General features: G+C 37.3%; 42 protein-coding genes (2 of these 42 cut by a window edge). 20 read left to right on the forward strand and 22 right to left on the reverse strand.

From position 1 onward, the window contains the following. On the forward strand, positions 1–208 hold the 3' portion of the coding sequence (locus B154_RS0104615; RefSeq protein ID WP_211217458.1) for a S1/P1 nuclease. Its footprint begins 524 nt before the window's first position; only the last 208 of its 732 coding nucleotides appear in the window; its start codon lies off the left edge, out of view; its stop codon occupies positions 206–208. Between the two features lies 1 nt (position 209). On the opposite strand, the gene B154_RS27685 is transcribed toward B154_RS0104615, so the two are convergent. The 4 genes from B154_RS27685 to B154_RS0104635 all read right to left on the reverse strand — a co-directional run bounded on the left by B154_RS27685 (position 210) and on the right by B154_RS0104635 (position 3,366). Beyond that, entirely contained in the window at positions 210–872 is a 663-nt protein-coding gene (locus B154_RS27685; protein WP_018612153.1) for an NAD(P)H-binding protein, read from the reverse strand. Positions 873–980: 108 nt separating this feature from the next. Next, the gene (locus B154_RS0104625) at positions 981–1,478 is read right to left on the reverse strand and encodes a DinB family protein (RefSeq protein WP_026259963.1); all 498 of its coding nucleotides are present in this window, start codon (positions 1,476–1,478) and stop codon (positions 981–983) included. Between the two features lie 265 nt (positions 1,479–1,743). Further along, complete coding sequence (locus tag B154_RS30530; protein WP_018612155.1) at positions 1,744–2,325, reverse strand: hypothetical protein; 582 nt, start codon at positions 2,323–2,325, stop codon at positions 1,744–1,746. 3 nt (positions 2,326–2,328) lie between these two features. After that, positions 2,329–3,366: an agmatinase family protein gene (locus B154_RS0104635; protein WP_018612156.1), complete on the reverse strand. Its 1,038-nt coding sequence runs from the start codon at positions 3,364–3,366 to the stop codon at positions 2,329–2,331. Positions 3,367–3,638: 272 nt separating this feature from the next. Here B154_RS0104635 and B154_RS0104640 point away from each other — a divergent pair, with 272 nt between their 5' ends. The 3 genes from B154_RS0104640 to B154_RS0104650 are packed head-to-tail and all read left to right on the forward strand — an operon-like array spanning position 3,639 to position 7,335. After that, entirely contained in the window at positions 3,639–5,528 is a 1,890-nt protein-coding gene (locus B154_RS0104640; protein ID WP_018612157.1) for a chloride channel protein, read from the forward strand. A gap of 13 nt (positions 5,529–5,541) precedes the next feature. Further along, positions 5,542–6,354 (forward strand): sugar phosphate isomerase/epimerase family protein, encoded by an 813-nt coding sequence (locus B154_RS0104645; RefSeq protein ID WP_018612158.1) that lies wholly within the window; start codon positions 5,542–5,544, stop codon positions 6,352–6,354. A 21-nt stretch (positions 6,355–6,375) separates the two neighbouring features. Further along, on the forward strand, positions 6,376–7,335 hold the full coding sequence (locus tag B154_RS0104650; protein ID WP_018612159.1) for a nitrilase family protein: 960 nt from the start codon (positions 6,376–6,378) through the stop codon (positions 7,333–7,335). Positions 7,336–7,445: 110 nt separating this feature from the next. Here the strand turns inward: B154_RS0104650 and B154_RS0104655 are convergent, their stop codons facing one another. Beyond that, complete coding sequence (locus tag B154_RS0104655; protein ID WP_018612160.1) at positions 7,446–8,201, reverse strand: MBL fold metallo-hydrolase; 756 nt, start codon at positions 8,199–8,201, stop codon at positions 7,446–7,448. A gap of 135 nt (positions 8,202–8,336) precedes the next feature. Here B154_RS0104655 and B154_RS0104660 point away from each other — a divergent pair, with 135 nt between their 5' ends. Further along, the gene (locus tag B154_RS0104660; protein ID WP_018612161.1) at positions 8,337–8,678 is read left to right on the forward strand and encodes a hypothetical protein; all 342 of its coding nucleotides are present in this window, start codon (positions 8,337–8,339) and stop codon (positions 8,676–8,678) included. A gap of 111 nt (positions 8,679–8,789) precedes the next feature. On the opposite strand, the gene B154_RS0104665 is transcribed toward B154_RS0104660, so the two are convergent. Further along, positions 8,790–9,197: a DoxX family protein gene (locus tag B154_RS0104665; protein ID WP_018612162.1), complete on the reverse strand. Its 408-nt coding sequence runs from the start codon at positions 9,195–9,197 to the stop codon at positions 8,790–8,792. A 568-nt stretch (positions 9,198–9,765) separates the two neighbouring features. Between B154_RS0104665 and B154_RS0104670 the strand changes: the two genes are divergently transcribed. Beyond that, complete coding sequence (locus tag B154_RS0104670) at positions 9,766–10,203, forward strand: hypothetical protein (RefSeq protein ID WP_018612163.1); 438 nt, start codon at positions 9,766–9,768, stop codon at positions 10,201–10,203. A gap of 137 nt (positions 10,204–10,340) precedes the next feature. Here the strand turns inward: B154_RS0104670 and B154_RS0104675 are convergent, their stop codons facing one another. Further along, the gene (locus B154_RS0104675) at positions 10,341–10,778 is read right to left on the reverse strand and encodes a c-type cytochrome (protein ID WP_018612164.1); all 438 of its coding nucleotides are present in this window, start codon (positions 10,776–10,778) and stop codon (positions 10,341–10,343) included. A gap of 653 nt (positions 10,779–11,431) precedes the next feature. On the opposite strand from B154_RS0104675, the gene B154_RS0104680 reads away from it, so the two are divergent. Genes B154_RS0104680 through B154_RS0104690 form a run of 3 tightly spaced genes read left to right on the forward strand, consistent with a single transcriptional unit; the run spans position 11,432 to position 16,738 of the window. Beyond that, a complete protein-coding gene (locus tag B154_RS0104680) occupies positions 11,432–14,479 on the forward strand; it encodes a tetratricopeptide repeat protein (RefSeq protein WP_018612165.1) in 3,048 nt (1,015 codons plus the stop codon). Positions 14,480–14,495: 16 nt separating this feature from the next. After that, positions 14,496–16,145 carry a TonB-dependent receptor gene (locus B154_RS0104685; RefSeq protein ID WP_026259964.1) on the forward strand — a complete coding sequence of 550 codons (1,650 nt, stop codon included), beginning with the start codon at positions 14,496–14,498 and terminating at the stop codon, positions 16,143–16,145. A gap of 2 nt (positions 16,146–16,147) precedes the next feature. Beyond that, positions 16,148–16,738 (forward strand): hypothetical protein, encoded by a 591-nt coding sequence (locus B154_RS0104690; protein ID WP_018612167.1) that lies wholly within the window; start codon positions 16,148–16,150, stop codon positions 16,736–16,738. 212 nt (positions 16,739–16,950) lie between these two features. Here B154_RS0104690 and B154_RS0104695 read toward each other — a convergent pair whose 3' ends face one another. Next, positions 16,951–18,072: an AI-2E family transporter gene (locus tag B154_RS0104695; protein WP_018612168.1), complete on the reverse strand. Its 1,122-nt coding sequence runs from the start codon at positions 18,070–18,072 to the stop codon at positions 16,951–16,953. Positions 18,073–18,734: 662 nt separating this feature from the next. Between B154_RS0104695 and B154_RS0104700 the strand changes: the two genes are divergently transcribed. The 3 genes from B154_RS0104700 to B154_RS0104710 all read left to right on the forward strand — a co-directional run bounded on the left by B154_RS0104700 (position 18,735) and on the right by B154_RS0104710 (position 22,506). Further along, positions 18,735–19,202, forward strand: a complete 468-nt coding sequence (locus B154_RS0104700) for a RidA family protein (protein ID WP_245542550.1) — start codon at positions 18,735–18,737, stop codon at positions 19,200–19,202. Positions 19,203–19,415: 213 nt separating this feature from the next. Further along, positions 19,416–20,702 (forward strand): amidohydrolase/deacetylase family metallohydrolase, encoded by a 1,287-nt coding sequence (locus B154_RS27695; RefSeq protein ID WP_018612170.1) that lies wholly within the window; start codon positions 19,416–19,418, stop codon positions 20,700–20,702. Positions 20,703–20,745: 43 nt separating this feature from the next. Beyond that, on the forward strand, positions 20,746–22,506 hold the full coding sequence (locus B154_RS0104710; RefSeq protein ID WP_018612171.1) for a PQQ-dependent sugar dehydrogenase: 1,761 nt from the start codon (positions 20,746–20,748) through the stop codon (positions 22,504–22,506). Between the two features lie 75 nt (positions 22,507–22,581). On the opposite strand, the gene B154_RS0104715 is transcribed toward B154_RS0104710, so the two are convergent. The 4 genes from B154_RS0104715 to B154_RS0104735 all read right to left on the reverse strand — a co-directional run bounded on the left by B154_RS0104715 (position 22,582) and on the right by B154_RS0104735 (position 28,482). Next, on the reverse strand, positions 22,582–23,505 hold the full coding sequence (locus B154_RS0104715) for an SMP-30/gluconolactonase/LRE family protein (protein ID WP_018612172.1): 924 nt from the start codon (positions 23,503–23,505) through the stop codon (positions 22,582–22,584). Positions 23,506–23,745: 240 nt separating this feature from the next. Beyond that, entirely contained in the window at positions 23,746–25,017 is a 1,272-nt protein-coding gene (locus B154_RS0104720; RefSeq protein WP_018612173.1) for an amidohydrolase/deacetylase family metallohydrolase, read from the reverse strand. An 84-nt stretch (positions 25,018–25,101) separates the two neighbouring features. Then, positions 25,102–26,319 carry an aminotransferase class V-fold PLP-dependent enzyme gene (locus B154_RS0104725; RefSeq protein WP_018612174.1) on the reverse strand — a complete coding sequence of 406 codons (1,218 nt, stop codon included), beginning with the start codon at positions 26,317–26,319 and terminating at the stop codon, positions 25,102–25,104. A gap of 360 nt (positions 26,320–26,679) precedes the next feature. Beyond that, positions 26,680–28,482: a c-type cytochrome gene (locus tag B154_RS0104735; RefSeq protein WP_018612176.1), complete on the reverse strand. Its 1,803-nt coding sequence runs from the start codon at positions 28,480–28,482 to the stop codon at positions 26,680–26,682. A 601-nt stretch (positions 28,483–29,083) separates the two neighbouring features. Here B154_RS0104735 and B154_RS0104740 point away from each other — a divergent pair. Then, positions 29,084–32,173 (forward strand): DUF5107 domain-containing protein, encoded by a 3,090-nt coding sequence (locus B154_RS0104740; protein WP_018612177.1) that lies wholly within the window; start codon positions 29,084–29,086, stop codon positions 32,171–32,173. Between the two features lie 269 nt (positions 32,174–32,442). Beyond that, on the forward strand, positions 32,443–33,345 hold the full coding sequence (locus B154_RS0104745; protein ID WP_018612178.1) for an SDR family oxidoreductase: 903 nt from the start codon (positions 32,443–32,445) through the stop codon (positions 33,343–33,345). A gap of 377 nt (positions 33,346–33,722) precedes the next feature. On the opposite strand, the gene B154_RS32155 is transcribed toward B154_RS0104745, so the two are convergent. Beyond that, on the reverse strand, positions 33,723–33,875 hold the full coding sequence (locus tag B154_RS32155; protein ID WP_018612179.1) for a hypothetical protein: 153 nt from the start codon (positions 33,873–33,875) through the stop codon (positions 33,723–33,725). A 121-nt stretch (positions 33,876–33,996) separates the two neighbouring features. On the opposite strand from B154_RS32155, the gene B154_RS0104755 reads away from it, so the two are divergent. Further along, positions 33,997–37,485, forward strand: coding sequence for a 4-alpha-glucanotransferase (locus B154_RS0104755; protein ID WP_245542551.1), 3,489 nt, complete (start codon positions 33,997–33,999; stop codon positions 37,483–37,485). Positions 37,486–37,645: 160 nt separating this feature from the next. Here B154_RS0104755 and B154_RS0104760 read toward each other — a convergent pair whose 3' ends face one another. Then, complete coding sequence (locus B154_RS0104760; RefSeq protein WP_033411116.1) at positions 37,646–38,104, reverse strand: hypothetical protein; 459 nt, start codon at positions 38,102–38,104, stop codon at positions 37,646–37,648. Between the two features lie 329 nt (positions 38,105–38,433). Here B154_RS0104760 and B154_RS0104765 point away from each other — a divergent pair, with 329 nt between their 5' ends. Further along, a complete protein-coding gene (locus B154_RS0104765) occupies positions 38,434–38,973 on the forward strand; it encodes an RNA methyltransferase (RefSeq protein WP_033411152.1) in 540 nt (179 codons plus the stop codon). Here B154_RS0104765 and B154_RS27700 read toward each other — a convergent pair. From B154_RS27700 to B154_RS0104800, 6 genes are all read right to left on the reverse strand, one after another. Beyond that, positions 38,968–39,159: a cupin domain-containing protein gene (locus B154_RS27700; RefSeq protein ID WP_083934921.1), complete on the reverse strand. Its 192-nt coding sequence runs from the start codon at positions 39,157–39,159 to the stop codon at positions 38,968–38,970. The two genes, B154_RS0104765 and B154_RS27700, sit on opposite strands and share 6 nt — an antisense overlap. Positions 39,160–39,203: 44 nt before the next feature. Further along, positions 39,204–40,151, reverse strand: a complete 948-nt coding sequence (locus B154_RS0104775; RefSeq protein WP_018612184.1) for an arginase — start codon at positions 40,149–40,151, stop codon at positions 39,204–39,206. A gap of 168 nt (positions 40,152–40,319) precedes the next feature. Beyond that, complete coding sequence (locus tag B154_RS0104780) at positions 40,320–41,039, reverse strand: DUF3291 domain-containing protein (RefSeq protein WP_018612185.1); 720 nt, start codon at positions 41,037–41,039, stop codon at positions 40,320–40,322. A 22-nt stretch (positions 41,040–41,061) separates the two neighbouring features. Next, a complete protein-coding gene (locus B154_RS30535) occupies positions 41,062–41,718 on the reverse strand; it encodes a J domain-containing protein (protein WP_018612186.1) in 657 nt (218 codons plus the stop codon). A gap of 261 nt (positions 41,719–41,979) precedes the next feature. Continuing rightward, positions 41,980–43,140 carry a zinc-dependent alcohol dehydrogenase gene (locus B154_RS0104790; RefSeq protein ID WP_018612187.1) on the reverse strand — a complete coding sequence of 387 codons (1,161 nt, stop codon included), beginning with the start codon at positions 43,138–43,140 and terminating at the stop codon, positions 41,980–41,982. A gap of 328 nt (positions 43,141–43,468) precedes the next feature. Further along, positions 43,469–44,149, reverse strand: coding sequence for a hemerythrin domain-containing protein (locus B154_RS0104800; protein WP_018612188.1), 681 nt, complete (start codon positions 44,147–44,149; stop codon positions 43,469–43,471). A gap of 985 nt (positions 44,150–45,134) precedes the next feature. On the opposite strand from B154_RS0104800, the gene B154_RS0104805 reads away from it, so the two are divergent. The 4 genes from B154_RS0104805 (at position 45,135) to B154_RS32160 (ending at position 56,170) form a co-directional block, all read left to right on the forward strand. After that, positions 45,135–45,629 carry a hypothetical protein gene (locus B154_RS0104805; protein WP_018612189.1) on the forward strand — a complete coding sequence of 165 codons (495 nt, stop codon included), beginning with the start codon at positions 45,135–45,137 and terminating at the stop codon, positions 45,627–45,629. A 359-nt stretch (positions 45,630–45,988) separates the two neighbouring features. Further along, positions 45,989–49,555, forward strand: a complete 3,567-nt coding sequence (locus B154_RS27715) for a DUF4082 domain-containing protein (protein WP_157580469.1) — start codon at positions 45,989–45,991, stop codon at positions 49,553–49,555. A 120-nt stretch (positions 49,556–49,675) separates the two neighbouring features. Then, positions 49,676–53,566 (forward strand): DUF4082 domain-containing protein, encoded by a 3,891-nt coding sequence (locus tag B154_RS30540; protein ID WP_018612191.1) that lies wholly within the window; start codon positions 49,676–49,678, stop codon positions 53,564–53,566. 360 nt (positions 53,567–53,926) lie between these two features. Then, the gene (locus B154_RS32160; protein ID WP_157580471.1) at positions 53,927–56,170 is read left to right on the forward strand and encodes a T9SS type A sorting domain-containing protein; all 2,244 of its coding nucleotides are present in this window, start codon (positions 53,927–53,929) and stop codon (positions 56,168–56,170) included. A 616-nt stretch (positions 56,171–56,786) separates the two neighbouring features. On the opposite strand, the gene B154_RS0104825 is transcribed toward B154_RS32160, so the two are convergent. Beyond that, positions 56,787–57,161, reverse strand: coding sequence for a response regulator transcription factor (locus B154_RS0104825; RefSeq protein ID WP_018612193.1), 375 nt, complete (start codon positions 57,159–57,161; stop codon positions 56,787–56,789). Positions 57,162–57,502: 341 nt separating this feature from the next. Further along, on the reverse strand, positions 57,503–57,671 hold the end of the coding sequence (locus tag B154_RS0104830) for a hypothetical protein (RefSeq protein ID WP_018612194.1). Its footprint extends 290 nt past the window's final position; 169 of the gene's 459 nt are visible here — the last part of the coding sequence; its start codon lies beyond the right edge, outside the window; it ends in the stop codon at positions 57,503–57,505.

Genomic DNA, 57,671 nt, shown 5'->3' on the forward strand with positions numbered 1-57,671 from the left:
GAAACAAAGATTGACCTGGCAGAAGCAATCAATCAGCAACTGGTTGTTTGATTCGTATCGTATAAGTGAACAATTGCGTAAAGAATTGCAACAACCTGAGCAGAAGCTTAGCTTTCAGTACAATTTTAGACATATAGAAACACTCAACGAGCAATTGCTGAAAGGCGGAGTGCATCTCGCTGGTTTATTAAATCAAATTTTTGGGTAAGTCATGTTTGAATTTTGTGCTGCCTGATGTCATTGTTTTCATAGATTATTTTATTGCCACTATTTATTCCAATATCGACCATAGCATTTGAAAGTTCTTCAGAGTTTATTACGCCGCTATGATATACTCTATTTAGAAATGGATAAATTCCCCTCATAATTTTATAGGTAACATTCGGCTCTTTTCTTGGTGTGACCGGGTAAATATATCCAGGCCGAAATATATAGGTATGAGGGAAATCATAACTCAATAAAATGTTTTCCGCTATGCCTTTATCTTTGGCAAACATCATCACGCTCTTTTCGCTCTGGTCTGCACCCTGCCCGCTAAGAAAACAGAATGTTGCTTCGGGACTGTTTTCTTTTAAAGCTTTTGCAAACGCATTTGTATAATCAACAGTTATTTTTCGAAATTCATTTCTTGGTACCTGTCCCGTATAAACGCCTATGCAATAAAAACATATGTCCTGGTTTTTAAAATACTCATTTACAGAATCATAATTTAGAAAATCTGTATGAAGGACTTCTACCAGTTTAACATCATTTATTTGTGACCTCCGCCTCGTTATAGAAGTAACCTTTTGTACATCGTTACGCTTAAGACAATTTTGTAGAATCAGATTTCCTATCATTCCTGTACTTCCAGCAATAATTATGTTTTTCATATTAATAAATTTTATTGTTAGAATTGATAGTTCTTAATGAAAAAGAGAAGCTGTACAGCAACTTCTCTTTTTATATAGCAATAACAAAAATTAATTTGTTTTGATAACTTAAAAATTCGGTTCATCGGCGCTGGGACCATAACTTCCCGGAATGGGTATATTTAACAACCGGAGATACACGCCCAACTGGGCACGATGATGAGTGGTTTGCGCAAAGGAATGTCGTATTACTTCATACTTAGTCATGACACTAAATACTTTTTCGCCATTTCTTAAGGTCCAGGTTGGTAATAAATCTTCTTCTTTAGCTTCACTCAAAGCTGCTTTGCCTTCTGCTAACGATTTTTCAAAAACGGATATTAATTCCTCTGTATTACTGACAGGGGTAGGAGTGTAGTCCATTTTTGAAAAATCCAGCTCTGAAGTTGTTAGCGCCATTTTTACCCACGATGGCAATTCTGCTATATGAACCGTTAACTGTTTCAGCGTCATGCTTTTTTCATGCGGTTTCCAGTCAAATTTATCGTCAGGTACACGTTCAAGCATTTTTCTTGTGATAGCAGCTTCCTGCTCCATCTCTTTCAATAGTAGTGGAATGATTTGCATATTTTTTTGGTTTATTAATACAAAGGAAAGAGATATTATTTATATTTTGTAGGCTTACAGTGAGGGTATTAAGTATTTTTTCAGCGAAATCTGTTCTTAGCTTGTCGTTTAGAGGAAAGTATGGGAGATGATAATTTTCGATTGGATTATTACCGTTTGAGGGACTACATGAAGTAAAAAGAAGCCGTGTATTTGCTTTATGAAATATTTACAATAAGTTCAAACAGTCTCAATACTGTTTTTGACTTTATATCCCTTTACATGTTTACAAAGCGGACCGGTCTGCGTCATTCTTTTTTGCAACTGAATTAATGCAACGAAGACAGAAGTCATTAAATTCTTTTTCAATGTCCGTGGTTACATATCCTTCAATTTCTTTCTGAAAAAGCATATTGTTTTTAAAATCAATGGTTAGCAAACCGTCTTTTATAAGTGTGTTATTAATTTCACCCCACTTTAGAACTTTACGGGGAAAACTATTGAAAGAAATTTCATTTTCAGAAAAACCAATTTCCTGGGGAAATTTTACCTGTTTTTCCAACAATGCGGCGACAGCATATAGAATTGCCATCCAGATATTTCTTTGCGGGCCAACAAACCAGCCAACAGCTGCAATTAATAATCCTAGCCGGAAATATGCCTGCCCGTTTTTTCGTTTTTTAATAATGGTATAGATCCATGCGAGTAATATCCCCACACCAAAATATAAATATCCTGCTCCGCTCTTTGGATAATGATAATAGTAGAAACCAAAAACAAGCAAGGCAAAAATGTACATTAGTTGGCTCACCTGGTCAACAACCTTGTAGTCCGGCTTTTTGAGTGTAACAAGAAAATCGTAAACCATTAATTATTTTTCTTTAACCATTAGGTTACATAATTTAAATAATAATCGTGCAGCTACGTTCGCATCAAAGCCTCCTTCACCAACACCTACCTCATTTAAGTCAAAACCTACAATTTGCCTGCCGCTTTCAATTACTTTTTTGAAAAGATAAGTTACCTGTTCTGCTTCAAAGCCACCGGCAACAGGAGTACCAGTGTTTGGGCATAATTTGGGGTCCAGACCATCTACATCAAAACTTATATAAACCTTTTGCGGCAGTTTTTCTGTTATTTCACTTACGATTGTTTTCCATGTTTCGCCTTCGTATTGTCTTTCTTTTATGTTTTTATCAAAAAAAGTTACAACGCGATCGGGGTTGTCTGTTATAAATTTGGCTTCGTCTTCTGAGTAATCCCGTATGCCAACCTGCACCAGCTTTTTCAATTCAGGAATTTCCTGTAAAGCGTTGTACATAACAGAGGCATGACTATAGGTAAAATCTTCATAAGAATCACGTAGATCGCAATGTGCATCAATCTGTAAAATTCCAAAATGTCCGAATTTTTCTGCTATCGCTTTAAAAAAACCGAAAGGTGTGCTATGATCACCCCCGATCAGTCCAACATGCTTTTCCTGGTCAAGCAATGCTTTAGTTTGCTGGTAGACCCACTCATTTAAAAAAATACTTCCTTCATTTATTTCTTTAAGGCTTTTGCACATAAACTTATTAGCTGCTACTTCATCGCCTTTTGAAATATAATCTATATATAATTCTGCTTCTTTTCTTAAATAATCACTTTTTAATAAGATTTTCCGGTCTACTGGTTTCATAAAAAAACCATTTTTCCAGCCGTCTTTTACATCACTATCAAAAAGGTCTACCTGCAAACTCGCTTTGAAGATCTGGTCTGCAGCTCTTGAAGTTCCCGCTCCGCAACTTACAGTCACCTCCCATGGTACAGGCAATAAAACAACTTTCGATTCTTCTTCTGAAAAAGGCAGACCAAAAATATTGTTGTTAGGATTCCCGGCGCCGCTCGGGTCAAACTTAGATAAATCCATCTTGTTATTTATATTTTTTAAAAGCGGTGCAAGTTAGCCTATTTGAGTATTTGACGAACACTAATAATAACAGGCCACTTTCAATCTTAACAAAAATGAGAAGCCATAGAGGGTTTTATAGGCAAAATTAGCGGGCACGAAAAGGCAAAATTGTTAGAAGTTGTGCTTATATCTTTAAAATAGGGAGCCGTGAATTATCTTATAAAAAACAAAAGTTATAGAAGGACGTATATTTGTAAAATTCCTGTTGTAATTGACAACTCAATATAAAAATGACAAAGACTAACATTTTAAACAATGGAATTCCAATCTCAATTTCTTTAGAACCTACATTAGAAGCTGAAAATATTCAGCCAAAAGTAACCGCTGATAAGAAGAGGCTGTTAACAATTGCTGCATTGGCAATAGTAGTTGCGGTGTTAATTAGTGTAATTGCCAAATTACTGGTATATCTCATTAATTTGGTTACCAACATTTCATTTTATGGTAATTTTTCCTTTGAACATTCAAGTCCGGCAAATAACACCTTAGGGTTGTTTGTGATTGTGGTTCCTGCGTTAGGAGGTATTTTGGTCGGCTTAATGGCTTTATTTGGTTCTAAAGCCATTCGCGGCCATGGCATTCCTGAAGCAATGGAACAAATTTTAACTAATCAAAGTAAGATAAAACCAACTATCACTTACCTGAAACCTATTTCATCTGCTATAGCTATTGGCACTGGCGGTCCGTTTGGTGCTGAGGGACCTATTATTGCCACAGGGGGAGCGCTGGGTTCTACACTTGGACAATTATTGAAAATTACACATAATGAACGCAAAATATTGTTAGCTGCGGGTGCAACGGCGGGCATGTCCGCAATATTTGGAAGCCCAGTTGCCGCAATATTCCTGGCTATAGAATTGTTGCTGTTTGAGTTTTCACCACGTTCCATTATTCCTGTGGCGCTGGCTTGTATAACCGGTGCCGCCGGCCATCATTTCCTCTTTGAGGAAGGGCCGGTTTTTCAGATGAAAAACCTGATAGAAATGCCCTCTAACCCTGCACTTTTTGCATATAGCATTATGGGCATTTTAATTGGCTTTCTGTCTGTGTTTGTGACAAAAATTGTCTATTTCATTGAAGATACTTTCGAAAAAATTCCTGTGCATTGGATGTGGTGGCCAGCCATTGGCGGTCTGGCCGTTGGCGCAATAGGTTATTTTGCCCCACGAACTCTTGGCGTGGGTTATGAAAATATTACTGACCTTCTTTCCGGTACTATGCCTATACAAATAGTGCTTTCATTATGTCTTTTAAAATTTGTTTCCTGGGCTGTAGCCCTCGGAAGCGGAACATCAGGGGGTACATTAGCTCCACTGCTTACAATTGGCGGAGCCACAGGTATATTGTTAGGTAGCGCAATTATGTATTTCTTCCCCGCGTCAGGAGTAACACTTCCACTTGCAGCGATGGTAGGTATGTCAGCAATGTTTGCAGGAACATCACGTGCGTTAATAACTTCTATCATTTTTGCCATAGAAACAACTTCACAATCAAATGCTCTTCTGCCTCTTTTGGCATCTTGCACTGCGTCCTATTTTATTTCATTTTTTCTGATGAAAAATACTATCATGACAGAAAAAATTGCTCGAAGAGGAGTAAAAACACCACATTCCTACGAGCCTGATCTTTTAGAGAAAGTAAGCGTTGGCGAGGTGCTGGATGAAAACGGATTGGTACTAAGTGATGAAAATAGAATTTATGAGGTACAGGAATGGCTTGAAAACGAAAGCAACTATAAAAGCAACTATTTTATAATTGTAAATAATCACAATGCTTACCAGGGAATTATAAGCTCATCAAATTTACTTAGTAATCACCATAATAAAAGTGCCTTAGTAGGAACACTTATCAAACGAAAAAATATTTCTGTTTCTGTTGATAACAGTTTAAGAAAAGCAGTGGAAATAATGGCGAAAGAAAACATAGATGTCTTACCAGTTGTATCGAAAGAAAATAATATAACCGGCATATTAACTTACAAAAACATTATTTCCGCATACAAGTCAGGCATTGATGAACATCATAAGAAGCATCAAAGTATTTCACTAAAAAGAAATAGCCTGAAAATTTTAGTACATGGTCAAAAGTTGATGTCGGCAGTAACCGGTAAAAATTCATAAATTCTTTAAAGTAATGAAGCTATTATTTTTTTGTCCTCGCTGGGGACAGGAACATACACCTTGGGATACCTTTTTACAGAATGTAAAAGAAGCGGGGTACGATGGTGTAGAGTGTAGTTTGCCACTTTCTGAGAGGGAACAGGAAGAAATACTGAGTGGCTTTTCTAAATATAATCTGCAGTTTATTGCACAGCATTGGGAGACAGTTGATCCCAATTTTGAAAAGCATTGTTTAGAATATCAAACAAGGCTTCAGTCATTGGCAAATGCTAAACCTTTGTTTATAAATACCCAAACAGGAAAGGATTATTATTCCTTTCAGCAAAATGGGCAGCTTATTTCAATTGCCCGTGACATTGCAAAAAATACAGGAGTTTCAATTATTCATGAAACGCACAGAGGTAAGTTTAGCTTTGCTGCACACGTTACTAAATTTTTTTTAGAGCAGATTCCTGATTTAAGAATAACCCTCGATATTTCACATTGGTGCAATACAGCAGAAACATTTTTGCAAGACCAGGCTGATGCTGTTAATCTTGCCTTGTCAAGAACAGATCATCTTCATTCCCGTGTTGGATATACTGAAGGTCCTCAAGTGCCCGATCCTCGTGCTCCCGAATGGCAGGAAGCCTTGCAATTTCATTTGAATTGGTGGGACCAGGTAATTGAAAGGCAGCGAATAAATAATAAAGACCAATTTACAATTACATCTGAATTTGGCGCACCACCCTATATGCTGCTGCTTCCTCATACACGTCAGCCAGTAGTTGATCAATGGGAAGTAAATATGTATATGATGAATTTGTTAAAAGACAGGTATAAATAAAGTAATACATTTTCTTCAAAAATGAACAATATAAAAATAGCATCTGCCCAATTTGAAAATAGGAGTGGAGATAAAGAATATAACTTAAGTGTAATAGAAAAACTCTCACGGAAAGCAGCGGCAGATGGAGCTGAAGCAATTGCTTTTCATGAATGTTCCATTACAAGTTACACATTTGCACGTCACTTGTCAAAAGAACAATTGCTCGACGTAGCAGAGCTGATACCCGACGGAAACAGCATAAAACGTTTGACAGATATTGCAAGAGAGCATAACATAACTGTATTAGCTGGTCTTTTTGAAAAGGACAAGGAAAATAAAATGTACAAGGCATACGTATGTGTCAATAAAAATGGAATGGTAGCAAAACACAGAAAATTGCACCCATTTATACATCCTGAACTGATACCGGGTAATGAATATACCGTATTTGAAATTAAGGGATGGAAGTGTGGTATTCTTATTTGCTATGACAACAATATTATTGAAAATGTAAGAGCAACAAATCTATTGGGAGCCGATATTATTTTTATGCCCCACGTAACCATGTGTACTCCTTCGCCGCGACCAGGTGCAGGCTTTGTTGACCCCCTTTTATGGAAAAACCGGGAGACAGATCCGACGTCGCTAAGAGCAGAATTTGACGGTTTAAAGGGTAGGGAGTGGCTAATGAAGTGGCTGCCTGCACGGGCCTATGACAATGCGATTTATGCCGTCTTTTCAAACCCTATTGGTATGGATGATGACCAGTTAAAAAACGGGTGTTCTATGATAATAGATCCTTATGGTGATATTGTTGCAGAATGTCGCAGGTTGGGTGATGATTATGTAATTGCCACCTGTACCGCTGAAAAATTAGTTAATGCCGGAGGATACAGGTATAAAAAAGCAAGACGTCCGGAAATGTATGCAAACATTATTGGTCAACCGCATGAGGCTGTACAAAAAGTTGTTTGGCTTAATGCAGATGGAGAAAATTGATAATAGGAATGAAAAGAATTTTGGCTCTGTTATGTTTTCTATTTTTCAATAAAGGTGTGATTATAATAAAGTCAAATACATTTCAAATCTAACACAAATAACAATCGCATCTATTTGCTGCCTGGGTACCAATTTCGCAATCTAACTTCAATGTTTTTGTCGCCGGCATTAACAAGGCTTTTAAAAGTGTTTACATCTTGGCCGCGGTAGTGGTATGGGTACACAACTTTTGGTTTAAACGCAAGTACACCTTGCGCAGCCTGCGTTGCATCCATAGTATAAGGCAAATTCATGCAAATAAAAGCAATGTCTATATTTTTAAGTGCGCGCATTTCAGGGATATCTTCGGTGTCACCGGAGATATAAATGTTCTTGCCGCCAATGCCAAGAATATAACCGTTTCCTCTCCCTTTAGTATGACGAGCATCAGGTGCTTCCGGGAGGTTATACATTGGAATAGCCGTAATTGAAATACCTGCCGGCAAAGTTTTATCCCCGTTTTTTAAAATCACAACCTTTTCTTTATTAACTGTTGCCGGCAGTTTATCGGCAACAGCTTGCGGAACTATCAGCAATGCATCCGTACTATTAATTGCTTCAATGGTGGCAGTATCGAAGTGGTCGCCGTGGATATCAGTGATCATAATTATGTCAGGAGCACCAAACCCTTTAAAGGCATCAATTCCACCGGTGGGATCAACATAAATATTCTTTTTATTGTAACTAAGTACAAGTGTAGCATGGGTAATGGGTTGTATCGTAAGTTCTCCGCCTTCAACCTTTTCATGGTCCGCTTGCGCTGGCTGCGATTTAGCAAACACGATTGTTAAGCAAAAAAAGAAGGCCAGTATGAGTTTAAGGTTCATCCAACTGAATTTTAATAACACTAAAATATGTTTTTAAAAATTAAAAAAATCACTTCATTTTGAAACCCAGATTTTATTACTCACCATCGGTGGCATAATCTTAGTTTACATTAATTGAAGTTAAAATATAAATTTATGGCAACAGAACAAGAAAGGGCTTTACAAGAGAAATCAGAAAATATTATTGATGGCGCGAAGTCGCCATTGGGCGGTTTACAAAATAAAGCTACAGAACAAACAAATGAAGCTGGCAATAATGAGCAGAACTTACCAGTTGAACAAGCAGATGATGAAGTTACTAATAATGATGGGTCTATAGTTGAAACACTCGATACAGCTTTTCATAATGAACCGGGTGTAATAAAAGATCACAGTATTGCCGGCAGCAACCGCGCCGATTATTATGAAGCCCAATCGCAAGGTAAAAGTGATGCGGAGGAAGAAATGGATTTCATTAGGAAGCAACAGGCAGAATAGACGTTAATCTTGCTTAAAAAAAGAGGCGAAGTTTCAGGCTTCGCCTCTTAGAGGTTTACACCACAATTTTCCGAAATTCGTTTTTCAATACGATTATTTAAGTAGATATCCTTAGGAATTAATAACGAAATCGTGCTTATAATTTGGTGCATTAATGTGGCTGATCATTTTATGATAAGAAACATAAGACATAACTAGTATAGCAAACGCAACCAGCGGAAAAATCGCTTGTCCCCCAAACCCATCTACAACCCAATGAGAAATGGCAGCACAAATAAAATTAATAGCGAAACCAACATACGCCCATTCTTTAAACCTGCCTTTTATTACTGGTAAAATCAATACTAAAGCTCCAATTATTTTAAATATGGTAAGCATTACTCTAAAGTAGTCAGGATAACCAAGGTGGCTTATTCCTTGTCTTGCAAGTTCTGTGTTTGACGTCAAAGCCGGCATCAGTCCATCCATTAAAAAGATAACAATAGTAGAAGCCCAGTATGTGATTTTTGTCGTTTTCATAGCGGTTTATTTTTGGTTAATTAATATTTTGTTCGTGTAAAATTAAGTGTACTCATCCTCATGCATGGTGTGTGGTAACGACAATATGAGGGGTTAAATGCGCTACCCGATTCGCTAAACTTACACTCCGGGGAATCCTTTTATACTGCCATTAAAAGTTGTGCGCACGATTATTTCAGCATGCGAAAATCTCTTTTTTCATACCCGTATTTTCTGCCATTTTTCACTGTTAAAAACTTGCCTTTTTTAGTATAAAAATGATTTTGTTTTTGCCGGAATTTTGTAATTTAGATGCAGCAAGCAACATATAACCGTTGTCTTCGATTTTATAAGGCTTATTATCTTTTTTAGCTCCGGTTTTAGAATCAACAGCAGATAATTTTGTAGGAGATGCTTTTTTATTTACGCCGATATAAACCCTCAGAAAGGAAGAAGAACTAAAAGCTTGGTTATTAGTTTAATAGATGCATTGACGCAATTGAAAAGTTAGTCAAGGAAGTTATTGAGTCGAGGTAAAAACGATTATATAGCTTTTCTAAATTTTATTAAATTTTTAAAACTAAGAGAAATGAAAAAAGAAACCACTTCCCTTTTTGGAAATCTTTTTGGTGGCAAGAGTGATTCCTCCGAATCAGAAAAATCTAAACCAGTAGTTATCACTTCGTATTCGCAACCAAATGTTTTACAACAAAGAATGAAAGAAGAAAAATTGACCCATGGTGAAACAGTAACTGCAAATTTATCACCTGTACGGTTAGAAAATGCTTACGGTAAAATGGTAATGTATTTTTGCCCAATGAAAAACATTGAGGTTCTTGAAACTGTTACCAACGGAGATGGAGAAAACATTCCGGCCGAGGCTAAAGTCGAAGGACTAACCATACCTGATAATTTAAAAGCCGGGTTTTATAACCTGAAAAATGTTATGCTGACCTCAAATGGAACAATGCAGGTAAAAGCTACTAATAAAACCTTTTGGGAAAAAGCAGAACTAGAGCAACTTTGAAAAATGTTTCTATCCATGTTGGTGTAGTCGCCAATGAGTCACTCCTGCGATACGCACCAGCATGGTATAGAAATATTAATAGGTTTGTTACAATCGTTCATAAACTCTTCATGATACAAATGACGCAGTAAGGTAAATTACTTTTTTAATGAAAGGATGTAGGTAACCATACTTTTAGCGTCATCTAATGAAAGCTTTGGATGTGGGTCCATAACTGCATACCCCCAACTTCTACTTCCCCCAACAATTACTTTTTGAGCAAGCATTTCAATATATACTTTATTGACAGGGTATCTTTTTGCTATGTCTTTAAAAGCCGGTCCAACTGATCTTTGGTCTTCTTTATGACAAGTATAGCAATCTGCGTAGCTGATAAGCGATTCACCCTTTTCCGCTACTTTAGCCGGTATGCTATCGTTTTTACCGGGTATTGGCTTTATATAATCAATTTTTTCTCTATTTTTCTTACGTTCAGGCTCAGCCCGATTGCATCCCAGTACATAGAAAGCAGGTAATAACAGCCAAACGATTAATAACAGTTTATTCTTTATAAAAATGGCAGCGCAACTTTTCATTACAATTTCAATTTTTTATTGGTTTTCTGTATGAATAGAAAAATGTATTTATTTGCTACATAAGTTTTTATTCTTGATCTGTTTCTTCCATTTAATTGAAATGTTATTTAGAGAACGTAGTTTCTTGTCCTGCTTTATCATAATCTAAGTTATCCTCTTTGTGTAATTCCTGAAACTTCTTAAAAACACGTAATTGCTAATTCCAGGTAATCAGCTTTTGTTATAGCAAGTTGTTTTAGCTCTCTAAATTACACATATTTAAAAGTATAAAAATTTGAAATCCACTATTAGTCGTTAGAAATTAAGAAAGAAAGAGCTATCTATAGCTGAAGTTGAAAATGTTATCAACCTAACACTTTTACATTCTTTATCCACACCCGTGCAACAGTCGCATGTATCGTTTACGGTAATATTAACTTTGGCTAATTTTTAAATGGGTGCTTAGAGTGTTTGTTAAACAAAATTTGTAGAAAGCTGAATTAGAATCCGCCGGTACAAGTGAGTGACACAACGATGGTGAAGAATGGGCTATGATGGTTCCCCAAAAAAATTCATTCTTATAACTTCTCTTCCGCACCTGTTACAACTTTTTTGCTTTTTATTATGATTGACAATTGTAATATTTATAAAAATATTCAAGTTAACACTGAGCTATGATCGCAGTACTGAAAAGAAGTTTAGGCGCAGCAGCGCTTGTTTTGGCGATGCAAAGCCATCCGTTTGCACAGGCTACCTTGGCTAATATAGATCCTGATGCTGATTTTAAGTTGGCTAAAGAGCTTTATCAGAAAGAACAGTTCAGCCTTGCTTATCCTTTATTTAAGAATATTGCAGATGGTAATTATGCTAATAGTAAGTTGCCGGTAAGCACACAACTTGAAGCTAAATATTATACTATTGTTGCCGGTTTGAAAATGGGCGAATCCACCGCGGAGACATCCGCCCGTACGTTTATAGAGGAAGAGCATAATGAGCCGCGAATACAGATGCTAAGCTACCAGCTGGGTGAATATTATTACCGCAACCAAAAGTTTGAAGATGCGTTAACGTATTATGAAAAAGCAGGCATTGATAACCTGAGCAATCGCGAGATAGCCGACATGAAATTTCACCAGGGCTATGCCTATTTTACGTTGCAGCAATTTGACAAGGCAAAACCACTGTTTAACTCTATCAGGCAGATACCGTCAGACCCTAATTATCTTGATGCAAATTATTATTTTGGTTTTATTTCCTTTTATGAAAAAAACTATCAGTTGGCAATGGAGTCTTTTCGTAAAGTGGAAAACCAGCCGACTTACCAGAAAATTGTTCCTTATTATATAGCCGAAATTTTATACTTCCAGGGCGATAAAGATAAAGCTATCGAATACGGTGAAGCTAAACTAAACAATGGCGGACAGTATTATAATATGCAACTGCAACAGTTAATTGGGCATGCTTATTTCGAAAAAAAGAATTATAAAAAAGCATTGCCCTACCTGCAGGAGTATGTCACCAAAACGGACAAGGTAAGACGCGAAGACCTTTACGAATTATCGTACACATATTATCAATCGAACCAATTAGCAAAAGCTATTCCTGGCTTTAAAGAGCTGGGAGGGAAGGAGGACTCACTGGCTCAAAACAGTATGTACCTCCTGGCCGATTCGTATTTAAAAATGGGACAAAAGACAAATGCTCGTAGTGCGTTTTTATTTTGTGCCTCAAACAGCAGCAATCCTGCGCAAAAAGAAATATCTGTTTTTAACTATGCAAAGCTTTCTTTTGATTTAGGATACCAGGATGTAGCATCAAGCGAATTACAAAGTTTTATTAGTACTTACCCCACCTCAACTTATGCTGCTGAAGCAAAAGAATTGCTTGTAAACGTTCTCGCCAACACAAATAATTACCAGGATGCATTAGTGTTGTATGAAAGCCTGCAGGGAAAGAGTGAAAATGTGAAAAGAGTATATCCTAAAATTTTATACGGAAGGGCAGTAGAATATATAAATGAACAGCAACTGGTAAAAGCGGACGGACTGCTAAATGATGTTTTGCAAGCTCCTTATAATAGTGCCCAACTTCCATATGTTTACTTCTGGAAAGGCGAAATAGCTTATCGTCTTAATAATCCTGACCTTGCTATAGAACATTTGACCAACTACTTAAAAAACCCTGCAACAAGTGGTGAGGTAAATGTAACAGATGCGAAATATGATCTGGGGCATGCATACCTGCAAAAAGAAAATTTCAGGCAGGCGCTCGGTTATTTTGAGCAGATAACCAAGAAGATAAACAGTAGTTCGACACCTATAGAGCAGGACGCTTACCTGAGAAGCGCCGATGCGTATTTTATGAATCGTAATTATAAGCAGGCCCAGGAAATGTATGATGTTGTTTTAAACATCAATTCTTCTTCAGCAGATTATGCTTTATATCAAAAAGCGATCATTGCAGGAGCAGCAAACCGAAATACAGAAAAGATAAACATGCTGCAATCTTTAGAGCAGCGTTTTCCTTCTTCTTCATTAATTCCTGATGCAAATCTTGAAATTGCAAATACTTACCTGTCGCAGGAAGATTATCATTCGGCTATTGCTCCCTTAAATAAAATAGTAAAAACACCTAACGCTTCTGCACTTCATCCTCAGGGCTATCTGAAACTCGGAGTCGCCTATTTTAACTTAGAAAATAACCAGGAAGCTTTAGCAAGTTTTAAAACATTAATTTCTTCTTATCCAAATTCAGCAGAAAGTGATGCGGCGGTGGAGTATGTGCGGGATATATTTATAGAACAGCAAAAGCCAACAGAGTTTGCTGTTTTTATGAGAGAAAATGGAAAGAGCATCAGTTATAATGAGGAGGATTCCATAACGTACGCTTCTGCAAACAACCGTTATACTAACAACGACCAGCAAAATGCGCTAACCGGTTTTAAAGATTATTTAAATAAATTTCCAAATGGACGATATGCAATTGATGCTAACTATAATATAGCGGAGATGTATACCGGCAAGAAGGATTATCAGAATGCGTTAACCGGTTATGCTTATGTTGCATCTAAAGCGCCTAATAAATATGCCGAAAAAAGTATTTTGCAGGCTGCCCGTATTAACTTTTTCGAATTGAAAAATTATACCGATGCAGAGATATATTTTACTCAATTAAAAGGGCTGGCATCTCAACCAGATATACAACTGGAAGCGATGCGCGGACTTCTTCGTTCGCAGTACAGGTTAAACCAATGGAAAGATGCTGTACCAAACGCGAAGGAATTGTTAGCAAAAAAAGGTATTGCCACAGATGATAAAATGATGGCAAATATGGTAATTGCTAAAAACTACCAGGAAAATAATGAAACTGATTTGGCATCTTCAACCTATAAGACAGTGATTTCGTTGGGAAAATCAGAATTTGCTGCGGAGGCACGTTACCAGATAGCAAACATATTATTTCAACAAAATAAATTGTCAGAAGCTGAGAAAGCAGCCTTTGAAGTAGTTAACAAAGCAGGCTCTTACGAATACTGGACTACAAAATCATATATTCTTTTAGGTGAAATATACTGGAAACAAAAAGATTACTTCAATGCAGAAGCAACACTAAAAAGTGTTTCAGAAAATGCAACAATACCTGAATTGAAAGAGGAAGCGAAGAAAAAGCTTGATGAAGTAGTAAGTGAAAAAAACGCAAACAGTAAGGTTGCACAACAGTAATTATTCAAACAGAATTATGAAAAAAATCATTTTAATAGCATTATCAGTTACCACGTTATCCTCTTTACAGGCACAAAAAAAGGGTGCGCAGGTTTTTGATACAACTAAAAGAACCGTTGTTATCACTTCCGCATACAAACCTGTATTGAAACCTGCTGCTAAAATCAATTTCAGCGCAGCCTCGCCTGCGGCAGATTCTTCTAAGCCGGCCCTTTTGTATAACGTGCCGGCACAAAACCTGTTTTTTACTTATCAGCCTGCATCTCTAAAACCCCTTGCACTTTCCATTGATACAGCAATAAGCTGGGAAAATTCAAATTATATAAAGCTTGGTGTTGGTAATTATCGTACACCCTTTGCACAGGCTGGCTTTTCGTTTGGCGACGGGAAAAATTCTGTAGTAAATATTCACGCAAAACAAATTTCCCAAAAAGGAAATCTACCCTTTCAGCAATACAGCCATTCTAACGCAGATATAATGGGAATCTTCAGCACTCAAAACAATACCGAGTGGCGTGGAAAACTGGGTTTTGACAATAGCACTCAATATTTTTATGGTTCGCCCGACGCGGGTAAGTATACTAAAGACAGTTTGCGTCAGAGGTTCAACACTTTAAGCGCAATGGTTGGCTTTAGAAATAAAGAAGTAAATAGTTACGGTATTACTTACGACCCTACTATGTCGCTAAACCTCTTTGGCGACAACAGAAAAGGCAGGGAAACAAATTTTGTAGTGAATGCACCTATTACGAAAACATTTACTGAAAATTTTGCATTTAATGTTGGTGTTACTGCAGACCTTACAAACTATAAGACCTATAACAGTGAAAAATCGATTAAAAATAATCTTTTCAATATTAGCCCTTCATTAATAGTCAAAAAACAAAACTTTAGCTTAAATGCGGGTATAACTCCGTCATGGGATAATAAAGCTTTCAGCTTACTTCCAAACTTTACTGCATTAGTAAAAGTAAAAGATGAGCAGTTTGTGCTGCAGGCAGGCTGGATTGGTTATTATCAGAAAAATACTTACCAGACACTCACTGCTTTTAATCCGTGGATATCGCAACCTTCAGCTTTACTAAACACTAGAACAAAAGAATCTTATTTTGGATTTAAAGGTTCTGCCGGAAGTCATTTTTCTTACAATGCAAAACTGTCTGTTTTAAATTATAAAAATGCCGCCTTGTTTTTAAATGATACCGCAGACGGCAAGACTTTCAGAACTCTTAATGAGCCTTCCATGAAAGCAATAAAAATTCATGGCGAAATTGGTTATACCTTCCAGGAGAGATTTAGCCTTCTTGGTGGTGCAAGCATTAACCGCTATACAGGTTTAGAGGTCAACGATAAAGCATGGGGATTGCTGCCGGTTGAGATAAACGGAGCGTTGCGCTGGAGGGTTTTAAAAGACCTTCAATTTAAATCTGATGTATTCTTTTGGGATGGACCACGTTATTTGACCAAAGAGGGAGAAAGCAAAAGACTTAAAGGAGCTTATGATGTAAATGCCGGAGTTGAATTTACTATAATGCCAAAGCTAAACTTGTGGCTTCAATTTAATAATATTCTTAATAATAAATACGAGCGCTGGAGTCAGTACCAGGTATTAGGTTTTAATGTTTTAGGAGGAATTGTATATTCGTTCTCCCAAACGTCTAAATAAACATGCTTCAGTTACTATACAAATACCTTATTCTACACAATAGAGCGAGTGTTCCTGGGGTAGGTGTTTTTTATATCAAACGTAATTCTGCCAGGCTTGATTTTGCTAATAAAATATTTTTAGCCCCGACTTTACAAATAAATTTTAAATCGGACACTTCAGGTGCTGATAACAAAATCTATACTTTTATTTCAAAAGAGCAAAAAATTGATGAAGCAGAAGCTAAAGGGCGGTACAATAATTTTGCGAATAAGCTAAAAGAAACGCTTGTAGAAAACAATAGTGTGGATCTGCCAGGTATAGGAGTGCTCACGCAAAATGCGGAAGGTCAGCTATTTTTTAAGGCAACTGTAGAGGTGAATGATTATTTTCCTCCGGTGACAGCGGAAAGGGTAATAAGAGAAAACTCTGAACACCAGATATTGGTTGGTGACCTTAACCGCACTAATAAGCAGATGAAAGAAGTGCTTGTGGATGACGTGGCAGACGCGTCCCGCTCAAAAGATTACTGGTGGATCTTTGCTATAGCTCTTGGTCTCATTGGTATTGCAACTATTGTTTATTATTATTTGCACAACGGAAGTTTGAAATAAATAGGTGTTTTTTACAGCATAAGAGAATATTGAACAATATCAAATAGTTTTGAATGTTGAGAAAGGAGCATTAATAGCTCGTTTGTTATGCTGATATTCTTACTCCTTATGAAACTGCTATAAATCGTGCCGTTCATTAAGCGAAGCAAAGTTTTTTGAGCCACATGGAAGGTGCGAAAGTTCTTTTTATGGCAAGGTGAGCGCGACTTTTTTTACTCGCGTTTTATTTCTGGATTTGATTTTACTTCTTCAGCTAATTTTGGCGGCTGTTCTTCATCTTTTTCATCGCCTAATAACATGCCCCATGGCTTCATACTTTCAATCCGGTCAAATACTACTTTGCTTATTGCAATTACAGGAATTGATAAAAACATACCTGGTATTCCCCAAAACATTTCTCCTACAATAACTCCAATAACAGTAATCAACGCGTTGATCTTAACCTTTGAACCAACAATAACAGGAAGCAGTATATTACTGTCAACCAAATGCATCGCGACAATTGTAGCTATTACCAGTATAATTTTGGTAGTACTAGCTGCTGTACCTATAGTAATAATAGTGCTCAAGACCAAAGACGTAAATATGCCGATATAAGGAATAATATTAAAAAGTCCGGTAATAAGGCCAAGTAAAATGGCATATTTTACTCCTATCAATAAAAATGCAACGCAGCACACCGCTGCCACAATTCCCATTTCGAGTAAAAGGCCCAATATATATTTCCTGATAATGTACTCTACCTGGGCAACAATATCATAAACGGTTGTAGAGTTTTCTTCGGTAAATACTGCTACCAAGAATTTTATTATTAGCCGCCGGTAAAATAGCAGGAAGAAAGTGTCTATCATAACGAAAACAAGGAACAACAAAACAGATGACAATGAAATTACTGTAGCCCCTATGACACCGGCGCTTTCGGCCAGCATCCTTTGGGTTTCAGAATGTATGTAAGCCATTTGCTTATTTACATCAATATGAAATTTTACTGTTACCCAATTTTGCATTTGATTAATGGTATCCGAAAAGGCCTCTTTGAACAATGGCCAATCCTTCGCCAGATCAGAAATTTGCGACCCGACCACATAAAGTATCAGCGAGATAAACAAAAGCAGCAGAATTACCGATAATCCCGAAGCTGCACTTCGTGGTAACTTCAACTTTGTTTCAAAGAAACCCGCAAGCGGAAGAAGTGAAATGGCAAATAGAAAGGAAAATATAAGTGGAGATAGAATCTTTTTTCCTACGATAAATATAAAGCCTAGTGCAATAAGGCTAATAAGTATCATTGCAAGCTTTGTATAAAATGGGGTAGAAGTAGTTTTGGAAATCATAGATTTAATTGAATTGATAAAAAGCTGTCTTATAAATGATTCTCAAGTTACCGAAGGAGAATTTGTTTTGCGCATAAAACCATCTTTTTATTAAATTGTTCATCAACCAGAAATAATAAATCTCTTGCCACCGAAAAAAATAATAAGGTGGGAAATTAATTGAACAATGAGAATAACAAACAAAACTTTTAGAAGATTTAGATAAACTTATTGTTATATCACTTATTGTTTTTTTAATTTTTCTCTTAAAGTAATTGATAAGGAAACATTCTTTTTAGATAATTACTGTTATTTTTAGTTGCACCAAGTAATTGCAGGAAGAGATATGATAAATGTTACAAACCAGCTAAACGTTAATCTTTGATATAGTGAGGAACAAAGTGAAACAGATTATAAGAAAATCTTTTGATTATTATATAATCTCCTTTTAGATTTTCTTTAGCCATGGTCAAATCATGAGAGTTGGCAGACGAAGTTGTAGCGACTTGAACAGGAATTTAAATACTTCAATTTGCTTAATAATTAAAGAAAAGTAATTATAACAAATGCATTTAAACGAAAGGTATAAATGCATTTGTGCTTTAGCTAGTATGGATCGAATAGGCCTTAAAAAATATTTACTTATTTTTAAATAATTATAATTAAATAAAACCGTAAAAATTATGAATGAACGTAGATCAGTAATGAAAAAAATTCTTGCCTCTGTTATTGGCTTTGCCGGATTTGGACTTGCCGCAAGTGCAAAGTCCAATAACAATAGCAATTTGGAAAAGGAAACGTTTAATGTAGAGAAAGACCAGGATGTTCCGCTGTTTTCAGGAGCTACAAAATTTAACGGTCTTATTTTTATCGCGGGAAAAGGAGCGCACGTTGCACCGTTTGAAATTAAGGCTCACACCGAGATTGTACTAAAAGAACTTGAAAAAGAACTGGTAGCTGCGGGATCATCCATGGAGAAAGTTCTTAAAGTAGGTGTTTTTTTAAATGACATTGCTGACTACAAGGGAATGAATGAAGTGTATAAAGGCAGATTTGGAAAAAATCCTCCCGTTCGTACAACTGTAGCTGTTGCAAAAGGAGGCGTTCCTGGAGATTCTTTGGTCGAAATGGACTGTATCGCTTACGTTTAGTAATAAATTTTTGTTTTTTATTCTAATGTAAGAATTATTGTTACAGCATTAGTTTTAAAAATGGAAAAACTTGTTCCTTCCCTTTACTGAACATTTAGGGAAGGAATTTATATTACTGCCTTCTCCAGTCAAGTTGTTCTTCAATAGAAATGAACCAATTATTTTATAGCGAATGAGGAAAACTTTATAATCCTCTCTAAATTTTATATTTTAATGAAAAAAATATTTTTACTTCTCTTTCTGTCAATTCCTATTACCCTTCTTTATTCACAACCGTATGCCATTGTAATAAAAGATGGTCATGTCATAGATCCTAAAAACAATATTGACGGCGTTATGGATATTGCAGTTAATGAAGGTAAGATCGTACAGGTAGCAAAAAATATCGATCCGAAACAGGCAATACAAGTGGTAAATGCCAAAGGTCTGTTAGTTACTCCCGGTTTGGTAGATATTCATTCGCACAATTTTTTCGGTACTGAGCCCGATCACCAATATGAAAACGGAAATCTTGCGCTTCCACCCGATGGTTTTACTTTTCGTAATGGAGTTACTACAGTAGTAGATGCAGGAAGTTCAGGTTGGCGCACTTTCCCTACTTTCAAGGCTCAAACTATTGATCAATCAAAGACCAGGGTACTAGCTTTTTTAAATATTGTGGGTGAAGGAATGAGAGGTGGTTATGAGCAGAACTCAAACGATATGGACTCAAAAATGTCTGCCCTTGTTGCTAAAGGTAACAAAGATATTATTGTCGGTTTTAAAGTTGCACATTATGAAGGTCCGGAATGGACACCAGTTGATAAAGCTGTTGAAGCGGGAAAACAGGCAGGTGGAATTCCGGTAATGGTAGATTTTGGAGGAAGTAACCCGCCACTTTCCATAGAAGAATTATTTATGAAGCACCTGAGACCAGGAGATATTTTTACACATTGTTTTGGACAACTTGGTACTAGGGAGTATATAGTTGACTTGCAAACAAATAAAGTAAAGCCTTTTGTTTGGGAAGCACAGAAACGCGGTATTGTTTTCGATGTGGGGTATGGCGGTATCAGTTTCGCTTTTTCCCAGGCTATTCCTGCTGTTAAAGAGGGATTTTATCCTAATTCAATCAGTACAGATATTCACGTCGGAAGCATGAATAATGCAATGAAAGACATGCTTACAACCATGTCTAAATTTCTGGCAATGGGTATGGATTTGAAAAAAGTTATTACAGCAAGCACCTGGAATCCTTCCAGGGAAATTAAGCATGAGGAATTAGGAAATCTTTCTGTGGGATCTGGCGCAGACATAGCTATACTAAATATACGCGAGGGGAAATTTGGACTTTTTGACTACACTGGATATAAAATTGAAGCGAACAAAAAACTGGAATGTGAAATGACCATACGAGATGGCAAAATAGTGTATGATCTTAATGGTATTGCAAACCCTATTGTCCCTCCAAAAAATGCTGCTGCGAATGCTGCTAACGTACAAAAGTCAGTAACTCATTAACGCATCAGTAAACCATCAATTACCGTCCAGAACACTTCACATCATGAAATTACTTCTATATAAGCAAGCTACTTATATCACAGGGATTCTTATTGCGTTCTCTATTATTAGTTTCACTGCTTTTAAAAACAATAATCATTCTGCCAATTTAGATAATGCAGGATTATTTCTGCCGGCAAATTTTCAGGCAGTAGTAGTGGTAGATAGTTTGGAGGGCAGGGCAAGGCATTTGGCTGTTAACAGAAATGGTGACATTTATGTAAAATTAAGATTTCCTGATTCTATAGGAGGAAATGTGGCTCTACGCGATACAAATAATGATGGAAGGGCTGATATCATACAAAAGTTTGATGACTATGAAGATAAGGGCAGCTATGGAACGGCAATGAGAATTTATAAAGGATATCTTTATTTTAGTTCCGAATTAAATGTTTTCCGGCAGAAATTAACACCGGGAAAATTAATTCCTGACGGTCCGATAGAATTAATTGTAAAGGATGATGATCCGCGTGGAAGACATGAACATGATGCAAAGCCGATCGCCTTTGATGACTCAGGCCATATTTATGTGCCCTTCGGAGCACCATCGAATGCATGCCAGGAGCAAAACCGTGTTCCAGGTTCTCCCGGTATTTCTGATTGTCCATTACTCGAAGATCACGGTGGTATCTGGCGCTTTGATGCAGAAAAAACAGACCAAACACAAAAAGACGGGGTCAGGTTTGCAACAGGACTAAGAAGTATAGTAGCAATAGATTGGAATAAGGCTGATAAAAATTTGTATTGCGTAATGCATGGAAGAGACGATATGCATTTGTTGTGGCCGGATGTCTATAGTCAGTGGCAAAGTGCACTGCTTCCGTCGGAAGAATTTTTAAGAATAAAACAAGGTACAAATGCAGGATGGCCTTATTATTACTATGACCAAATTCAAAAAAAGAAACTCTTGAATCCCGAGTACGGCGGTGATGGAAAGAAAGCAGGTGATGGCAGTAAGTTCGAACAACCTTTAATCGGGTTTCCTGGACATTGGGCTCCTAATGATTTATTTTTTTACACTGGTAATCAATTTCCTAAAAGATATAAAAACGGTGCTTTTATTGCTTTTCACGGTTCTACAAATCGGGGAACTTATCCGCAATCAGGTTTTTTTATAGGTTTTGTACCTTTTAAAAATGGAGCCCCTTCTGGGTCGTGGGAAATTTTTGCTGATGGTTTTGCAGAAACAGAGCCTTTGGTAAGTGTAAGTGATGCAGTGTACCGCCCTATGGGATTAGCGATGGGCCCAGATGGCTCTCTGTACGTAAGTGATACGGAGAAGGGGAAAATCTGGAAAATAATGTATAAAGGTGATAAGAAGTCTTTTGGAACAGCCCAGTTGGCAAAAATGGAAAAGAGAAAGTTGCTTCCTCATATTAAAACTCCTGATGAAGTAAATGATAATCTCGTGAAAGGAATGCTGGAAGGAGGTGCAAAGACTTATGCGACTTATTGTATGCCTTGTCACCAGTTAAATGGAGAAGGTGATGGAAACCGTTTTCCCCCGCTGGCTGATTCTGAGTGGGTAATTGGATTTAAATGGGGCGACAAGGAAAAACTTATTCGCCTGCTTCTTCAAGGTTTAGAAGGACCTATTGAAGTAAAAGGTAAACCATACAATAATGTTATGCCTGCCCACAGCTTTTTAAGCAATGAAGATGCTGCGCACGTCTTAACTTATATCAGAAATAATTTTGGAAATAAAGGAATGCCAATTTCTGCAAGTGAAGTAGATGAAATAAGGAAAACCATTTCTTCGAAATAAAAGATGTTGAATTTACATAGTCAAACAAAGCATATAAGAGGAAATTTATATTATTTCCTCTTATATGCTTTGATCCTATTGATTATTCTTTGTCATCTGCCATTCACGTCCTGGTTCGTCTACTCTGAAAGTCTCTATGTTTTGCTGATCCTGTAGCGTAACATATGCTGTGCGACCGTCTTGTCCGCCAAAAGCAATATTGCTGGGAAGTTTTCCGATTAAAGTAATCTCTTTTAAAAGCTTGCCTTCCGGCGATACTTTTGCTACGACGCCTTTTCCGTGCCGGCAGATATATAAATTTCCTTTGGTATCACATCGCATTCCATCCATACCAAAATCAGGGAATTGAATTAATAACCTTTTATTACTGATTTTTCCATCTTCAGATAAATCATATACCCATACTTTGCGCTGAACAGACTCATTTACATACAATCTTTTATTATCAGGGCTAACTTCTATTCCATTTGCAGTTCCCATATTATCTTCCAGTAAAGTTACTTTGCCGTCATTTCCAATAGTCCAGATGCGGCCGGTTCCTGCTTTCCAATTCGGATCGCTTGCATATAACCGGTCTCTGCTGTCAATTGCTATGTCATTCGGCTGACTCATCGAATCTTCATGTGCAAATACGGTTAGTTGTTTTGTGCCCATATCTACTTTTAGTATATTATGATTAGTATAGTCCGCAATGTACATCTCACCCTTGCTGTTAAAACGGATGCCATTACCGATACTTTTATTGGGCAGCTCGACAAAAATGCTTGCTTGTCCTGATGGAGTTACCATGCCGACGGTACCTTCATGTTCATAATTTACTGCGTATAACATCCCGGCTTTATCTACCGCTGGTCCTTCTGCACCAGAGGTAAAACTCTTTGCAGGGGTAAATGCTGTTGACTTAAATAGTTCGCCTGCATCAGCAGTTTTATGGGAAGCATTACATGAAATAGCTGTAAGAATAATTAAAAACTTTGCAACAAGAAACGATGTTTTCATAAGAAAATATTTTCTTTAGTGTTTTTGCTTTTAGTATCATGATAGAATAGATAAGTAAAAGTATGAAGTATAGTTCGGTTAAAGCAATGATAGTACAAGAGTCTGACCGTAACTAAAGCAGAGTGAAGTTTTTGTGCTTGTAAACAAAAAGTTCCTAAAGAAAAAATCTTTGGGAACTTTTGTTTGAACTACTACAAAATCTGTTTATTATTTTACAACATTACTTTTTTATAAAAAAGTTTAATGACCAGAAGCCTTGGCATCAGTGAGCACAATTGGGGTAGCAATACCATTTAAATCATAAACAATTTTTCCTCCTCTGATAGTCATTTCGCATTCAAAATTTTGTTTTGCATTTACCTTATAACCCATTCTATCCCATAGACCAAAGTCTCCCTGCCGCATATTTAATACGGCAATATCTGCAACTGCGCCGACAGAAAGATTGCCTAATTCTTCATGTTTTATAGCTTGTGCAGGTGCCCATGTACCTGCTTTTATTACCGCCGGAACATCCATCCCCATAGCTACAAAAGTTGACATTACATTCAGCATATCTTTCATAGCTGCATTCATACTTCCGGTATGTAAATCTGTACTCATTGTATTAGGAAAAAAACCGGCTTTTATAGCGGGTAATGCCTGTCGAAAATCAAAGCTTCCTCCACCATAACCTACATCAAAAATAATCCCCTTCTTCTGAGCATCCTTTACAAAAGGCTTTAATTGCCTGCTTTTTAAGTCGACAATAGGATCTCGCCTGTCTAATTCGGTAAAGGTGTGTGTGTAAATATCACCCGGGCGTAGATGTTTGAAAAAAAGATCTTCTATAGAGAGTGGGGGATGAGTATCGTCGCCGCCAAAATCAACTATGACCGGTATGTCAGCTAACTTTCCTGCTTCTACCGCCCGGTCTACAGGTGTCCATTCTGCGGCTTCATAATGAGCAACTTTAAATCCAACGATATAATCTTTATACTGCCGTGCTGCATTGGCAGATAATTTTGAATTCATATCATTTGCATCCTGTTCATAAGCTCCGCCTCTCATGCCCTCGCCCACAATATTTAAAAAAGACAATACGCGGGTGTAAGAGTGATCAATAATATTTTTCTTAAACGTAGGGAATGATTTCCAACCTGCACCACCGCAATCTACAACTGTAGTGACACCAACGCGGAAAGTGAAGCCATCAGGAGGAAGGGCATCAAGGCCGTTACTGAGGTAATGATCTGGTTCTGTGCCGGCAAAAACATGCTCATGCATATCAATCAAACCAGGGGTAACATATTTGCCTTTTGCATCAACAACCTGCCGACCCTGCCTGGCATCAATGTTTTTAGCTACTAAAGCAATTTTGCCATCATTGACTGCTACATCCATTATACCATTGATATTGTTTTTAGCGTCGATTACATGCCCGCCTTTTATTACGATATTATAGGTTTGACACTTTAGAATAGTTATAAACAGGAATAGCAAAGAAAAAAGTAAAAATGATTTTTTTAGCATTTGTATAATTTAAAATCAAATTTTTTATAGGAAAGTGTGAAAATCTGTGAGTTTTCGAAAACTAGTAAAATAAATTTTTATGATCTAAGCTGATGCTTTTGTCAGCTCTTCATTTATCCTGGTTGCTACAATTTTTTCCTGACCGGGCTTCAACATAAAAACAGTTATATTGATGGTATTGTCAGCAAAACTCATTACTTCGATTGACGGATTACCCTCCCTTAATCTTGCCTGCAAATCTTTAGGTGTTGTTTTAACTACAGACGTATCCCACGAAATTTTTAAAGCAGGAGTGTGGTTTGCGATGGGAGGCACCGTAACTTCTGTGGTTACACCTTTTACTTTTTTTGCAGCGTTTTCAATGATTGCTATTTTTTCTTCCCATTCCTTCCATTCTTTCTCATGGTCTTGCTTTACATACCGGTCTAATGCAGCATACATACCTAATATTTCCTCTTTGTTTACTTTCATTCCACGACCTATATTACCGCCTCGGGGAGGAGCGCTGAGACGGGCAGCAGCAACAAGGTCTTTTTTGCCATAAAGCAAGCCTGCGCTTTGTGGTCCCCGTATTGCTTTACCACCTGAAACACAGATGAGATCAAACCCCATTTCACTATACTTCCAAAGATTTTCTACCGGTGGAATATCTGCAGCTATATCAATTATAGTAGGAATATTATGCTTTTTTGCTACTTCAAGCCATTCTTTGTGTAAAATCTTACCATGAGGTGTGCTTTCATTTAAAAAATACATTAAAGCCGTTTTTGCATTTATAGCTTTTTCCAAGTCATCCATTGTTTCAACGACCACAGGTTTAATACCGGTGTTGGTAAGTGCATGAATGTAATCGTGATTATGTCCTTTCTGTACAATTACTTCATTTTTTTCAAAACTGTCAACATTTGGTAGCTGTGCCACTTTTTCAAGGTCCATTCCGGTAAGTACTCCTGCAGTCCCTAATACCAGTGCCGACCAACAGCCTGCTGTTACCATAGCAGCCTCTGCGTGACATAAAGCTGCAATTTTTTCTCCCGCTTTATCCTGTACTTCATCGTACATAATAAATTCTTTTGACGAACTATTAATAGCTTCCATCACTTCATCTGGCATTAGCGAAGCAGTCATAAACGTGTATGTACCGGCAGCGTTTATAAAAGTACGCAGACCTAATTCTTTTACCATGTCACGTTTAGGTTTGTTAGATGGGGCTGCAATCGCTGATTTAAATGGAACAGCTGAGATAGCTGCACCTGTTAATGGTCCTAAAGAAAAATACTTTAAAAGGTCCCTGCGTTTCATCGTTATTTTTTTAATTTATTTAGAATAATAAATGCTTTTACTGCGCTTAAACTTATTATTTAAAATCTCTGTAAAAGGTATGACAGGTTTATGTAAGAAAACTGAAAAATTACTTTTAAATGATGAAGAAAAGAAGTTATCCTCTTCTTGATCATCTACAGTTTTATGGGGTATTCCAACATACTCTTGTTAATAAATTATCGTTTTTTGCCTCTGAAACACCTTGTCTTTTCAATCCTTCTGAGTATTTGCGGTCTGTCTGTCTGCTTTAAAGTTATCGGTATCGAAAATTTTTGAAACATTTTGTCATCTGTATCATTTCCCGAAATGCACATTTTTATTACTGCAATATTTCCAATATCAGTTTTTACTGGCAATTTTTTTGGAATTTGTTTTTACTTTTCCGCTTTCATCTTTCGGAAGTGTTATTTTCCATATATCGCCCCCTTTGCCGCCGTATGAAATAATATATACTTCATTTCCTATCATCACCGCATCTGTTGGTTCTTTAAAACCTTCAACAATACGGGTGGTCTTAACAAAATAATTATCAGAAGCCTTGTCATATGTCAATTGCAAGTGTAATAAATCTTCACCCTCATTCGTAAAAGGCCTCATCATAGAGGAAGTAGCCCCTAATGAGTAGCGAATCACAAAGCCATCACCCTTAAAGTCTTTTCCAAGAATTTTTTTATTATCAAAAAATAAACCCAGGGGACTGCAATGTGCAGTAAAAGTGCTGACAGTAACACCTGTTATATCTCCGTCCAGTATTTTTCCTGAATGTCCCCGGTACTCATTTGCATCTGGTCCTAAATTTTGCACGCCTGGTGAAAAAGTAACACCTGCAGGAATTTTTGGAAATGTTGGATCAGTATGAAAATATTTTACTTCCCACGAGTGAGAAGTTCTGTTGATAAAGGGATCGGTGTTAGGATCTGGTTTCCAGTCATTGTACTGTTGCGGATTTTCAATACCACCCATTATCCAGGGAAAACCATAATGATGATTTTGTCTTATCCAAAACATATCTTCCGGCATATCGTAATCAGCAGAGTTAGAAACGGCAAAAAGATTGCCCTGGGGATCAAAAGCAAGGTCGTAAGCATTGCGTATGCCTTCTGCATAAAGATAACCATCGGCAAGTAATTTTGCTTTGTCATCTGTTAATAACACGTCTTTTGCATCAACAGGAAACCTGAAAATTTTGGAGGTAAGGTTATTGTCGCGGGCATTTGGATATAATCCTCCATTATCCTGCACTTCTCCATGATCTGTTCTTGCACCGCTGTTTACATAAATATATTTGCCATCAGGACTTACTTCTAATGCATTCCACCCATGATCGAAAATTGTTTTGTTTGAACCATAATCGACTGTATTGAAAACCTCCGTCATTTCAGCCGGCTTTGAGGGATACAAATTGTAGCGCACCATTCTTCCTTTAGTACTCTTGTTATCATTTGTACTAACATTGCCGCATAAAAAAAGGCTGTTGTTTAAAAACGCCGCACCTTGTAATCTCGGAATTCCGTGGTCTTTAGCTGTGAAAATTTTCTCTGCCTTCGGTTGCCCGTTTTTTAAATTTTTTATCTGAAAAACATTGCCATCAAAAGTCGTATACCATAGATCGCCGGTGACGGGATTGTGCAAGATCCGTACAGCAAATGAATCAACTTCCATTATGTGATCAACTTTTATATCTGGCCGCAATGCCTTTGGTGGATTTGAAGAAGCCTTAATATCTGGAATTTTCCTGATAAAAGACACAAGTTGCCAGCGTTGTTCTTCTGATAATGAATTTTTAAAGGCAGGCATAGGTCCACGGCCGTTACTTAATTTATAAAATATAGCTCCGTCTGTTTGCTTCTGCACTCTGTCTCTATGAAAATTTGCAGGCTTTGGATCAAAACCTGAACCTGCTGCACCATCTCCAAAACCTGTTTCTCCATGGCAGGTTCTGCAATAAATGTTGTAAAGGTTGTGTCCTTTTTCTTCCATCTCCATAGTATTCTTAAATGGGCTTTTTAACTCATTTGCATCTGCTGGAGCAGTCCAGTTTTTATCAGGTGTCTTTGATGAATTACAGGCAACAAATTCTACAATAATAAAAAGATAAAAACAACCTATTAATAAAAAAGCTTTTAGCCTTTTATTCTGCATAATTTTTTATTTGATTTAAATATTTTACTAGCTACTTTTTTTATAGCATAAAAGTTAGCGTAATCTCAAATACTGATAACATGACACTTGCTGTATTGATAAGAATAAATGTAATTGCACGACTGAACATCAGGGTAGATTAGTATGTAAAGAATACATAAATAAAGTCATTACGGGCAATTGAATAAATTCTATCTTTCGATGGATTTATGCGAATAGCAATTCGTCAATCTTTTAATCCCTAAACGAAAAATACAACAGAAATTCAAACACAGCTAAATTTATTTTTTAAATTCTCTAATAAAATTTCCGCAATCGTTTGCATTGTTTTTTATACAAAATATTCACGGTAATTATGCTTACTTCATATAAGCATAACTGTTTTACCTGGTACTGGTAATAATCGATAGAAAATAATAGTGTTCACCTTTTGATATTTAGAGTACTTTAATTCCACTTGTAGATTTTACAGTTACAGTACTGAAGTTTTAGATAATAAATGTAGTCAGAATATTATTAGAACTTATATTTAAAAAACCATTCTTAAAAATTGTAATGAAGTTAGCTTAGGTATTTTAAGATTATAAAACCAACCGGAACGATGAATAAATTGACAATAGCTTTACCACTCTTTCTTTTGACATCGCTGCTATCTACAGCTCAGCAAAAAGCTACTATTAAAGAGACTACAAAAGTTTTTAAAACGTATCCCTTTTCTGACCCAGACCCCATACCTCAAATGGGAAAAATATATCCATATTTCAGGTTTGATGGTTATACAAATACACCTGTTCAAAAAGAATGGAAAGTGGTCGAAATGGAAAATGATTATATTAAGATATTAATAATGCCAGAGGTAGGTGGTAAGATTTGGTCAGCAATAGAGAAGTCAACGGGTAAGTCTTTTATCTATTACAATCATACAGTAAAGTTTCGCGATGTGGGAATGCGTGGACCGTGGACCAGTGGAGGAATTGAACCTAATTATGGTATTATAGGACATACGCCCAATTGCGCCACGCCTGTAGATTATACAACTATTAAAAAAGCCGACGGAAGTGTTAGTTGTGTAATAGGAGTTCTGGATTTACTTACCAGGACATCGTGGCGAATTGATATTAATTTGCCTAAAGACAAGGCCTATCTTACCACAACTTCTTTCTGGTATAATTCATCAGCTTTAGAACAACCATATTATACGTGGATGAATACAGGCCTTAAAGCCAGTGGAAATCTTGAATTCATTTATCCGGGAACAAAGTATATAGGACATGCCGGCGAATACAGCGATTGGCCAATCAATAAACAAAATGGCAAGAACATTTCATTTTATGAGAATAATGATTTTGGCGGCCCAAAGTCTTACCACGTTTTTGGAAAGTATACTGACTTCTTCGGAGGCTACTATCATGACGACGATTTTGGAATGGGCAGGTACTCCAATCACGATGATAAACCAGGAAAAAAAATATGGATATGGGGCTTATCAAATGAAGGAATGATTTGGGAAAAACTTCTTACAGATACAGATGGACAATATGTAGAGGTACAGAGTGGACGATCATTTAACCAGGCTGCGGAACAAAGTACATTCACTCCTTTTAAACACAAAGGGTTTTTGCCAAAGACAACGGATGTATGGACCGAATATTGGTTTCCTGTTTTAAAGACCAAAGGCTTTGTCGCTGCAAATAATTATGGTGCTCTTAACCTGAAACAAGAAAATGGATTTTTAAAGATATATTTCTCGCCATTACAAAAAATAGATGATGCATTGGTTATAAGAGATGGAGATAAAATTTTCTATTCAAAAACACTGCAATTACATACCCTGCAGGTGTTTAAAGATTCTGTAAAGATTAATACTATCCCAACGCAGCTAAAAGCAACACTTGGAAATAATAAACTTCAATATGATGCAGCTCCTACAGCCAATGTAATTAGCCGCCCTGTTCAAAGTCCATCTGATTTTGACTGGAACACTGCTTACGGCCTATACCTGCAGGGAAGAGAAGATATACGTCAAAAATATTATGTACCGGCAGAGAATAAATTAAGGGAATCCCTGCAAAAAGAGCCGTATTATGTACCCGCCCTTACAAGCCTTGCAATGGTGTTGTATAGAAATATGCAGTATGATTCTGCTTTAAGCGTAGTAAAAAAAGCTTTGTCTGTAGATACATATGATGAAGCGAGTAATTATTATTATGGGCTTATAAATAATAAATTAGGAAACCTAACAGATGCTAAGGATGGATTTGACCTGGCTGCAATGGGAGCAGAGTATCGAAGCGCTGCTTATGTAGCCCTTGCAAACATATATTTTAAAGAAAATGAATTAACAAAAGCTACAGAATATGCAAACAAAAGTATTGCTTATAATCGTTATGCCATTGACGCCTATCAACTACTCGCTATAATTCATCGTGAGCAAAAAAATCAGAATGCGGCAATGAAAATACTTGATACCATTCAGAGGTACGATCCTCTTAATCATTTTGCCGGCTTTGAAAAGTTTCTGTGGAAGCCTACAGAAGAAAATAAAAAAGCGTTTACCGGTTTAATAAGAAGTGAAATGCCGACAGAGACTTTTCTTGAATTAGCGATATGGTATAATAATGCAGGTAGAAGAAATGATGCCGCAAAATTATTAAAGAGTTCTCCTTCAAATGCTGAAGTATTGTACTGGCAGGCATTCCTTGAAAACAGACCATTAAATGTTTCTCTGATTCATCCCGACATGGTTTTTCCCTTTCGCCCTGAAACTGCTGACGTATTGAAAGGTTTATTGCAGAAAAATGATAATTGGCTTATAAAATATCACTTGGCGCTCATTGAGTGGAACTATAATAACATAGAGTCAGCAAAACAGCTTTTTGAGCAAATTGGAAACACGCCTGACTATCCGCCCTTTTATGCTGCAAGAGCCAATTTTAATATGACGAACGACAGCAGTATAGTATTAAATGACTTGCAGCAGGCAAGGAAAATGGATAAAAACCAATGGCGCTATGGCAAAAACCTGGTAAACTACTATTTATCGCACAGAAATTATAACATGGCCTTGCAGGTTGCAGAAGAATGTAAAAGCCAGTTTAAAGGAAATTTTATTTTAGACATGCTGTATGCTAAAACACTGTTACAAAACAAAAAATATGCTGAAGCAAATAACTTACTTAAAACAATGCGGATACTTCCAAACGAAGGAGCTACAGGGGGCAGACAATTGTATAAAGAAACGCAACTAATGTTGGCACTTCAGCAAATGAAGATTGGTGATTATGCCAAAGCACTCCAATATATAGATTCTGCAAGAATATGGCCTGAAAACCTTGGAGTGGGTAAACCATATAGTGAGGATATAGATGAAAGGCTGGAAGATTGGCTTGCCTACGAAAGTTATACAAAACAGGGAAACGCGACAGCGGCAAAGGAAATGCTGGATAAAATACTTTCAAAGCCAGCAAATGGTTCATCCGTGAATAATCTTGTTAGTGCCTGGGCTTTACAAAAAACAGGAAAAGACAAGCAGGCAAAAAAGCTTTTAAACGACTGGAAAGAAAAAGAAAAAAATAACCTTTTAGCAAAATGGGCATGGGATGTTTATAACGGAGAAAACAAAACGTTACCAGATAATATTGATACCAATGAAAACACAAGATTGTTACAACAGGTAGTTACTGTTCAATAAATTCATCATGCTTATCTACCTAAAGTTATTGCTCCGACATCTAATCAGGGTGTTCGTATAGATTATAAGTAATTATTGCCCCATTCCTTTTATTAAAAAATAGCAGCGAGTTTTTAATAGGTATGATAACGAAAGTGGGTATTTGTTGCACGTATAGGAACAATAATTCTACAAAAAAAAAGAGTTACTTTTTTAAATAACCTGTCTTTGTGGTCTGCTAACTGGCATAGAATGTGAAAATATTTAATGTAAAAATTAAATATCAAATTATGAGCACATTTCAAAACAACAAAAGTGCAAACAGCGAAAATCCTGTAGAAAAATATCCTAAACCTCCTTTTCCTGACCAGAAACAGGAAGTGCCCGGATTAGAAAGTAAAATGCAACCTAAAGCAGATCATGGTGAAAAGTCGTATAAAGGGTCGGGAAAGTTAACAGGTAAAAAAGCAATAATAACAGGCGGAGATTCGGGTATAGGACGCGCTGTGGCAATTGCATTTGCACGTGAAGGTGCGGATGTACTGATTTCGTATCTTAGCGAACATGAAGATGCAAAAGAAACAGCAAAATATGTTGAGGAAGCGGGAAGAAAAGCTGTTTTAGTGCCAGGTGATATAAGTGAAGAGGAGCAATGCAAACAAATAATAAACCGGGCTTTGGAAGAATTTGGTCAGATAGACATTTTAGTAAATAATGCTGCCTATCAAATGGCGCATGAATCACTTCAGGAAATAACCAGCGAGGAGTTGGATCACACTTTCAAAACAAACATTTATGCAATGTTTTATTTGTGTAAAGCTGCAGAACCTCACCTAAAACCTGGCAGTACCGTTATTAATACAACGTCCGTTAATGCCTATAAGCCGTCGCCAAGTTTAGTTGCATACGCTGCTACTAAAGGAGCGATCCAAAACTTTACGGCAAGTCTGGGACAACTGTGGGCAGAAAAAGGTATCAGAGTAAATTGTGTTGCTCCAGGTCCTATATGGACGCCGCTTGTTGCTTCTACCATGCCTCCTGATCGGGTAAAAACTTTTGGCCAGGATGTTCCTTTAAAACGAGCAGGACAGCCTGCAGAACTTGCTCCCGTTTATGTATTGCTTGCTTCCAACGATTCTAGTTATATGACTTCTTCAACGGTGCAAGTTACGGGTGGAACACCGACTATATAATTACAAAAAATAAAAACACTTCATGCAATAATTTCTAGGTTTTATTGACCCGGCCGTTATTGCTAAAAAATATATGTAATTGAAAAGAAGGGTTAGAAACTCGAAACGAAGTTTGGTCAAAGTTGTAATGCAAAGTCGGTTGAAGAATCTGTTTATATCAAAAACAGGATGATCGGTAGAAATAAGTGAGTTAAGCGGAGAAGAAGTAGTAGTAAGTGTTACGCCATTGCAAGCTTTTCAGACATCTTTTAAAACTTTCCAGCTTTACATGCTTTAAAGAAAAACTAGCTGGTGTTCCTTTTGATAAAGAGCTTTTTATGAAATGGAAGGTGTCTTTTGCGACACCCTCTATTTTATAAAAAAAGTGCTTGTTGATATTAAAGCAAATTCATTGCCTTTACAAAAAAAGTAAATACAAAAGGAAGTGTTACCCAGAAAAATTTGGGAGCAACAATACACATAAAAACCAGTGCAATCAAAGCAATTAAAAAATATAACCAAAACCTTCCTGTAGACTTAGTTGTTTCCATACTTTTTTTGTTTCGGCAAAATTAGGAGATGAGATATTATAAACCAATATTTGTTTTTATGTATTTTCAACACACTTTGAAAGGTTTTCATTTATTTTGCCGCATATAAAATTTTAATACTTTGAGTAACGATAAATCTTTGATGGAAGAAAATAATGATTTAGCATCTAATGATGCTTTGTCTGGCGATGCTGTTTCTAAAGGAAACAGTAAGAAAAATGAAGAAGGTGCATCAGGGAAAAAAACTGTAAAGAAAAAAACTACAAAAGTTACTGCAGAACCTGTTAAGGTGGAAAAGCCTGCTGCTTCTACAACTGCCGGGAAGAAACCTATAAAAAAAGCAGTACCTAAAAAGGCTGCTGAAGCAAGAACAGAAACGGTAGAACCAAAGCCGGCAAAAGTAAAAAAAGTCGCAGCTAAAAAAACTACAGGAAAAGAACAAACAGCAAGTGAGCAAAAGCCTGCAATAAAAAAACAAACACCTGCTGCAAAACTGCCAGTAACAGAGGAACAAACAGAGACCTTAACTAAAGATGTAGCAATAGTAAATCCTGTTGCAGAACATCAGGAAATATCAGGAGAACATTCCATTGCGGTACTGCCCTTACAAGAACCTGAGAAACAGGAGGAGGCTTTGCGAGCATTACATGAACAAGTTACCGAAACGGATAATACAAACGAAGAAGCTATAAGTTCAGGAAATGCTGTTATACCTGAAGCAGAATCTGGTACAGAAGAAAAATTTAGATTTATCGATAATGCGGGCTTAGGCGTACAAGATGAAGTTATACAACCAGCAGTATCAGCACATTTTGAAGAAGATTCGTTAACAGAAGAACAAGTTATGACCGCAGAAGCAGAAACAAGTCCTGTATTGCCGGATACATCTAGGTCACCTGTTTCTGCGTTACGCAGAATAAATTTTCATGTTAAGTATCATACTAAATTGGGTCAGTCAATATTTGTGACCGGCAATCATCCATTATTAGGAAATAATAATGCTGACGATGCGTTTGCACTCAGTTATTTAAATAATGAGTACTGGTCAGGCACATTAGAAGTTCCTGCGGGTGAAAATATTACAAAAGATATTTCTTATAACTACATCGTAAAAAATGAAGATGGTACAACAACTATTGAATGGGGAGATGATAAAACCATTCAACCATTAACGTATAACGCGGAAGAAGTTTTTTTAATTGATTCCTGGAATTCTTCATCTTTTATCGAAAATACTTTTTATACAGAGCCATTTCAAGAGGTGCTTTTAAAAGAAAATTTTACTCAGGTTGAAAGTAAAATACCAGAAACTGTTACACATATATTCAAAGTAAAAGCTCCATTATTATCAAAAGGGCAAACTTTATTTATTACAGGATCTACACCCGAATTAGGCGAATGGAATACTGAAAGACCATTATTACTTTCAAGAAAAGCTGATGAAATTTGGTACACAATTTCGCTTGACCTTACAAATTCTACTTTTCCTTTCAATTATAAATACGGAGTATTTGATATAAATACCAACAAGTTTGTACAATACGAAGATGGAAAAAACAGGTTGATAGAAAGTTCTACACCTGAAAAACTTACTGTTGTATCAGATGGGTTTGCAATTTTACCAAATACAGGTTTTAAAGGTGCGGGTGTAGCTATCCCTGTCTTTAGCTTAAGAAGCGAAAATAGTTTTGGAGTAGGGGAGTTTGCAGATATAAAATTATTAGTTGACTGGGCAAAGCAAGTTGGCTTAAAGTTAATTCAGATTTTACCTGTAAATGACACAAGTGCAACTCATACAAATGCAGACAGTTATCCTTATGCAGCTATTTCAGCATTTGCGTTGCATCCTTTATATCTTCATTTACCATCGGTAATTAATAATGACAGTTCTGTGTTATTCTCTTTACAGGAAAAACAAAAAGAGCTCAACAACAAACCCACTGTTGATTATGTTGATGTGATGGCGGCAAAATGGGCTTTCATCAAACAGGTTTTTCCGCAACAAAAACAGCAGGTTTTTGAAAGTGACGAGTTCTTGTCTTTTTTTAATGAAAATTCTCACTGGCTTGTTCCGTATGCTGCTTTCAGTTATTTTAAAGAAAAATACAACACTTCAGATTTTAGTAAATGGCCTACTAACAGCTCATTTGATGCTGCAGAAATAAATGGATTAGGGGCTAATGTAAATGATGCTGCCGAAGAATTAAGTATATACTATTATATCCAGTTCCACTTGCATTTGCAATTAAGAGAAGCTACTACTTATGCTCACCAAAAGGGTATTATTGTAAAAGGTGATATACCCATCGGTATTTACAGGTACAGTTGCGATGCATGGGAGCAACCTGCTCTTTTTAATATGAATATGCAGGCCGGAGCGCCTCCTGATGACTTTGCAGTCAAGGGGCAAAATTGGGGTTTCCCAACCTACAACTGGCAACGCATGAGAGAAAATGGTTTTGCGTGGTGGAAAAAGCGCTTTAAGCAAATGAGTTACTATTTCGATGCTTTCCGTATCGATCATATACTCGGCTTTTTCCGTATCTGGAGTATTCCAATGGATTCTGTCGAAGGTATCATGGGTTATTTTGTTCCTGCTGTGCCTGTTTATATACACGAGTTTGCTGAAAGAGGAATATCGTTTGACGCTGACAGGTTTACGAGACCTTATATTAATGACGCTGTTTTATCAGAGGTTTTTGGTATCGATAAAGAAGATATTATTTCTCAGTTTTTAGATTCTGCATCAAATACAAACTACACTCTTAAGCCAGCGTTCAATACCCAGAGAAAAGTAGAAACCTATTTTTTATCGCAGGAAGAAACTGAGCAAAACAAAAAAATCAAATTGGGATTATTTGATTTAATTAGTAATGTCATTTTATTCGAAGTTGAAGAATCTGAAGGGCAGGAATTTCATTTCCGAATAGATATGGCCTCAACTCCATCTTACAGGCATCTTGATGGTCATACTCAATACTTGCTGAAAGAGTTGTATGTAAATTATTATTACCGCCGCCAGGATGACTTCTGGAAAAAAGAAGCAATGCTAAAATTACCGGCTTTGAAACATAGTACCAACATGCTTATTTGTGGTGAGGATTTAGGTATGGTACCAGAGTGTGTGCCTGGAGTTATGAAAGAACTGGCAATATTGAGCCTGGAAATTCAGCGTATGCCTAAAGACCCTACACGTGAATTTTTCCATCCTAATGATGCACCTTATCTCAGTGTTGTTACTCCTTCAACACATGACATGAGCACAATAAGAGGGTGGTGGGAAGAAGACCGTGCTGCAACACAAAGATTTTTTAATAATGAATTAGGGCAATGGGGCACTGCACCGTTTTTCTGTGAGCCTTGGATTAATAAAATTATTCTTCTGCAGCATTTGTATTCGCCGGCCATGTGGAGCATCTTTCAGTTACAGGATTTGCTGGGAATAAACGGATCACTAAGAAGAGAAAACCCGAATGAAGAAAGAATAAACATTCCTGCAGACCCTAAACATTACTGGAATTATCGTATGCATCTGAGCCTTGAAAACTTAATAAATGAAACTGAGTTTACTTCTGAACTTAGGGGTTACGTTCATCAATCCGGCCGATAAATAGTAGTGTATAAAATTTTCAAAGCCATTGGGATAATCTCAATGGCTTTACTTTAAATTGACACTATTGACTGAGTTGATAAGGCTCCTCCGATAACATTATCTCTTGAAGGAAACCTCGCATTTTATTCGCTTATTAACCATGAAAAAATGTAATCAATTAGTGTTTATCTTTCCTTATATCCTGAAAATCCTTGTTGCGATCCTGTAAGTCCTTATCGAACTGACTATTGTATTTTTGCATTGTTCGTTCATCTTTGTGGCTTTCAGCATCAACTCTGTTATAATCGTCTTTGTCTTTCTTCAACTTTGCATAGTCCCCTGCAAGAGCTGCTTTGTTTCCTGATTTTTGATCTTGTTTTATCTTAATCCAATCCTTATTAATTGCATGTACATCCCTTCCAATAGCCTTATTATCTTTATGAATATCAGCCCCTTCTTTGTCTATTTTTTCTTTATTAGCGTGAGTATCACCGTTGTCTTTTTTTAGGTCTTGATAATCTTTGTGCAACTCCTGGTTTGGTGCAATATCTACCTTTTTGGGTTCTTTTGTTTGGGCATTAACACCTGCTGCAACCGCAACTGCAATTACCAGCATCGAAACTTTAGTTTTCATCATTGTTTTTTTTTGAGTTTAAAAATTCTTGACAATTCTAACTGAGCAATTAGAATGCCTTAGCTTTATTTTTAGTTCAAATAGAGAATGAACAGCGGTGATTTAAATTAGATTTAACAACAGTTTTTACCCTGTTTGTGAGAGTAGATGAAGGAGCAACAAATTGATTTTGTCAGGGCTTTCCTCTCATTTTTTCTTGCATGCCCCTAAAACTTGATTACGGCAGGTTTTATTGTTTTAAATTTCCCATTGAGAAGTCTTGTACTTCTACACAACGTCTTTATGATCCTCTGTGCGTTTGAGTTTGTGTGGCATTATTTACCTTTGGCGTTATGAGAAAACTGAGTATGGATGAATTGGGACGAAAGTCAATAGAAGAATTTAAAGAGGCAGAAAAAAATACCGTTATTGCTGTACTTGACAATATTCGAAGCATGCACAATGTCGGCAGCGTATTTCGCACGTCTGATGCATTTTTGATAGAAGCTATTTTTTTATGTGGTTACACTCCGCAACCTCCTCACCGTGATATAAACAAAACAGCTCTTGGTGCAACTGAAACAGTTGACTGGATATTTTTTCCAACTGCTGCTGAAGCAGTTTACGAATTAAAAAGAAAAGGATATAGAGTATACGCAATAGAACAAACGGAAGGAAGTATTTCACTCGAAAAATTTGTATGGAACAAGAAAGAAAAAATTGCAGTTGTATTTGGAAACGAAGTGGATGGGGTAAGTGATGAAGTGCTCAAACTGGTGGATGGAAGTATAGAAATACCCCAATCAGGAATGAAGCACTCATTAAATATTTCTGTAGCCGCTGGAATTGTATTGTGGGACATTGTTAGAACAACAATTAGTACAGATCTATAGTTGTTCGTTGTAATCTCCGTGTTGTAATAGATAATAAATAGCAGTGGAAAAAGTACGGGGGCCATTGAAGCGTATTGGCGAAGCTCCTGAAGGAATACTTTCAGTTGCACGATAGTTTTCTTTGAAATAACCACCTTCAGGATGAGGTTGCAGGTTAAGATGAGTTATGTAAAACGAAGCGTCCATAAGTTTAAAAACTTTTTTTACTTTTTTTCTATGTTCATTTATCCTCAATTCATCATCAAAACATTTACACTTCTTTGCAAAATATTAAATGCAATTTCTGCCATGAGGTTTTCCCGGTCAAGAGTTGGATTTACTTCAGCTATTTCAAAGCAGCAGATTTTTCGGTTTTGCATAAATTTACTTACCAGGTCTTCAGCTTCTCTTTCACGAAGACCATTACTTACCGGCGTCCCGGTTCCTTTTGATATAGATGAGTCAAGGCAATCAACATCAAAGCTGACATATATATCGGTGCAATCACTGAGATAACGAATAACGGACCGAACAATATTTTCAACACCTTTTCGACGCACTTCACTGGTGGTAATTACTTTTATTCCATATTTTTCTATTATCGCCTTTTCTTCGCGTTCATAATCCCGAAGAGAAATAAAGACGATGTCTTCAGCTAATATTTTCGGAGAAATATTTCCAATTGTTTTCAAATAGTTCCATTGCTTTTCTGTTTCGCTATCGAGTTCGTGCACAGCACTTTCTTTATTGTCTTCTGCAAGAGCTGTTGCCAGCGGCATACCATGCATATTACCGGATGGAGTTGTGTAAGGTGTATGTAAATCTGCATGGGCATCTATCCATATCACCCCAAGTTTAGAGTTTGGTTTAGCCATTTTTATACCTGCGATAGTTGCTCCTGATGTGCTGTGATCTCCACTTAAAACAACAGGAAAAAAGTGAGCTTTTATAGTATCTGAAACTGCTTTGCTTACTTTATCGTACATAGAGCAAATGCCTTTTATCCGCTTGGCATAAGGTGATACAATAGGTTCAAACAATATATTATTTTCAGCAGGAATTTTTTCTGAGGGAAAGTGAACAAAAAAGTTGCTCATAAAATCAAGTGCAGCGATCTTAATTGCGTCTACCCCTAAGCTTGCGCCCCTGGTACCGGCACCAATTTCTGATGGAGCTTCAATTAATTTAATATTTTTCATATAAATTTTTACGTGTACAGTTTTTGCTTAAGTAAACGAAAAGCAGAAGTAGTGTAAACGGGAAAGCTACTGCGGTATATAAAAGTTTACCGGAAGTAATAAGGTGGCAAAAGAAACTGCCTTTGTATGACCAACGCGATTTTGCATGCCCTGTAAAAGGTAACAAAATTACAATTTTCCTTCTAATGGATTAATACCATTAATAGAACCATAAGACGAGATGATTTTAAAGCGAACAAACATGTCCTCGCTGTACCATTTTTCCTGCCGTGTTTTCCTGATTACCTCAGTATGTTCGTGCATTTTGTAAGCAAAAGTTTTTAGGCTCTCTTTATCTTCCCAAATGCTAAATGTTGCCTGTTTTATCCAAGGCACTTCACCCATGCCTAGTGAAGTAATAAATCCTTTTGATGAAGGCATTAAACGGGCAACTCCATTAACATGTTTCCAAAAATGCTGCAAACGATGTATACGTATAGTAGCGCGTGTAAGTACAGCAATAAGTCCGTCGTAGTCGGAAGATCGAGGTAAGGTTCCAAATGCTTCTTCACCATCCCATGTGCCGTAACCTTCTATAGGTTTTAAAACCAAAGTCCATCGTGAGCAGCCCATAAATTTCCACCAGTTATAGATAAAACTGCCGTAAACCGTTTTATAATCAAAAGATGAAAACTGGTTATTTTGAGTGAATCCGTCTGTTACCATTAAAATTGCCCATTGACGTAAGTCAGGTACTTTGTCAAAAGAACCGTTTTTTCCGCATCCCATTAATTTATAAAATGTAGCGTTTTTATTAAAAAACATTGGAAACCTAAACAAGGCCATGGAAAAAAAACCTGCCCATGCTACCCATTTTGGATAACGGACTATAGTAAGAAATGCATGCATTATTGCAAGATAGTCTACCGGATTAAAACTTTGAGCTAAGAAGATAAATCAAAATACATAATATAAAAGCAACAATAACAGCTGCTAAAAATTTATACTTGTCCCAATAGGTATGTATGCGTGATTGCCTTGAGAATTGATAGATCTTCTTATATATTTCATTATCAGTTCCGGCAAGTTGAGTGAGTTGATCACAGATCTTTTGCACTTGCGGAAAGTGTAAAAAACGTGAGCAGTTAAGTATTTCGTCTATGAAATGAGCGCTTATTGTAGGATCATTTGTGTGCTTTACTATTAAAATATTTTGAATTGCCAACAAGTGTTGAATGTGATGATATAGCGCCCTTCTGTTCATACGGGCAGGGTCAAGCGCTGTTATTTTTTTTCTAAATTCAACAGCTTCATTCAAAATGATCTGTGCAGTAGGTTGCCGATAGGTTTTCTTCTTTTCAGTCTGCGATTGCTCTCGCCGGCGTGAGTTATATTCCTGTCTTTGCTTTGCATCTGATAATACTTCATATGCCTCTTTTATTTCTTTAAACTTTGCCTCGTGTACATTACTTCCAAAGTTTCTGTCAGGATGATAAAGTAAGGCAAGCCTGCGAAAAGATTTTTTTATATCGGCAATAGTGGCACCAGGGCTAAGTTCTAATATTTTGTAATAATCTTTCAATAACATGGTTAACAATCGAAAAGCATTTTTCTATTTAAGACAAATTGTAGAAAATAGAAATAAGAAAGTAAAGAATATGGCAAGTGTATGATAAATGTTTTGTACAATAAAAAAAGAAAGACGTTTTTTTTGGAATGGCAATTAAAAATGAGCATGAAGTTAGTCCAAAGCTGGTTTTTTAGTAATTGAAATTGTAGCAATATTTTCTTATTTAAAGAAAAAGGCAGCTTCTCAGCCGCCTTTTTCTTTAAAATTAATAGACCTCTGCTAGGGCTTCAAAATTACCTTTACACAGTTGTCTTGTTTGTCATTAAAAATATCATAAGCATAAGCTGCTTGTGCCAGCGGTAAGCGGTGAGTTATTATATCATCCAGTCTTATTTTTCCTTCTTCTACCCATGTATTCAGCTCATCAATGTAGGTATGCGCCGGCGCCTGTCCGGCTTTGATGGTTAGCCCTTTATCGAATATCTGGTGCCACGGGAAGTTGTCGTACGGGTAACCATAGACGCCAACTACAGATACTGTTCCTCCGCGTCTTACGGCCGAGAGGCACATCCGCAGGGCGTTAATTGTTCCTTTCTCAAAACGGACTACACTTGCAACTCTGTCAAGAAAACTTCGATCTGCTTCCATGCCGACTGCATCTATAACGACGTCAGCTCCGCGGCCGTTTGTCATTGATCTTATTTCTTCAATAGCATTATCGTTGTCTTTTACATTTATTATCTCTGCCCCACACACGCTCTTTGCCATTGTTAGCCGGTAATCTTCAACATCAAGAGCAATCACTTTTGAAGCACCGCGCAACCATGCTACTTTCATAGCCATGAGCCCTACAGGGCCACAACCAAAGATCGCTACAGTTTCACCACCTTTCACTCCGCCCCAATCAACTGCTGCATATCCCGTAGGCAGAATATCGGTCAGAAACAAAACCTGCTCATCGGTAAGCGCATCAGAAACTATTCGGGGGCCAAAATTAGCATAAGGCACTCTTACATATTCTGCCTGACCACCATCGTAACCTCCATACATGTCGGTGTAGCCAAACAGTCCGCCACCTTTACCGGTTAGCAAACCACCCTCAGGACCGTAATTGTCTGGATTAGAATTTTCGCAATGACCTACCAAACCATGACTACAAAAATAGCAACCTCCGCAGGCTACAGGAAATGGAACAACTACGCGATCACCCTTTTTTAGTTTGTTGACATTGCTTCCCACTTCTTCGACGATACCCATAAATTCGTGCCCTAACACCATATTTCGCGGTTGAGGAAACATGCCGTTATAGATATGAAGATCAGAACCACAGATTGCTGTGGATGTAACCCTTATAATTGCATCACCAGGTTGTTTTATTTCTGGATCCGGCACATTGTCTACTCTTATGTCTTTCGGTTTATGAAATACTGCAGCTTTCATTACAGGTGAATTTTTGATTGAATAAATGGTTTAAAAAGCAAATTATTTTAATCATTAAAAAAAATATGCCATTTCAAATAATAGTTTCAACCTAACGTATGAATAAGTTGCAGCAAGAAATAATGAATAATTGTTAAACAATAGGGTAAAGGCCTATGTAATCTTTAAGCTTAAAAAATTAATAATGGGAATATTTGAGTTACTCATCCGAATTAAAAAAGTATTACAAATACAAAAACCGGTAATGAAATTTGCAACAAAAACAGGCTGACCAATACCAGTGGACAGCCTGCAGTTATACCATCATAGAAAAAAACTGAAGCCAAGTCTAATTCATCATTTCTATTTCTAATACAGCTTCCTGAACTTCAGAACGAATATGTCGAGGTAATTCATTCTCAGCCAAATCAAATAAAGATTGAAATACATAAGCGGGCGCTGTCTGTTTTACACCTTTCAGCCAGTTTATTGCTTCTGCCTTATTTATACTCCGTAACATCCATTTTGCAGCAAACATTTTTTCCTGCACAGGAATGCCTGCCGTGAGCCTTGCATTCAACTCAAGCAACTCATCGTCAGTATAGTGTTTCCATAAGGCCTGGTTAATCAACGACTCTTCTTTGCCCATGTGCTCCAGGTTAAAAATCATAAAATCACGGAAAGCTTTACTGATACAAGATCCGCAATTAATTTTTTCTTCATCTAAGTCAACAGAACGAAAAACAGACAGCAAGGTTTTTAGTTTGTTCCCTAATTCGATATCTTCTACATGTTCCTTTTCAAATTTAGCTACCAAATCGGGCTCAAATGCTTCAATTGCAGGTAGCATAAATGTGTCTTCATGATAAGCATGTTTCTCAAATTGTTCAATTACGGTTTCTACTTTTGCAAGAGCAATTTCGGCCTCGTCGGCATCTGTAAAATCCGTTTGTTGCAGTGTCATTGCCATATCGTACATCAATGCGCGAAGTGCCTTGTGGATCAGGTTGAACGAATTGTAACGTTGCATAAAAATAAACAGTTAGTTTTAGTTAATTAAAATTGTAGTTCAAAATTGTTGTCGGAGAGAAACTTAAACAACCAGATTTGGATGAATTGGCAGAAACGCTGTATGGACGGTAGGAATTAACAATTAACAATGAATAATAACCATTGAAATTAATTAATGATTATCCTTGAAGCACTACTTTATCTTCAAATGTCATTAGTTATCAACAATAGCGTTAACTGTACGACTAATTGTGGAAATTTTCTTGCTATCTTTTTGTTTGTCGAATAGATGTTATAATTACGCATACTTCCTCTAAAATAATTACCTATATCTGCCCTACATCGCACTATACCTATTATAGAATTTGAGAAGTTTTTGGGAAATTTAATTCAATGCCAGCATGATGATTGTTTTATTGAACCTAGTATTCTGTATTAGACTAATAGGAACAACAACAATTGAGAAACAATTAAGAGGAACAGTTAACTCGTGGTCGCTAATAGTCATAGCAGGCTTAAGATATAGTTAAAATAACTTATAATAATATTTGTGTATATAAATTTTTGTTTTTATATTTATGCTATATAAAAAGTAAAAAAAGAAAGCGTACTAGCTTAACAAGTAAGTATAAAATTGCTCCCCCAAATTACAATATTATAGTAGTTAAATGATACTATATAATTATGAAACCTCCCAGAGTTAAATAGCAACAAATAAGTAAAATATCAAAAGGAAAAGTAGCGGGAATTTAGGCTGAAAAATTATAAGTTATTTCTAGAACTATAAACATTTTAAACTCCAGAAAGATATCCTATAGCAGGAGATGGAAAAGTGAAAGTCACTTTTTTATTTCCTATTTACCATAAATTAAAAAAGAAAAAATCTCAAAGTGTGACTTAGGCTGGCGAAGCCCTAAATTTTGTAGTCCTCGTAATGATTTTTGGACGTAGCAATCTTATTTTTCTTCACCACCATAAATCCCAACTATTTAATCTATACAATTATGAAAAAAATATTTGTTTTTTCTGTTGTTTGTTTTTCAGTCATTACGCTTAATGCTCAAAAGAATTTTGATGAGAAAACTGGTGAGCAAATTTTAAATCTGCTTCCGGGTAAAATGAAGGATAAAGACATTAAGAAAGAAAATGACAGGGTAAAAAATGCAAAAGGTTTTTTGGGATGGTATTGCCATAGAGATTACGGTGACTATAAGCAAAACGTGAAGGTTGAATGCATTAATAACTCCCCGTCTCTGGTTAGTGTCAACGATTTTTTAAATAATCCAACAAATAATCCCAACTATCTGATAACCACAATAGATGGGAAGAAAGCCCTGGTGCAAACGCTAATCTTTGAAAATGGTACAGTTAATTATGAATTGTTAATCCCCATGAGTACTACGCTTCTTTCTGTAAGAACTATTGGCTATTCACGGGATGATTTAATAGCTCTGGCTAATACCATACCCGTAGCCAAAATTGCAAGCCTGGTAGAATAAGTGTTTGCACTTTTTACGACTTTTTTTTTAATTCAAATCGAGAACTGCTTTTCCAAACCAAATGATGTAGAGGTAAATGTAAGTTGTTCATCTTACTGCTTATTTCTGATATCATTAATTACGCATCTTGGCAATTTGCAATGATTTGGCTGCTAACAATAATTTCAAATGTTTCTGCTATTTTTTCTTATTAAAGATTTTTCTATTTAACCAATAATATGATGGAACACATTGTACAAACCTCCAACTCTTGGATTAATGGCAAATGCAATAAAACAGAAAGTAATTGCTTTTATTTTCGAAGCATTAAGTCAAAAAAGCTGTTTCCGATTTCAACTTCAACAAAGTATTGCCTGCTTATGCTCTGGTTGCTGATGTCGCTTTTCCCTCATGAGAATCTTAAAGCACAGAACGCAATTGTAACAGAAAATCAAAAAACAGGCAACCCGGCGTCTGAGTGGGACATTAGTGGTGCAGGAGATCTATCCATTCAGGGATTTGCAACAGATATTAGTGTGAACAAAGGGGGAACAGTACATTTTAAAATAAAGACAGATGCTTCTGCTTATACAATTAATATTTATCGGCTTGGTTATTACCAGGGCAACGGTGCACGTAAAATAGGTACAGCCGCAATTACAGCCAGATTGCCACAATCACAACCAGCTCCGAAGACCGATAATAGTACTGGTTTAATTGATTGCGGCAATTGGTCAGAATCAGCAAATTGGGTTGTGCCAACCACAGCTGTATCAGGTCTTTATATAGCTAAATTGAGCAGGAGTGATACAAAAGGCTCTAGTCATATCGTTTTTATCGTTAGAGATGATGCGAGTACATCTAGCCTTTATTTCAAAACCTCTGATGCTACCTGGCAAGCTTATAATGGTTATGGAGGAAATAGTTTGTATACAGGCAATACGTCGTACCCGAATGGCCATGCTGCTAAAGTAAGCTATAACAGACCATTTTATACCCGCGATGGCGGTGGTGGGGGTGGTGTTGCCGAAGACTGGCTGTTTAACGCTGAGTACCCTATGATCCGGTGGTTGGAACGCAACGGGTATGATATGACGTATATCACAGATGTAGATGCTGACCGTCGAGGAAACCTTATAAAGAACCATAGAGTATTTCTTTCAGTTGGTCACGATGAATATTGGTCTGGACAGGAGCGGGCAAATGTGGAAGCAGCGCGAGCTGCCGGTAATCATCTCGCTTTTTTTAGTAGTAATGAAATATATTGGAAAACACGGTGGGAGGCAAGTATTGATGGCACTAATACAGCTTACAGAACGCTTGTTTGTTACAAAGAAGGTACATTAGGTGAAAACTCTTGCGGTGGAAAATGTGATCCGTTATCAAATGTATGGACAGGATTATGGCGCGATGGTTGCAACTATCCAACAGCTGATGGTTGCAGACCCGAAAATGCTTTAAGCGGACAAATAAGTTGGTATGAATCGGACAATGCAATAACAGTACCTTCTACTTATAAAGGTTATCGTTTTTGGCGCAACACCTCTATTGCCACAACCAGCTCAGGAACCACAACTCTTTCTAACGGTACAATTGGTTACGAATGGGATTATGAACAAAACAATGGTAGCTATCCTGCCGGGCGTGTTCGTATGTCTCAAACAACCATTAGTGGCCATACTCATCAACTTTCTTTGTATCGGCATAGTAGTGGTGCTTTGGTATTTGGCGCAGGCACTGGTCAATGGTCCTGGGGATTAGATGGAAAACATGATCGTTCAAATTTAGGCTCAACACCTGATGTTCGTATACAACAAGCTACCGCAAATTTGTTTGCTGATATGGGAGTTCAGCCCGGATCTTTGCAAACAGGTCTCGTTGCTCCTACAGCAACAAACGATTTACAGGCCCCCGTTACTGTTATCTCTTCTCCAAAGAATGGCGCTACCATTACGCCAAATGTCGCAGTAACAATATCAGGTACCGCAACAGAGGCGGCCGGTGTAGTTGCAGGTGTGGAAGTTTCTGTAAATGGAGGAACGACATGGGTATCTGCGAACGGTACAACAAGCTGGAGTTATACCTGGACACCAACAGCCAAAGGAACATATACAATTAAAAGCCGTGCGGTGGATGATATGGGAAACCTGGAAACCACCGCTACATCTTCCAATACTATCCAAGTGAGTACAAATACAAGCAATTGTACACCCCCTACCGCTACCTTAAGTGCAACACCTGCTAATTGCAATTCTATTACGCTAAAATTAAGTGCAGCCACTGGCTTAGCTCCTTATACTGTCATAGTTAATAATCAAACCTACTCCAATGTAAATGTAAGTCAAAACTTTGCTACTGTCTCGACTGAGCAAAGCATCTGGGGTAACAGTGGAACTCCACAAACACCTAACGACAATGATGGACAAAGTATTGAAGTAGGCGTTAAATTTCAAGCTTCCCAAACCGGAACAATCACCGGTATTCGTTTTTATAAAGGCTCCGGTAATACAGGTACTCATACGGGCAGTCTTTGGAGTTCTTCCGGTACCAAGCTCGCCTCTGCCACCTTTACTAATGAAACAGCCAGTGGCTGGCAGGAAGTTCGGTTCGCTACCCCTGTTAGTATTTCAGCCAATACGACTTATGTGGCTTCGTATTATTCAACCGGAGGTGTATACTCTTCCTCTGAAAACTTTTTCGCAGCTGACGTATCTAACGGTTCTTTAAAGGCTCTGCAAGACGGGAGAGATGGACCCAACGGTATTTATAAGTTAGGTACAAGCGGTTTCCCTAATTCATCCTTTAACAGTTCAAACTACTGGGTGGATGTATTATTCAAACCAGGCAGTTCTTACACTTTCAACTTGACAAGCATTACCGATGCTAATGGTTGCAACAATACAGGCAACATCAGTACTGCTACTGTTACTCAAAGTCAACTACCAAGCTGTTCAACCACAACTTATTATCAAGACTCTGATAACGATGGTTATGGTAATCCCTTGGTTACTAAGACTGGTACTACTCCACCTGCTGGCTATGTATCTAATAACACTGATTGCGACGACAATAATGCTGCTATTCATCCGGGAGCAGCTGAAGTTTGTGGTAATAATATAGATGATAACTGTAATGGATCCGTAGATGAAGGCTGTTCTGTTGTAACGGAGCAAAGCATCTGGGGTAGCAGTGGTTCTCCTCAAAATCCTAATGACAACGACGGACAATCGATTGAAGTAGGAGTGAAGTTCCGCGCTTCGCAAAATGGAACCATTACGGGTATTCGTTTTTATAAAGGCACAAATAATACAGGTACTCATACCGGTAATCTTTGGAGCTCTGGTGGTACCAAGCTGGCCACTGCTACCTTTACTAATGAAACCGCCATTGGCTGGCAGGAAGTACGATTTGCCACCCCGGTTTCTATTTCCCTCAATACCACTTATGTTGCCTCTTATTATTCAGCATCAGGAACATATGCTTCAACTGAAGGATTTTTTGCTAACGGTTCGGTTACTAATGGTTCGCTAACAGCCCTAAGATCGGGAACGGATGGAGCAAATGGGGTTTATAGATTAGGCAGTACAGGTTTTCCAACATCATCTTATAATAGCTCCAACTACTGGGTTGATGTACTATTTAAGCCAGCCACTTCGGCAGCCAGGGTCCCAATATCGCAAGAAGACCCAAAAGGCCAAAAGCTGGCAGTAAAAGTAATGCCTAATCCGGCTGCTTCTTACTTTACCTTGCTCATTAAAGGTTCTGATAAAGGCTCTATTAAAGTAAGGGTTACAGATGCGTCGGGAAGGATAGTAGAAAATAAAGGAGACGTGAGAGCGAATGATACATTTACAATAGGAGAAAAGTACCGGCCCGGCACTTATTATGTTCAGTTGATTCAGTCAAACGAAAAAGTAATGATAAAACTTGTTAAATTATCTAAATAAATACCTCTCTGATTTTAATAATAAGGATGACATGAATTCTCAACTTTCTTAACAAAAGGAAGCCTTAGCTAACCACACCGTTCCTGACGAAAATGTTTTCTGTAGATAAAAAAAAGAAATATGGAACAAATTATAGAACATGTTAGCAATGTGATAATAAGCACTCGTGTGAAAAAGGACTTGAGCAAGTTCTGTCCTTTGCCAAAAGTAAATTCTGAAAAGGCACGCTACTGCTTTTTATGTTTTGATATACAACAATGGCTCTTGATGCCTTTACTGCTGATACTGCTTACAACTTCAAGTGCTGTTAACTCGCAAACCCCGAATGATGGGCCGGGTGGACCTATTTTGGTTATTAGTAGTACTTCGAATCCATTTAGTCGGTATTTTGTAGAAATTTTACGTGCCGAAGGACTAAATGAATTTGCAGCTAAAGATATTTCGCAGGTAACGGCGACCGATCTGAATAATTACGATGTTGTTATTCTTGGTGAAATGGCGTTGTCTGCTGCAAATGTTACCATGATAACTAATTGGGTAAATGCAGGAGGAACACTGATTGCCATGCGGCCGGATGCTCAGTTAGCAACGCTTTTAGGAATAACTCCTGTTTCTGGTACGCTTACTAATAAATATTTGCTGGTTAATACTGGTACCGAACAGGGTAAGGGCATTGTTGGGCAAACCATTCAATTCCATGGTCCGGCTAACCTTTATACATTAAACGGGGCAACGTCTCTGGCTACTCTTTACTCATCTGCAACAGCTGCAACAACCAATCCGGCTGTAACAATACGAGATGTAGGTGCCAATGGCGGACAAGCCATTGCATTTGCTTACGATCTTGCCCGCTCTGTGGTTTATACACGGCAAGGAAACCCTGCATGGGCAGGCCAGGAACGAGATGGCCAAACTCCAATACGGTCTGATGACTTGTACTTTCCTGACTGGATTGATTTTAATAAAGTTGCTATTCCACAGGCCGATGAACAACAGCATTTGCTTACTAATATTATTATAAAAGGAAATGCAGATAAAAAACCAACGCCTCGCTTTTGGTTTTTACCAAGAGGTTTGAAAGCGGCTATAGTAATGACAGGGGATGATCATGCAAGTGGAGGCACCGCAGGAAGGTTTGACCAGTATAAAGCTTTAAGTTCATCCAACACTGCAGATGCAGTAAAGAATTGGACAGCGATAAGAAGCAGTTCTTATTTGTATAATAATTCGCCGTTGACTAATGCCCAAGCACAGGCTTACCAGGCAGATGGCTTTGACATAAGCCTACATCTCTATACCAATTGTGCTGACTGGAATACAACATCCTTAACAAATTTCTTTACTGATCAGTTACAGCAATTTGCTAATCAGTATCCAAGCGTTGCAAAGCCTACCACACATCGCGTGCATTGCCTTGTATGGAGCGATTGGGCGTCGTTGCCGAAAGTGGAATTAAATAATAAAATAAGACTTAATGTGACTTATTACTATTGGCCAGGCTCGTGGCTACAAAACAGATCAGGAATGTTTACAGGGTCAGGTATGCCTATGCGTTTTGCTGATATTAATGGTGCTATCATTGATAACTATCAGCTAACTACTCAAATGACAGATGAGTCTGATCAAATTTATCCTGATTTCGTGGATCAATTATTAGATAAAGCCACCGGGGCCGAGGGATACTATGGAGTGTTCTGCGCCAACATGCATACTGATAATGTTGCCTCCACCGGTTCTGATGCTATTATTAATTCAGCTCAAACACATAATGTACCAGTAGTCTCATCTAAACAAATGTTAACATGGCTTGATGGACGAAACGCCTCAACATTTAATTCTCTTACATGGAATAACAATGTTCTTAGTTTCTCTATTACAGCCGCAAACGGTAGCACCAATCTTGAAGCTATGCTTCCTATAGATGTAAAGGCTGCAAAACTCTCAACCATTACGGTTAACGGTTCATCTGTAAGCTATCGAACAGAAACTATCAAAGGTATTCAATATGCCTTTTTTCCTGCATCTACAGCAAATTATGTGGCAACTTATACTGGTAGTTCCTGCACACCACCTACAGCCACGTTAAGTGCTGCTCCTGCTAATTGCCAAGGCAATTCTATTGCGTTAAAATTAACTGCCGCTTCGGGCGTATCTCCTTTTAGTGTTGTAGTTAATAATCAAACTTATTCAAACGTGGTTGTAGGGCAAAACTTTGCTACTGTATCAACTGAGCAAAGCATTTGGGGTAACAGCGGTACTCCTCAAAATCCTAACGACAATGATGGACAAAGTATTGAAGTCGGAGTGAAGTTCAGGGCTTCACAAAGTGGTAACATTACCGGTATCCGATTTTATAAAGGCTCTGCTAATACCGGTACGCATACGGGCAATCTTTGGAGTTCTACGGGCACCAAGCTTGCATCCGCCACGTTTTCTAATGAGACATCAAGTGGCTGGCAGGAGGTGCGTTTCGCTACTCCGGTTGCTATTACAGCAAATACCACTTATATAGCCTCTTATTTTTCAACATCCGGGGGGTATGCCTCAACTGACAACTATTTTGCCAGCAGTAATGTGACCAGCGGCTCACTTACTGCTTTGCAATCAGGAATAGACGGAGGTAATGGAGTGTATAAACTAGGTGCTTCCGGCTTTCCTTCTTCATCCTTTAATAGTTCAAGCTACTGGGTAGATGTATTGTTTAAACCTGCAGGTAACTATACCTTCAATTTAACCAGTATTACGGGTGCCAACGGCTGTAATAATACCGGTACACTCAGCACTGCGACTGTTACTCAAAGTCAATTACAACCAACCTGTACTACTACAACTTACTATAGAGATGCTGATTCGGATGGCTATGGTAACCCATCCAATAGTACAACTGCTTCAACTCCACCGGCGGGATATGTTACCAACAATACAGATTGCGATGACAGTAATGGAAATGTGCACCCGGGGGCTACCGAAGTTTGCTCCAATGGTATAGACGATAATTGTAATGGTTCTGTAGATGAAGGTTGCTCAACTACAACTTACTATCAAGATTTTGATAAGGATACTTATGGCAATCCATCAGTTACGCAAACTGGTACCACTCAGCCTACCGGCTATGTAGCACGAGCAGGAGATTGCAACGATAATAATGCCGCCATTAATCCGGGAGCGACTGAAATTTGCGGTAATGGCATAGATGAAAACTGTAACGGGAACGGAGACGACACTTGCCCAACTACTGAGCAAAGTGTGTGGGGCAATACCGGTTCTCCACAAAACCAAAATGATTACGATGGACAAACGATTGAAGTAGGAGTAAAATTCAGATCTTCCCAAGCTGGAAGCATTACCGGTATTCGTTTTTATAAAGGGACAAATAATACCGGTACTCACACAGGTACTCTTTGGACTTCCGGAGGTACTAAACTGGCTTCTGCCACATTTACCAATGAAACAGCCACCGGCTGGCAACAAGTACATTTCTCTACTCCGGTTTCAATTTCTGCGAATACTACCTATGTGGCTTCTTATTTTTCCAATTCCGGAAGATATGCTTCAACTGAAGGCTTCTTTGCTAAAAGTGGTGTTACCAATGGGCCCCTTACTGCATTGCAAGCAGGAGTAAGCGGAGCTAACGGTGTTTATAAATTAGGTGCAACAGGCTTTCCTTCTTCATCCTATAACAGCTCCAACTACTGGGTAGACGTATTATTTAAATCGGCAACTATTGCAGCAAAGGCCGCCTTATCAAAGCAGTTAGGTCAAAAACTTTCAATAAGTGTAACGCCAAATCCATCTGGCTCTTACTTTACCTTGTTTACCAAGGGCTCTGACAAAAGTTTTATGCAATTAAGAGTTATTGACGCTTTGGGAAGAATAGTGGAAACAAAAACAGGTATAGCCGCCAATAGTTCTTTGCAGATAGGCCACAATTACAGAGCCGGCGTTTACTACACACAGGTAATACAAGGAGATGAAAAAGTCACCCTGAAGCTTGAAAAGATTAGCCCGTAGTTATTACACTTAGCTAAAATAGTAAAGGCATCACTCGTGATGCCTTTACTATTACTAAATATACCAGTAAGATAATTGTGATAATTAATAAGATAATTAAAAAAAGCTTATTCAAAATTCATTAAGTCAAACTTGTAAAGTTTCTATTTTAAAGGTTTAAATAACGCAACTTTAAAATTATCTTATTAAAAAAACAGATTCCCGTCTTTATTGCCATCTTTCTATTTCATCACCTGGTGATATCTATAGCATTACTTATCATTTTAAAAAAGCTTTTAATAATCTATTTTTTAAATTAAATTGGGAATAGAATTTCAACCTTCAGCACAACATTTTTCATTCACCTATAAATCCCTTTTTATGCAATCTTCTTTACTGCTTTCAAACCTGATGAACACTATTACTTTTAACAATTACAGAAAAGTAATATTCCTTTTGCTGTTTGCATGTAGCTTTCTTTTACAGGCTCACAGCCAATCTGTACCCCCTCCAAAACAATGGGATAAAACAATTGGTGGGCCACTGGACGATTTTCTTCACGCAATGGTAGCAACGCCTGATGGAGGATATTTGTTGGGTGGTTATTATTTTCAAGGCGGCGAAGGAGGAACAACTGAACCGATTACAGGTACGTATGATTATTATATAGTAAAAATTGACAAGAATGGTAAAAAAGAGTGGGATAAAACCTACGGGGGAGATAATTACGACTTCCTTTATTCTATAGCAAATACGGCGGATAGCGGCTACTTGTTAGGTGGCTATTCTCTTTCGGGTAAAAGTGGTGATAAAAGCACAGAAAGTAAAGGCGGATACGACTATTGGATAGTAAAAATAGACAAAAATGGAAATAAAGAATGGGACAAAAGCTATGGAGGAGCCGATTACGATTTGCTTTATAATTTAGTGGCTACTCCAGATGGAGGCTTTTTATTAGGCGGCAGTTCCAGTTCAGCTATTGGAGGTGACAAAAGCGAAGGAAGTAGAGGTTCCGGAGACTATTGGATAGTAAAGGTTGATAAAAGTGGTACTAAGCAATGGGATAAGACCTTTGGCGGTTCTGATTTTGATAATTTTAAAAGTTTGATTAATACGCCTGGCGGCGGTTTTCTGTTGGGAGGCTATACTCAATCTGGCATAAGTGGAGATAAGAGCGATAGTAGCAGAGGTTTTTATGATTACTGGGTAGTTAAGATTGATAAAAATGGCAACAAGATTTGGGACAAGACTCTTGGAGGAAACAATCTTGACGAGCTTACTTCAATGATTGTAACCTCCGATACTGGTTATTTAATTGGGGGAGATTCTTATTCTCACGCCGGAGCTGATAAGACTGATAGTCAAAGGGGTTTTAATGACTATTGGATAATAAAGTTAGATGCAAATGGGAATAAGAAATGGGATAAGACATTTGGTGGAACAGGAAGCGATTATTTTTCTGCAATAGCAACTGACAATCAAGGCTATTACCTCGGCGGCTCATCAAGTTCGGGTAAAAGTGGAGACAAAAGTGAAGAAAGTAAGGGCGAATTTGACTACTGGATAGTAAAAATAGACGAAGCAGGAAAAAAACTATGGGATATTGGATATGGTGGTGGAAAGAGCGATAATCTTTCTACTATAGTTACTACTGCCGATAAAGGGTATTTACTGGGAGGACAATCTAAATCAGGTATAGGGGGAGACAAAAGTGAACCTGCATTAGGTGGGGCTGATTTTTGGCTAATAAAGTCAGGAACAGATACAGTTAAAATTCCATCTGTAACGCTTACCACCGACGATAATATTCTTAAATACACAGGCCCTGGAAGAATTAAACTGCATGCTGACGTGGCTAATTTTAGTGATACAATAGCCAGGGTTCAGTTTTACAATGGTACCACTTTACTTCATACTGAACTTTATTATCCTTATGGTTTTTTATGGACAAATGTACCTATAGGTGTTTACACTCTTTATGCTAAGGCTATAGATATAAAGGGCAACGTAGTTACATCTGACAGTGTTATTGTATCAGTTGTAGCGGAAAATGTTCCTCCTATTGTAAGTATAGTAAGTCCGCTCAGCGATACAATGTATAACGGACCTGCAACTATTGAGTTGATTGCGAAAGCAAAAGATCCAAATGACAAAATAAGTAAAGTGGAGTTTTATAATGGTGATACTTTACTGACAACAGAATATATCTATCCCTATACTTATTCGTGGATGAATGTGCAGCCAGGTACTTACAGAATTACCGCAAAGGCTACCGATGATAAAGGTCTGTCTTCTATATCTACACCGAGAATGATAACAGTAACAAGTACGGCAATTGTAAGCACCCGGCCAATTTTCACAGGTAATAAAAGGGCCACGATGAGTTTGAAGCTATTTCCTAATCCTGCAAGTAAATCTTTACAAATTTTCACAAATGGGCTTCCGCGAAATAAGGTATCGTCAATGTCGGTTATCTCGGTTGCGGGTGTTGTAATCCAAACAATAAATTCAATTACGGCAAATCAAGTAATACAACTCGATGTATCAAAGCTCACCAGCGGAATTTATAACATTAAAATTATCAGCGGTAATAATGTAACGTGGAAGCAGTTTGTAAAACTGTAAATTGGCAAATTTGAAAGGGGAAAAGTCGTTTTTTATTAATTTGTGGGAATAACGTTATATCTCAAGGTCGTAAATGAAGTTATTGAAAGGCGACTTCGTTATTTGCTTCAGGACAAAATAAGATTTTCAAACGAATTGACAGGTGCGTTGAAAAGGAGTTGGCTTTACATCCCGCTAAAAGCTCTCAGCTTTTTGAGAGGGCTTTTAAAAAAAATATGTATACTTTTTATGGCAATATGCATTTTTGTCTTACATTTGATATAGATGATTGGGGGATCATCGAAAATTAATAAACCGGGTATTTATATATCCGGTTTTCTTTTTTTAATGCCCAAGTCTTTGACTGAAAAAGCTCTACAATAAATTTCCTCAGCCCAATCAAGTTGACATTTTTAGAGATTTTATTAGTCAAAAAAAATAAGGAGAAAGAAAAAAGTGACAAAAGCCACGTAATTAATGGGTTACAATACACCACCTTTATCAGGTGAAAAAGATCGAAGAATTGTAAAAAGAATAACTTTCGAATATTTTGACGGAAATGTTATTTCTAAGATTTCTGAGTGTATTCTATCCTTTATAGCTTTGGTGTCACTCGCAGATTGTAGTTAATCCTATTTTAAACGTTCTGTTTTTTTAGGCGCTTTTCTACAGCATTAAGAAGGTGGGAAGTATCAAAAGGTTTGGGAATGTAATCGTCAGCACCGAGCTGAATACCCTTACGAAACTCACTATTTTCGGTTTTAGCAGAAAGAAAAATAAAAGGTGTATTTTGAAGGTCGCTGTTATGATGCATTATATTTAATACCTCATAGCCATCTAGTTCCGGCATCATAATATCACAAACAACTAAATCAGGATAAATCGAAAGTGCTGTTTCTACACCTTCATTGCCGTTTTCTGCTGTATATACAGTATAGTTTGCCAACTCCAGTATTTCTGCAATGTTTTCCCGAATGTCAAGGTTATCCTCTATTACCAAAATTTTTTTCATATAATAACTTTTCGTCAATGAAAATCAATAAGGATGTTTAAGAACGGATTGATAGAATTTCTGCAGGAAAAATAAACTGATAACTACTTATAAAAGTACAATAATTTATTTTAACGTGTGTAAAAAAATTATTATTTCAAAAAGGTTGAAAATCTGGGCGAAGACTACTAATTCTGAGTCTAAATCTAATTATATATTTTCTGGAAAACGGTTTTATAACGAGATCTGAATTGGAGACAATGACAGTGAACCTAGAGAATAAAAGGATCGGTTTATGAAAGATAATAAAAATGAATCGTTTGTCTACTTTATTCGAGCGAATGAAGTCTTTTTCTTGTGCCTTATCTATTATTTTTTTGCCTAAATTTAAAAAATCCAGCCTGTATTGACCAGATGTTACCGGCCCGTGCGACGGTAAAGACTATTTTGCCGGTATGAAAGATTATTCCATATCCTGGTTTAAATCCCACATACTTACTATAATCTTCCTTGAGATCTGTTCTGGCACTA

It is taken from the genome of Segetibacter koreensis DSM 18137, assembly GCF_000374045.1.
In the GTDB taxonomy this organism is placed as follows: Bacteria; Bacteroidota; Bacteroidia; order Chitinophagales; family Chitinophagaceae; genus Segetibacter; species Segetibacter koreensis.

Bases quoted from the DNA above. Each gene is read 5' to 3' on its own strand.
- B154_RS27685 (WP_018612153.1), bottom strand. From the start codon at position 872: ATGAAAAACATAATTATTGCTGGAAGTACAGGAATGATAGGAAATCTG.
- B154_RS0104625 (WP_026259963.1), bottom strand. From the start codon at position 1,478: ATGCAAATCATTCCACTACTATTGAAAGAGATGGAGCAGGAAGCTGCT.
- B154_RS30530 (WP_018612155.1), bottom strand. From the start codon at position 2,325: ATGGTTTACGATTTTCTTGTTACACTCAAAAAGCCGGACTACAAGGTT.
- B154_RS0104635 (WP_018612156.1), bottom strand. From the start codon at position 3,366: ATGGATTTATCTAAGTTTGACCCGAGCGGCGCCGGGAATCCTAACAAC.
- B154_RS0104640 (WP_018612157.1), top strand. From the start codon at position 3,639: ATGACAAAGACTAACATTTTAAACAATGGAATTCCAATCTCAATTTCT.
- B154_RS0104645 (WP_018612158.1), top strand. From the start codon at position 5,542: ATGAAGCTATTATTTTTTTGTCCTCGCTGGGGACAGGAACATACACCT.
- B154_RS0104650 (WP_018612159.1), top strand. From the start codon at position 6,376: ATGAACAATATAAAAATAGCATCTGCCCAATTTGAAAATAGGAGTGGA.
- B154_RS0104655 (WP_018612160.1), bottom strand. From the start codon at position 8,201: ATGAACCTTAAACTCATACTGGCCTTCTTTTTTTGCTTAACAATCGTG.
- B154_RS0104660 (WP_018612161.1), top strand. From the start codon at position 8,337: ATGGCAACAGAACAAGAAAGGGCTTTACAAGAGAAATCAGAAAATATT.
- B154_RS0104665 (WP_018612162.1), bottom strand. From the start codon at position 9,197: ATGAAAACGACAAAAATCACATACTGGGCTTCTACTATTGTTATCTTT.
- B154_RS0104670 (WP_018612163.1), top strand. From the start codon at position 9,766: ATGAAAAAAGAAACCACTTCCCTTTTTGGAAATCTTTTTGGTGGCAAG.
- B154_RS0104675 (WP_018612164.1), bottom strand. From the start codon at position 10,778: ATGAAAAGTTGCGCTGCCATTTTTATAAAGAATAAACTGTTATTAATC.
- B154_RS0104680 (WP_018612165.1), top strand. From the start codon at position 11,432: ATGATCGCAGTACTGAAAAGAAGTTTAGGCGCAGCAGCGCTTGTTTTG.
- B154_RS0104685 (WP_026259964.1), top strand. From the start codon at position 14,496: ATGAAAAAAATCATTTTAATAGCATTATCAGTTACCACGTTATCCTCT.
- B154_RS0104690 (WP_018612167.1), top strand. From the start codon at position 16,148: ATGCTTCAGTTACTATACAAATACCTTATTCTACACAATAGAGCGAGT.
- B154_RS0104695 (WP_018612168.1), bottom strand. From the start codon at position 18,072: ATGATTTCCAAAACTACTTCTACCCCATTTTATACAAAGCTTGCAATG.
- B154_RS0104700 (WP_245542550.1), top strand. From the start codon at position 18,735: ATGAATGAACGTAGATCAGTAATGAAAAAAATTCTTGCCTCTGTTATT.
- B154_RS27695 (WP_018612170.1), top strand. From the start codon at position 19,416: ATGAAAAAAATATTTTTACTTCTCTTTCTGTCAATTCCTATTACCCTT.
- B154_RS0104710 (WP_018612171.1), top strand. From the start codon at position 20,746: ATGAAATTACTTCTATATAAGCAAGCTACTTATATCACAGGGATTCTT.
- B154_RS0104715 (WP_018612172.1), bottom strand. From the start codon at position 23,505: ATGAAAACATCGTTTCTTGTTGCAAAGTTTTTAATTATTCTTACAGCT.
- B154_RS0104720 (WP_018612173.1), bottom strand. From the start codon at position 25,017: ATGCTAAAAAAATCATTTTTACTTTTTTCTTTGCTATTCCTGTTTATA.
- B154_RS0104725 (WP_018612174.1), bottom strand. From the start codon at position 26,319: ATGAAACGCAGGGACCTTTTAAAGTATTTTTCTTTAGGACCATTAACA.
- B154_RS0104735 (WP_018612176.1), bottom strand. From the start codon at position 28,482: ATGCAGAATAAAAGGCTAAAAGCTTTTTTATTAATAGGTTGTTTTTAT.
- B154_RS0104740 (WP_018612177.1), top strand. From the start codon at position 29,084: ATGAATAAATTGACAATAGCTTTACCACTCTTTCTTTTGACATCGCTG.
- B154_RS0104745 (WP_018612178.1), top strand. From the start codon at position 32,443: ATGAGCACATTTCAAAACAACAAAAGTGCAAACAGCGAAAATCCTGTA.
- B154_RS32155 (WP_018612179.1), bottom strand. From the start codon at position 33,875: ATGGAAACAACTAAGTCTACAGGAAGGTTTTGGTTATATTTTTTAATT.
- B154_RS0104760 (WP_033411116.1), bottom strand. From the start codon at position 38,104: ATGATGAAAACTAAAGTTTCGATGCTGGTAATTGCAGTTGCGGTTGCA.
- B154_RS0104765 (WP_033411152.1), top strand. From the start codon at position 38,434: ATGAGAAAACTGAGTATGGATGAATTGGGACGAAAGTCAATAGAAGAA.
- B154_RS27700 (WP_083934921.1), bottom strand. From the start codon at position 39,159: ATGGACGCTTCGTTTTACATAACTCATCTTAACCTGCAACCTCATCCT.
- B154_RS0104775 (WP_018612184.1), bottom strand. From the start codon at position 40,151: ATGAAAAATATTAAATTAATTGAAGCTCCATCAGAAATTGGTGCCGGT.
- B154_RS0104780 (WP_018612185.1), bottom strand. From the start codon at position 41,039: ATGCATGCATTTCTTACTATAGTCCGTTATCCAAAATGGGTAGCATGG.
- B154_RS30535 (WP_018612186.1), bottom strand. From the start codon at position 41,718: ATGTTATTGAAAGATTATTACAAAATATTAGAACTTAGCCCTGGTGCC.
- B154_RS0104790 (WP_018612187.1), bottom strand. From the start codon at position 43,140: ATGAAAGCTGCAGTATTTCATAAACCGAAAGACATAAGAGTAGACAAT.
- B154_RS0104800 (WP_018612188.1), bottom strand. From the start codon at position 44,149: ATGCAACGTTACAATTCGTTCAACCTGATCCACAAGGCACTTCGCGCA.
- B154_RS0104805 (WP_018612189.1), top strand. From the start codon at position 45,135: ATGAAAAAAATATTTGTTTTTTCTGTTGTTTGTTTTTCAGTCATTACG.
- B154_RS27715 (WP_157580469.1), top strand. From the start codon at position 45,989: ATGCTCTGGTTGCTGATGTCGCTTTTCCCTCATGAGAATCTTAAAGCA.
- B154_RS30540 (WP_018612191.1), top strand. From the start codon at position 49,676: ATGGAACAAATTATAGAACATGTTAGCAATGTGATAATAAGCACTCGT.
- B154_RS32160 (WP_157580471.1), top strand. From the start codon at position 53,927: ATGCAATCTTCTTTACTGCTTTCAAACCTGATGAACACTATTACTTTT.
- B154_RS0104825 (WP_018612193.1), bottom strand. From the start codon at position 57,161: ATGAAAAAAATTTTGGTAATAGAGGATAACCTTGACATTCGGGAAAAC.